This is a genomic window from Kribbella sp. NBC_01245 (assembly GCF_036226525.1).
Classification (GTDB): Bacteria; Actinomycetota; Actinomycetes; order Propionibacteriales; family Kribbellaceae; genus Kribbella.
In genome coordinates, this window is the sequence record NZ_CP108487.1 from 346,029 (window position 1) to 403,066 (window position 57,038).

Annotated in this window: 54 protein-coding genes (2 of these 54 cut by a window edge); 36 read left to right on the forward strand and 18 right to left on the reverse strand. The window is 67.8% G+C overall.

Annotated elements, in window-relative coordinates; translation table 11 throughout:
- The 6 genes from OG394_RS01545 to OG394_RS01570 form a co-directional block, all read right to left on the reverse strand.
- A protein-coding gene (locus tag OG394_RS01545) for a carbohydrate ABC transporter permease (protein WP_328992930.1) crosses the window boundary here: on the reverse strand, nucleotides 1-100 show its beginning. Its footprint begins 794 nt before the window's first position; the window shows 100 of its 894 coding nt (coding positions 1-100); the start codon lies at nucleotides 98-100; its stop codon lies off the left edge, out of view.
- 11 nt (nucleotides 101-111) lie between these two features.
- Nucleotides 112-1,107 (reverse strand): ABC transporter permease, encoded by a 996-nt coding sequence (locus tag OG394_RS01550; protein WP_328992931.1) that lies wholly within the window; start codon nucleotides 1,105-1,107, stop codon nucleotides 112-114.
- A gap of 45 nt (nucleotides 1,108-1,152) precedes the next feature.
- Nucleotides 1,153-2,694 (reverse strand): extracellular solute-binding protein, encoded by a 1,542-nt coding sequence (locus OG394_RS01555; protein ID WP_328992932.1) that lies wholly within the window; start codon nucleotides 2,692-2,694, stop codon nucleotides 1,153-1,155.
- Complete coding sequence (locus OG394_RS01560) at nucleotides 2,691-3,320, reverse strand: YesL family protein (RefSeq protein WP_328992933.1); 630 nt, start codon at nucleotides 3,318-3,320, stop codon at nucleotides 2,691-2,693. The genes OG394_RS01555 and OG394_RS01560 overlap by 4 nt, the downstream gene beginning before the upstream one ends.
- A 160-nt stretch (nucleotides 3,321-3,480) precedes the next feature.
- Nucleotides 3,481-4,134, reverse strand: coding sequence for a DUF1961 family protein (locus OG394_RS01565; protein ID WP_328992934.1), 654 nt, complete (start codon nucleotides 4,132-4,134; stop codon nucleotides 3,481-3,483).
- A complete protein-coding gene (locus tag OG394_RS01570) occupies nucleotides 4,127-5,161 on the reverse strand; it encodes a LacI family DNA-binding transcriptional regulator (RefSeq protein ID WP_328992935.1) in 1,035 nt (344 codons plus the stop codon). The genes OG394_RS01565 and OG394_RS01570 overlap by 8 nt, the downstream gene beginning before the upstream one ends.
- Nucleotides 5,162-5,275: 114 nt before the next feature.
- On the opposite strand from OG394_RS01570, the gene OG394_RS01575 reads away from it, so the two are divergent.
- The 11 genes from OG394_RS01575 (at nucleotide 5,276) to OG394_RS01625 (ending at nucleotide 16,680) form a co-directional block, all read left to right on the forward strand.
- Nucleotides 5,276-5,743 carry a hotdog fold domain-containing protein gene (locus OG394_RS01575; RefSeq protein ID WP_328992937.1) on the forward strand — a complete coding sequence of 156 codons (468 nt, stop codon included), beginning with the start codon at nucleotides 5,276-5,278 and terminating at the stop codon, nucleotides 5,741-5,743.
- Nucleotides 5,744-5,784: 41 nt separating this feature from the next.
- Nucleotides 5,785-6,942: a GNAT family N-acetyltransferase gene (locus OG394_RS01580; protein WP_328992938.1), complete on the forward strand. Its 1,158-nt coding sequence runs from the start codon at nucleotides 5,785-5,787 to the stop codon at nucleotides 6,940-6,942.
- Between the two features lie 94 nt (nucleotides 6,943-7,036).
- Nucleotides 7,037-7,579 (forward strand): crossover junction endodeoxyribonuclease RuvC, encoded by a 543-nt coding sequence (gene ruvC / locus OG394_RS01585; RefSeq protein WP_328992939.1) that lies wholly within the window; start codon nucleotides 7,037-7,039, stop codon nucleotides 7,577-7,579.
- Nucleotides 7,576-8,178, forward strand: coding sequence for a Holliday junction branch migration protein RuvA (gene ruvA / locus OG394_RS01590; protein WP_328992940.1), 603 nt, complete (start codon nucleotides 7,576-7,578; stop codon nucleotides 8,176-8,178). Before ruvC ends, ruvA begins: the two co-directional genes overlap by 4 nt.
- Nucleotide 8,179: 1 nt before the next feature.
- Nucleotides 8,180-9,238, forward strand: coding sequence for a Holliday junction branch migration DNA helicase RuvB (gene ruvB / locus OG394_RS01595; protein ID WP_328992941.1), 1,059 nt, complete (start codon nucleotides 8,180-8,182; stop codon nucleotides 9,236-9,238).
- 123 nt (nucleotides 9,239-9,361) lie between these two features.
- Nucleotides 9,362-9,916, forward strand: a complete 555-nt coding sequence (gene yajC / locus OG394_RS01600) for a preprotein translocase subunit YajC (protein ID WP_328992942.1) — start codon at nucleotides 9,362-9,364, stop codon at nucleotides 9,914-9,916.
- A gap of 61 nt (nucleotides 9,917-9,977) precedes the next feature.
- Nucleotides 9,978-11,762 carry a protein translocase subunit SecD gene (gene secD / locus OG394_RS01605; RefSeq protein WP_328992943.1) on the forward strand — a complete coding sequence of 595 codons (1,785 nt, stop codon included), beginning with the start codon at nucleotides 9,978-9,980 and terminating at the stop codon, nucleotides 11,760-11,762.
- Complete coding sequence (secF, locus tag OG394_RS01610) at nucleotides 11,762-12,958, forward strand: protein translocase subunit SecF (RefSeq protein ID WP_328992944.1); 1,197 nt, start codon at nucleotides 11,762-11,764, stop codon at nucleotides 12,956-12,958. Before secD ends, secF begins: the two co-directional genes overlap by 1 nt.
- A complete protein-coding gene (locus OG394_RS01615) occupies nucleotides 12,959-13,498 on the forward strand; it encodes an adenine phosphoribosyltransferase (RefSeq protein WP_328992945.1) in 540 nt (179 codons plus the stop codon).
- Between the two features lie 315 nt (nucleotides 13,499-13,813).
- Nucleotides 13,814-16,012, forward strand: a complete 2,199-nt coding sequence (locus OG394_RS01620; RefSeq protein ID WP_328992946.1) for a RelA/SpoT family protein — start codon at nucleotides 13,814-13,816, stop codon at nucleotides 16,010-16,012.
- Nucleotides 16,013-16,047: 35 nt separating this feature from the next.
- Entirely contained in the window at nucleotides 16,048-16,680 is a 633-nt protein-coding gene (locus tag OG394_RS01625; protein ID WP_328992947.1) for a DUF2461 domain-containing protein, read from the forward strand.
- Between the two features lie 4 nt (nucleotides 16,681-16,684).
- Here OG394_RS01625 and OG394_RS01630 read toward each other — a convergent pair whose 3' ends face one another.
- Nucleotides 16,685-17,623, reverse strand: coding sequence for a type IV toxin-antitoxin system AbiEi family antitoxin (locus OG394_RS01630; protein WP_328992948.1), 939 nt, complete (start codon nucleotides 17,621-17,623; stop codon nucleotides 16,685-16,687).
- A 422-nt stretch (nucleotides 17,624-18,045) separates the two neighbouring features.
- The gene (locus OG394_RS01635; protein ID WP_328992949.1) at nucleotides 18,046-19,272 is read right to left on the reverse strand and encodes a DUF349 domain-containing protein; all 1,227 of its coding nucleotides are present in this window, start codon (nucleotides 19,270-19,272) and stop codon (nucleotides 18,046-18,048) included.
- Between the two features lie 213 nt (nucleotides 19,273-19,485).
- On the opposite strand from OG394_RS01635, the gene OG394_RS01640 reads away from it, so the two are divergent.
- From OG394_RS01640 to OG394_RS01685, 10 genes are all read left to right on the forward strand, one after another.
- A complete protein-coding gene (locus tag OG394_RS01640; RefSeq protein ID WP_328992950.1) occupies nucleotides 19,486-20,175 on the forward strand; it encodes an MBL fold metallo-hydrolase in 690 nt (229 codons plus the stop codon).
- Nucleotides 20,176-20,185: 10 nt separating this feature from the next.
- On the forward strand, nucleotides 20,186-21,529 hold the full coding sequence (gene hisS, locus OG394_RS01645; protein WP_328992951.1) for a histidine--tRNA ligase: 1,344 nt from the start codon (nucleotides 20,186-20,188) through the stop codon (nucleotides 21,527-21,529).
- A complete protein-coding gene (gene aspS / locus OG394_RS01650) occupies nucleotides 21,526-23,298 on the forward strand; it encodes an aspartate--tRNA ligase (RefSeq protein WP_328992952.1) in 1,773 nt (590 codons plus the stop codon). Before hisS ends, aspS begins: the two co-directional genes overlap by 4 nt.
- Before the next feature lie 73 nt (nucleotides 23,299-23,371).
- Nucleotides 23,372-24,307, forward strand: coding sequence for a glycoside hydrolase family 19 protein (locus tag OG394_RS01655; RefSeq protein ID WP_328992953.1), 936 nt, complete (start codon nucleotides 23,372-23,374; stop codon nucleotides 24,305-24,307).
- 181 nt (nucleotides 24,308-24,488) lie between these two features.
- On the forward strand, nucleotides 24,489-25,451 hold the full coding sequence (locus tag OG394_RS01660; protein ID WP_328992954.1) for a glycoside hydrolase family 19 protein: 963 nt from the start codon (nucleotides 24,489-24,491) through the stop codon (nucleotides 25,449-25,451).
- 128 nt (nucleotides 25,452-25,579) lie between these two features.
- Nucleotides 25,580-26,011, forward strand: coding sequence for a helix-turn-helix transcriptional regulator (locus tag OG394_RS01665; RefSeq protein WP_328992955.1), 432 nt, complete (start codon nucleotides 25,580-25,582; stop codon nucleotides 26,009-26,011).
- Nucleotides 26,012-26,047: 36 nt separating this feature from the next.
- The gene (locus OG394_RS01670) at nucleotides 26,048-26,476 is read left to right on the forward strand and encodes a VOC family protein (protein WP_328992956.1); all 429 of its coding nucleotides are present in this window, start codon (nucleotides 26,048-26,050) and stop codon (nucleotides 26,474-26,476) included.
- Between the two features lie 51 nt (nucleotides 26,477-26,527).
- Nucleotides 26,528-27,316 (forward strand): hypothetical protein, encoded by a 789-nt coding sequence (locus OG394_RS01675; RefSeq protein ID WP_328992957.1) that lies wholly within the window; start codon nucleotides 26,528-26,530, stop codon nucleotides 27,314-27,316.
- Nucleotides 27,313-27,666, forward strand: coding sequence for a GntR family transcriptional regulator (locus OG394_RS01680; RefSeq protein WP_328992958.1), 354 nt, complete (start codon nucleotides 27,313-27,315; stop codon nucleotides 27,664-27,666). The genes OG394_RS01675 and OG394_RS01680 overlap by 4 nt, the downstream gene beginning before the upstream one ends.
- A 24-nt stretch (nucleotides 27,667-27,690) precedes the next feature.
- Nucleotides 27,691-28,044, forward strand: coding sequence for a GntR family transcriptional regulator (locus tag OG394_RS01685; RefSeq protein WP_328992959.1), 354 nt, complete (start codon nucleotides 27,691-27,693; stop codon nucleotides 28,042-28,044).
- Between the two features lie 9 nt (nucleotides 28,045-28,053).
- On the opposite strand, the gene OG394_RS01690 is transcribed toward OG394_RS01685, so the two are convergent.
- Entirely contained in the window at nucleotides 28,054-28,395 is a 342-nt protein-coding gene (locus OG394_RS01690; RefSeq protein WP_328992960.1) for a hypothetical protein, read from the reverse strand.
- A gap of 63 nt (nucleotides 28,396-28,458) precedes the next feature.
- The gene (locus tag OG394_RS01695) at nucleotides 28,459-31,302 is read right to left on the reverse strand and encodes an ATP-binding protein (protein WP_328992962.1); all 2,844 of its coding nucleotides are present in this window, start codon (nucleotides 31,300-31,302) and stop codon (nucleotides 28,459-28,461) included.
- Between the two features lie 272 nt (nucleotides 31,303-31,574).
- Here OG394_RS01695 and OG394_RS01700 point away from each other — a divergent pair, with 272 nt between their 5' ends.
- Nucleotides 31,575-33,554 carry a GxGYxYP domain-containing protein gene (locus OG394_RS01700; protein ID WP_328992963.1) on the forward strand — a complete coding sequence of 660 codons (1,980 nt, stop codon included), beginning with the start codon at nucleotides 31,575-31,577 and terminating at the stop codon, nucleotides 33,552-33,554.
- A gap of 67 nt (nucleotides 33,555-33,621) precedes the next feature.
- Here the strand turns inward: OG394_RS01700 and OG394_RS01705 are convergent, their stop codons facing one another.
- Together OG394_RS01705 and OG394_RS01710 are read right to left on the reverse strand one after the other, a co-directional pair.
- Entirely contained in the window at nucleotides 33,622-34,791 is a 1,170-nt protein-coding gene (locus OG394_RS01705; protein WP_328992964.1) for an MFS transporter, read from the reverse strand.
- Nucleotides 34,788-35,546 (reverse strand): DeoR/GlpR family DNA-binding transcription regulator, encoded by a 759-nt coding sequence (locus tag OG394_RS01710; RefSeq protein WP_328992965.1) that lies wholly within the window; start codon nucleotides 35,544-35,546, stop codon nucleotides 34,788-34,790. The genes OG394_RS01705 and OG394_RS01710 overlap by 4 nt, the downstream gene beginning before the upstream one ends.
- Nucleotides 35,547-36,361: 815 nt before the next feature.
- On the opposite strand from OG394_RS01710, the gene OG394_RS01715 reads away from it, so the two are divergent.
- From OG394_RS01715 to OG394_RS01725, 3 genes are all read left to right on the forward strand, one after another.
- Nucleotides 36,362-36,595 carry a GNAT family N-acetyltransferase gene (locus OG394_RS01715; protein WP_328992966.1) on the forward strand — a complete coding sequence of 78 codons (234 nt, stop codon included), beginning with the start codon at nucleotides 36,362-36,364 and terminating at the stop codon, nucleotides 36,593-36,595.
- A 61-nt stretch (nucleotides 36,596-36,656) separates the two neighbouring features.
- Entirely contained in the window at nucleotides 36,657-39,161 is a 2,505-nt protein-coding gene (secA2, locus tag OG394_RS01720) for an accessory Sec system translocase SecA2 (protein ID WP_328992967.1), read from the forward strand.
- 118 nt (nucleotides 39,162-39,279) lie between these two features.
- Nucleotides 39,280-40,644 carry a replication-associated recombination protein A gene (locus OG394_RS01725; protein ID WP_328992968.1) on the forward strand — a complete coding sequence of 455 codons (1,365 nt, stop codon included), beginning with the start codon at nucleotides 39,280-39,282 and terminating at the stop codon, nucleotides 40,642-40,644.
- 8 nt (nucleotides 40,645-40,652) lie between these two features.
- Here OG394_RS01725 and OG394_RS01730 read toward each other — a convergent pair whose 3' ends face one another.
- On the reverse strand, nucleotides 40,653-41,879 hold the full coding sequence (locus tag OG394_RS01730) for a serine/threonine-protein kinase (RefSeq protein WP_328992970.1): 1,227 nt from the start codon (nucleotides 41,877-41,879) through the stop codon (nucleotides 40,653-40,655).
- A 145-nt stretch (nucleotides 41,880-42,024) separates the two neighbouring features.
- On the opposite strand from OG394_RS01730, the gene OG394_RS01735 reads away from it, so the two are divergent.
- The 7 genes from OG394_RS01735 to OG394_RS01765 are packed head-to-tail and all read left to right on the forward strand — an operon-like array spanning nucleotide 42,025 to nucleotide 49,328.
- Nucleotides 42,025-42,480: a DUF948 domain-containing protein gene (locus OG394_RS01735; RefSeq protein WP_328992972.1), complete on the forward strand. Its 456-nt coding sequence runs from the start codon at nucleotides 42,025-42,027 to the stop codon at nucleotides 42,478-42,480.
- Nucleotides 42,477-42,719, forward strand: a complete 243-nt coding sequence (locus tag OG394_RS01740) for a DUF6167 family protein (RefSeq protein WP_328992973.1) — start codon at nucleotides 42,477-42,479, stop codon at nucleotides 42,717-42,719. The genes OG394_RS01735 and OG394_RS01740 overlap by 4 nt, the downstream gene beginning before the upstream one ends.
- A gap of 6 nt (nucleotides 42,720-42,725) precedes the next feature.
- Complete coding sequence (gene alaS, locus OG394_RS01745; RefSeq protein WP_328992975.1) at nucleotides 42,726-45,395, forward strand: alanine--tRNA ligase; 2,670 nt, start codon at nucleotides 42,726-42,728, stop codon at nucleotides 45,393-45,395.
- Between the two features lie 7 nt (nucleotides 45,396-45,402).
- Nucleotides 45,403-45,849: a Holliday junction resolvase RuvX gene (gene ruvX / locus OG394_RS01750; RefSeq protein WP_328992976.1), complete on the forward strand. Its 447-nt coding sequence runs from the start codon at nucleotides 45,403-45,405 to the stop codon at nucleotides 45,847-45,849.
- A gap of 17 nt (nucleotides 45,850-45,866) precedes the next feature.
- On the forward strand, nucleotides 45,867-47,036 hold the full coding sequence (gene mltG, locus OG394_RS01755; protein WP_328992977.1) for an endolytic transglycosylase MltG: 1,170 nt from the start codon (nucleotides 45,867-45,869) through the stop codon (nucleotides 47,034-47,036).
- Nucleotides 47,036-47,863, forward strand: a complete 828-nt coding sequence (locus tag OG394_RS01760; RefSeq protein ID WP_328992978.1) for a shikimate dehydrogenase — start codon at nucleotides 47,036-47,038, stop codon at nucleotides 47,861-47,863. Before mltG ends, OG394_RS01760 begins: the two co-directional genes overlap by 1 nt.
- On the forward strand, nucleotides 47,844-49,328 hold the full coding sequence (locus OG394_RS01765) for an FAD-binding oxidoreductase (protein WP_328992979.1): 1,485 nt from the start codon (nucleotides 47,844-47,846) through the stop codon (nucleotides 49,326-49,328). Before OG394_RS01760 ends, OG394_RS01765 begins: the two co-directional genes overlap by 20 nt.
- Here OG394_RS01765 and OG394_RS01770 read toward each other — a convergent pair whose 3' ends face one another.
- Nucleotides 49,329-49,709 (reverse strand): hypothetical protein, encoded by a 381-nt coding sequence (locus tag OG394_RS01770; protein ID WP_328992980.1) that lies wholly within the window; start codon nucleotides 49,707-49,709, stop codon nucleotides 49,329-49,331. It abuts the gene before it with no gap.
- On the reverse strand, nucleotides 49,706-50,284 hold the full coding sequence (locus OG394_RS01775; protein ID WP_328992982.1) for a TetR/AcrR family transcriptional regulator: 579 nt from the start codon (nucleotides 50,282-50,284) through the stop codon (nucleotides 49,706-49,708). The genes OG394_RS01770 and OG394_RS01775 overlap by 4 nt, the downstream gene beginning before the upstream one ends.
- 93 nt (nucleotides 50,285-50,377) lie before the next feature.
- Between OG394_RS01775 and OG394_RS01780 the strand changes: the two genes are divergently transcribed.
- Complete coding sequence (locus OG394_RS01780) at nucleotides 50,378-51,421, forward strand: DUF2330 domain-containing protein (protein ID WP_328992983.1); 1,044 nt, start codon at nucleotides 50,378-50,380, stop codon at nucleotides 51,419-51,421.
- 144 nt (nucleotides 51,422-51,565) lie between these two features.
- Here OG394_RS01780 and OG394_RS01785 read toward each other — a convergent pair whose 3' ends face one another.
- Nucleotides 51,566-52,633 carry a hypothetical protein gene (locus OG394_RS01785; protein WP_328992984.1) on the reverse strand — a complete coding sequence of 356 codons (1,068 nt, stop codon included), beginning with the start codon at nucleotides 52,631-52,633 and terminating at the stop codon, nucleotides 51,566-51,568.
- A gap of 172 nt (nucleotides 52,634-52,805) precedes the next feature.
- Here OG394_RS01785 and OG394_RS01790 point away from each other — a divergent pair, with 172 nt between their 5' ends.
- A complete protein-coding gene (locus OG394_RS01790) occupies nucleotides 52,806-53,504 on the forward strand; it encodes an A24 family peptidase (protein WP_328992986.1) in 699 nt (232 codons plus the stop codon).
- Here OG394_RS01790 and OG394_RS01795 read toward each other — a convergent pair.
- The gene (locus tag OG394_RS01795; RefSeq protein WP_328992987.1) at nucleotides 53,492-54,364 is read right to left on the reverse strand and encodes a helix-turn-helix transcriptional regulator; all 873 of its coding nucleotides are present in this window, start codon (nucleotides 54,362-54,364) and stop codon (nucleotides 53,492-53,494) included. The two genes, OG394_RS01790 and OG394_RS01795, sit on opposite strands and share 13 nt — an antisense overlap.
- A gap of 153 nt (nucleotides 54,365-54,517) precedes the next feature.
- On the opposite strand from OG394_RS01795, the gene OG394_RS01800 reads away from it, so the two are divergent.
- The gene (locus OG394_RS01800) at nucleotides 54,518-55,357 is read left to right on the forward strand and encodes an SDR family oxidoreductase (protein WP_328992988.1); all 840 of its coding nucleotides are present in this window, start codon (nucleotides 54,518-54,520) and stop codon (nucleotides 55,355-55,357) included.
- A gap of 1 nt (nucleotide 55,358) precedes the next feature.
- Nucleotides 55,359-56,126 (forward strand): SDR family NAD(P)-dependent oxidoreductase, encoded by a 768-nt coding sequence (locus tag OG394_RS01805; protein WP_328992989.1) that lies wholly within the window; start codon nucleotides 55,359-55,361, stop codon nucleotides 56,124-56,126.
- Here the strand turns inward: OG394_RS01805 and OG394_RS01810 are convergent.
- On the reverse strand, nucleotides 56,121-57,038 hold the 3' portion of the coding sequence (locus tag OG394_RS01810; protein WP_328992990.1) for an ADP-ribosylglycohydrolase family protein. 150 nt of this gene lie beyond the right edge of the window; the window shows 918 of its 1,068 coding nt (coding positions 151-1,068); the start codon falls outside the window, past its right edge; the stop codon is at nucleotides 56,121-56,123. The genes OG394_RS01805 and OG394_RS01810 overlap by 6 nt on opposite strands.

Consider the following 57,038-nt stretch of genomic DNA (forward strand, 5'->3'; position numbering starts at 1 on the left):
CCGTGATCACGGCCAAGCCCACCAACAGCAGGATGTTGAGCGCGTCGAAGGCCCGGCTGCCGACGGAGTCGTAGTGCCTGACGGTCTGGTTTCTGGCCATCTACAAGCTCCTCAGAACAATCCGCGCTGGCCGAGACGCTTCGCCAGCCAGTTGGAGCCGAAGATCAGGAGAACCCCGATCAGGCCTTTGAACAGCCCCACGGCGGTGGCGTAGCTGAACGCGCCCTGGGTGATGCCGACGTAGTAGACGTAGGTGTCGAACACGTCCGCCACCGACCGGTTCAGCGAGGTCGTCATCAGCCAGATCTGCTCGAACCCGGAGTCGAGCAGGTTGCCGGACGTGAGGATGGCCATCACCACCACGGTCGGCCGGATCGCCGGCAAGGTGACGTGCCAGAACTGGCGCCAGCGACCCGCGCCATCGACGCGGGCGGCCTCGTAAAGCTGGGAGTCGACCCCGGCCAAGGCGGCGAGATAGATGATCGTGCCCCAGCCAGTTGCCTTCCAGAGCAGCTGCAGCACGATCAGCGGGCGGAACCACGCCGCCTGCGCGACATAGTCCACCTTCTGCCCGCCGACCAGACCATGGATGTAGTTCGCTATCACGCCGAAGTCCACCGAGAACAGCAAGTAGGTGAGCGAGGCAACGATCGTCCAGGACAGGAAGTGCGGGATGTAGATCAACGACTGCACCGAGCGTTTCACCAGGTTGATCCGCAGCTCGTTCAGCATCATCGCCACGACGATCGGTGCCGGGAAGATGAACACGATGGTGAGCAACGCGAGGATCAGGGTGTTGACCATCAGCCGGCCGAAGTCCGGCCCACTGAACAGCTGCTCGAAGTGCTTCAGACCGACCCACGGACTGCCCGAGTAGCCGAGGAACGGCACGAAATCCTTGAAGGCGATCGTCAGGCCGTACATCGGCAGGTACTTGAAGACGATGAAGTACGCGACGCCGGGCAGCAGCATCACGTACAGCCAGCGATAGCGGAACAGCTCGCGGCCGAGCGGTACCCGGCGTGCCGGGCGCTTGCGGCGCCCGGCGACGACAGGGGTCACTTCAACAGGTGGCGGCGCCGGGTTCGGCGCCAGATCGGTGGCCACGACGGGTCCCTTCGATCGTGTTGGTGGTGGCGTGCGTGCGAGTGGTCAGCCGCCGAGCTTGGCGTACAGGTCGTTGATCTCGGCCGCGATCTGCGTGCCGCCGCTGTCGTACCAGCGCTTGATCGCTTCCTTCAGCTGGTCCTCGGTGATGGCGCCCGACAGGTACTTGATCCGGGCGTCGGACACGATCGTCTCGATCGTCTGGCCCTTCTCGATCGAGGTGGGCGCGACCAGCCCGATGGCCGGGTTGTGCACCGCCGTCTTCAGGTCCTCGACCATCAGCTGCTCACGCAGTTCGTACTGCCGGCGGCTCGGCTCGTCGTTGGGCTTGGGGGTGTACGCGCCCATGCCGACGCTGGCCCTCGTACCGAGCTGGATGAACGCCTTGTCCACGTCGTTCTTGATCTGCTGCACCTTGGGGTCGGACTCGTTGATCGGCACCGCGAACTTGCCCTCGGCCTTGAAGTTGCGGCCCTCGATCCCGTTGGTGAGCAGGACCTGGCCCTCCTTCGAGGCGAGCTTGTCCAGCACCTTCAGGACCTCGGCGAGTTGCTCGTCGGTCCGGATCTGCTGCTTGGAGATCGCGATGACACCGTTATAGCCGGTGAAGGGGTAGGAGAACTTCTTCCCGTCGGGCCCCACCAGGTTCCCGACCATCTCGACCTTGTCGAAGTCCTTCGGGTCCTTCTCCTTGAACAGGTCGAGCAGCGCCGTCCCGCGGACGTTGACGTCGATGATCATGCCGCCCTTGCCCTGCACGAACGGGTTGTTCCAGTCACCGGTGTCCAAGGTGGCGAAGTCGGGATTGATCAGGCCCTGGTCGACCCAGGTCTTCAGCCACCGGTTGGCCGCCAGGAACTCCGGTGTGTCGAAGCCCGGCACCAGCTTGCCGCCGCGCTCACCCCAGCCGTTGGGTGCACCGAACCACGTCTCGATCACGTCGTACGGGCTGGCGCTGCTGTAGTTCCCGGGCCACTTCGGGATGATCAGGCCGTACGTGTCCTTCTTGCCGTTGCCGTCCGGGTCCTGCTCGGTGAACGCCTTGGCGACGGCGTGCAGGTCCTCGACCGTCTTGGGCGCCTTCAGGTTGAGCTTGGCCAGCCAGTCTTTACGGATGACGACCGCGGAGCGCAGCAGCGGCCGGACCCGGTAAACGCCGTACACCTTGCCGTTCACCCGGGAGTTCTTGTCGGTCTGCGGGTCGGCGGGCTTGAGGTTCGGGTAGGCGTCGAGTTTGTCGGTGAGGTCCCAGAAGGCGCCGGCCTCGGCGGCCTTGACGAACGACGCGCCCTTCTCGCCCTGGATCACCATCACCTGCGGGATCTTGTCCGAGGCGAGCGTGACGTTGGTCTTGTCGCCGTACTCGGCGTTGGGCACCCAGGTGATCTTGAGCTTCTTGTCGATGAGCTTCTCGACGGCCTGCTGCACCTCGCCGGCGGGATCAGGGGCGGTACCGAACAGCGGGACCATCATGGTCAGCTCGTCGGCTGACGCCTGTTCGCCGTCACCACCGGAACAGGCGGTGGCCAGCAGGGCAGTAGTCAGTGCGAGAGCGATCGCGCGGGACAGCAGGGGTGGACGCTTCATGTGATGCCTTTCGCTTGCAGGCGCGCCTCGTTCTCCGCGAAGAAGCGCAGGCAGAGCCAGGTGTCGAGCTGGATCCAGGCGCCGACGGCTAGGACCAGCCCAAGGAACGGGAAGGTGTCGGCGACGTACACGACCGCCGCCAGCACGAACAGCAGTACGACGGACGAGGCCGGACGGGTGATGGCGAACAGTGACGCCTTGGGCAGATAGGCCCGCGCCGGCAGGTCGTAGTGGACGAACATGGGCAACAGGTAGGAGCTGACGACGATCAGCGCGACCAGTGCGGCGACCGTGGCGAGCCGGGGTACGGCGGCCGCGGGGCCGATGGACGCGAACCAGAAGTAGTTCGCGGCCAGGAGGGCGAAGGCGCCGGCCAACGGCAGCACCAGCAGTGATCCGCGAACGAACTCCCGCCGGTAGGCGGTGAGAAAGGCGGACCAGCCTTGAAACGATTCACCCGAAGCGCGCCGCCGAGCGACTGTATAGGCCGCGACCGTAGCCGGACCGATACCGAGGATGACGCCGCCGGCGAGCGTGAAGACGATCCAGAGCAGGGTGAGCGTGAACGCCCAGAACAGCTCGTCGGCCGCCTCGTAAAGCCGCAAAGACCAACCAGACAAGGTCATCGCGCGCCGCCGATCGGGCGATGCGAGAGGACGGGCCTACGACGTTCCACCGGTACACCTGCCTGATCTGGAGAGCGCTTGCCAGGGTGGGAAGTGTGAGGAACGTATATTTGAATCGTATCAAAGTCAATGCTCAGTCAGCGGGTTTGTCAGGAGCCGGTCACTGACCGCTGGACCCCGGGGTGACGCGCAGGTTCGCGTACTCGCCGATCATCGGCGCCATCTGCCGGAAGCCGATCCTGCCGCCCGCCAGCGGCTGGTCGTCCTGCCAGCGGAACGCCACCAGGCCATCGACCTCGAACGTGATCTCGCCGCCGCGCACCGTCAGGCGCATCGCGTACGGCCCTTGCGCGTCCAGCACCGCAGGCAAGGGATCCGGGCCCTGGGCGACGAGGTGGAACCCGTAGCTCTTGCGCAGGTTGCAGGTGTGCAGCTTGCGCTCGGACGGCCACATCCGGCGGAAGTACGAGACGTGGTAGGCGTCGAGGTCACCGTGGTGGTACTGGTCGTACGGCCCGGTGCGGGGTGCCAGGTCGAACAAGTCCTCGCCCTGGCGGCCATGAGCGTGGAAGAACAGGATGCAGAGGCCTGGCTCGCGGATCGGCCAGAAGTCCCACTCCACGGTGATGTCGGGCCCGAAGTCCTCGGGGCACCACAGCACGATGTTGGCGTCCTGGCCGTCCTCCGGTGGCCGGAGGCTTTCCAGCCGCATCCGCCCCTGCGGGAACGTGACGGCGCCGTCGCCCTCCATGCGGAACCCCTCGATATCGGCCGGCGAACTCAGCCGATTGAGGTATTGCTTGCGATCAGTCATGACGGGCTTCGGCGCTGGAGTCGCGGATCACCAGCTCCGGCTGGAAGGTCACTTGCCGGTGCCGATGGCCCTCAGGTGCCTCGACTTCCACTTGCAGCAGCTCCATCGCCGTACGGCCGAGCAGGTCGGGCGGTTGCCGAACAGACGACAGCGGTACGGCGGCGGTGGCGGCGAACTCGATGTCGTCGTACCCCACGATGGCCATGTCGCCGGGCACCGCCAGGCCGCGCGCGGCCATGGCCTGCAGGAAGCCGAGTGCCACCATGTCGTTCGCGCAGAAGGCGGCGGTCGGCCTGGATGACGGTGGCATATCCGCGACCGTCACGCCCGCGGTGCGGCCTTGTTCGGCGCTCATGCTGGGGAGTTCGAGGGTCTTCAGCGATACGCCTTTGGCTGCGGCGACGGCGGAGGTGATGCCTTCGTGGCGGTCGGACACCTGCTGGATCGAGAGTGGGCCGCCGATGAAGATGATGCGGCGGTGGCCTCGCTCGATCAGGTGCTCGCCGACGCGTCGGCCGCCGAGACGGTCGTCGATCGACACCGCGCAGTGGTCGCCCTCGGGCGCGGCCCGGTCGACCAGCACCACCGGCGTGCCTCTTGCCGCCAGCGAGCTGAGCAGCTTGTTGTTGTGGGTGCCGACCGGGGTGATGAGGATGCCCAGCACGCGTTGTTGTTCGAGCTGGTCGAGGTGGTGCCGCTCGCGGACCGGGTCGGTGCGGCTGTTGCACAGCATCACCACCGTGTCGTGATCGGCGGCCAGCTCCTCGGCGCCTTGGGCCAGGTCGGTGAAGAACGGGTTCGACACGTCGAGCACGACCAGGCCGATGGTGCGGCTGCGGCCGGCGCGCAGATGGCGGGCCGCCTCGTTGCGCACGAAGCCGAGCGCCTCGATGCTCTGCTGCACCCGCTCGCGAAGTGGTGGCGTGACGATCCACGGCCGGTTGAGCACATTGCTGACCGTGCCGACCGAGACGCCGGCATGCCGGGCGACCTCTTTGATGCTGGGAGTGCTGCTGGACGTGGTCATCGTCCTTCGTCAGGGGTGTTCGGCGGCGATCCGCGGGGAGACAACGTCGGACAGTGGGCGACATCATAACCGGTGCCGTTCCGGCTTAAGTGACTCGCGAGTAACGTACCTGGCATGGCGACCTCTGTGCTGGAGATGTACACGAAACTGAGCCGGCTGCCCGCGGGGCGGAGGCTGTTCTCGGCGGCGTTCGCGTGGAAGGCGCCGTACTTCCGGACGATCCGGCCGCGCTTCATCCAGGTCAGTCCGAACTACGCCAGCTTGGTGCTGCCGAAGCGCCGGGCGGTGCACAACCACATCGGCACGGTGCACGCGATCGCGGTGTGCAACGGCCTGGAGGCGGCGATGGGCGCACTGGCCGAGGCGACCGTGCCGAAGGGCAAGCGCTGGCTGCCGAAGGGCATGGAGGTCGAGTACCTCGCGAAGTCGACCACCGACCTCACCTGCAGCGCCGAGACCGACCCCGACGCCTGGTCGGCCGGCCCCGACGTACCGGTGCGGGTCAAGGCGACCCGTACCGACGGCACCGTCGTAGTTGCGGGAACCATCCACCTCTGGGTAACCGACAAGCCCGCGCGATAACTGACAAGCCAGGCCGCTAGCTGACGAATTAGGGTCGGCGTGTGACTGATGAGCTGCGGTTCGTGGACTTGACGGAAGACCAACTGGCCGAGGTGGTGGGCATTCGTTCGCGGTCGTTCGGGTTGATCTCGGCGGCGCGGCGCGAGCAGTGGCTGGCCGAGGCGCGGGAGTTCGTGACCGACGGGCGGTACTTCGGCGTACTCGCGGGGGAGCGGGTTGTCGCGGCCGCCCGGATCTGGGACTTCGACCAGTGGTGGGCCGGGCGTCCGGTGCGGATGGCGGGTGTGGCCGGTGTCGTGGTGGCGCCGGAGTTCCGCGGGCGTGGTGTTGGCAGTTTGCTGATGCGGGGAGTGCTCGAGCGCAGCAAGGCGTACGGCTTCCCGATCAGCGTGCTCTACCCGGCGACGGTGGTCATCTATCGCCACCTCGGGTATGAGTTCGCCGGTGGTCGGTACAAGTTCTCCTTCCCGGCGGCTGACCTCAGGGCTCTTGGTGGCAAGGAGGTTCCGCTCCGGCCAGGCCGTCCGGAAGACGCTGAGCTGTTGCTGGAACTTGTGGCCGGCGTACGTGGTCCCGGCCGGGAGAGCGGTCTCCTCCGCTGGCCGGTCGCCAAGGTGCGCGAGTGGCTCGAGGACGACGATAACTTCGTGTACGTCGGAGAGGACGGCTTTACCGCGTACACGTGGGATGGGTCGGACCTGCGGGTGGACGAGCTTGTAGCGGGCTCGGAGGCTACTGCCCGGGCATTGTGGGCCACGGTCGGCTCGGGCTCCTCTATTGCCAAGAACGTGTTTGCGTACGTATCGCCGGAGGACCCGATCCACTATCTGCTCCAGCACGAGGCGGATCCCGCGACGACGTACCAGCGGTGGATGCTCCGTCTGCTCGACGTACCTGCTGCTATCGCCGGTCGCGGCTATAACCCGGCACTGACGATCGACACCGAGTTGGAGATCGACGACGTGGAACTACCCGCCAACTCCGGCCGGTGGCGTCTCAAGATCTCGGACGGCTCGGGGGAACTCATCCCAGCCACCGGTACGACGCCGGCGCCGCGCCTCTCGGCCCGGGGTCTGGCCGCCCTCTACGCCGGTACGTCGCTCGCCACCTTGCGCGCGGCAGGACTTGCCACTGGCGACGACGAGCGCCTCGACGCGGCATTCGCGGGCTCCGCGCCGTACATGCTCGACTACTTCTAAACCCGTGCCCGTTGTCCACAGGCTAGGGCGCGTCGGTTGGGATCCGGGTGGGGTCGGCTATTAGGGTGGTCGAACAAACGTTCGGAGGTAGTTCATGCGCGTGCTCGGTGTCGACCCGGGTCTGACCCGGTGTGGTCTCGGGCTCGTCGAGGGTTCGGCCGGCCGGCCGCCGACGATGATCGCCGTCGGGGTCGTGAAGACGCCGGCCGATCTCGATATCGCCCGCCGGCTGGTGCTGATCGAGGCGGGCATCATCGAGTGGATCACCGAGTACAAACCGGATGCGGTCGCGGTCGAGCGGGTCTTTGCGCAGCACAACGTGCAGACCGTGATGGGCACCGCGCAGGCGGCCGGGGTGGCGATGCTGGTGGCGGCCCGGATGGGCTTGCCGGTCGCGCTGCACACCCCGAGTGAGGTCAAGGCGGCCGTCACCGGTTCGGGCCGGGCAGGGAAGGAGCAGGTGACCGAGATGGTGACCAGGATCCTCAAACTGCCCGAGCGCCCGACACCGGCCGACGCCGCCGACGCGCTGGCGCTGGCGATCTGCCACGTCTGGCGCGGTGGAGTGACGAACAGGTTCCAGCAGGCGGTCGCCGCGCAGGCGAGTAGCGCGAGTAGTAGAGGAGGACGTCGATGATCGCGTTCGTCCGTGGCCCGGTGGCCGCGATCGGCGTGGACAGCTGTGTGATCGAGGTCGGGGGAGTCGGGCTGCAGCTGTTCTGCCATCCCGGCACGCTCGCCGGGTTTCGGCCCGGCCAGGAGGCCCAGGTCTTCACCTCGATGGTGGTCCGCGAGGACTCCCTCACGCTGTACGGCTTCGCCGACGACGACGAGAAGCAGTTGTTCGAGCTGTTGCAGACCGCTTCGGGTGTCGGGCCGCGATTGGCCCAGGCAGCCCTTGCCGTGCTGAGCCCGGACCAGATTCGCCAGGCCGTCGCGAACGAGGACCTGGCCATGCTGGTGAAGGTGCCCGGTATCGGCAAGAAGGGCGCGCAGCGGATCGTGCTCGAGCTCAAGGACAAGATCGGCCTGCCGTCGCGGACGGTCACGGGTCGGCCGCTGCAGGCCGCGAACGACTGGCGCGCCCAGGTCCAGGCCGGTCTGATCGGCCTCGGCTGGTCGGCCCGCGACGCGGAGGACGCCGTCATCGCGGTTTCGCCGCTGGCGGTGGACCAGGCCGAGCCGTCCGTGCCGGATCTGCTGAGGGCGGCGCTGCGCACGCTGTCGAAGGCCTGACATGTCAGCTGACGACAACGTCCGGCCGCTGGTTTCCGGCGACGCCGATTTCGAGGAGCGCACGTTCGAGTCGGCGCTGCGGCCGAAGACGCTGGCGGAGTTCGGCGGCCAGCGCCGGGTCAGCGAACAGCTCGAGCTGGTGCTGCACGCGGCGCGCGGGCGCAACGGCGTACCGGATCATGTTCTGCTGTCGGGTCCGCCCGGCCTGGGCAAGACCACACTGGCCATGATCATCGCCAGCGAGTTGTCGTCGCCGTTGCGGATCACGAGCGGCCCGGCGATCCAGCACGCGGGTGATCTGGCCGCGATCCTGTCGGGGCTGAACGAGGGCGAAGTGCTCTTCCTCGACGAGATCCACCGGATGTCGCGACCGGCGGAAGAGCTGCTCTATATGGCGATGGAGGACTTCCGCGTCGACGTCATCGTCGGCAAGGGGCCGGGCGCCACCGCCATTCCGCTGGAGATTCCGCCGTTCACGCTGGTCGGAGCGACGACGCGTGCCGGTCTGCTGCCGGGACCGCTGCGCGACCGCTTCGGCTTCACCGGTCACCTGGAGTTCTACGAGGCGTCGGAGCTCGAGCGCATCATCAATCGCTCGGCCGAACTGCTCCAGGTCGACATGACTCCCGAGGGCGGCGCGGAGATCGCGTCGCGTTCGCGCGGCACACCCCGGATCGCGAACCGGCTGCTGCGCCGCGTCCGGGACTTCGCGCAGGTGCGGGCCGACGGCATCATCACGCTCGCGCTGGCCAAGTCCGCGCTGGACCTCTACGAGGTGGACAGGATGGGCCTCGACCGGCTCGACCGCGGTGTGCTGGACGCGTTGTGCCGGCGCTTCGGCGGGGGACCGGTCGGCCTGTCCACGCTCGCGGTGGCCGTCGGCGAGGAGCGCGAGACGGTCGAAGAGGTGGCCGAACCGTTCCTGGTCCGCTCCGGCTACCTGGCCCGTACGCCGCGCGGCCGGGTCGCGACCCCGGCGGCCTGGCGCCACCTCGGTCTGAACGTGCCGAAGAACGCGACTTTCGCGGACACCCTTTTCGATGCCGAAGACGACGCCTGACGGTCGCTCTGCGTGTACGCCGGAACTTTGGCCGTTCGTCGTGCGTAATCAGTCAGGGGCGAGTGACTTAACTGTGACCACGGGTAATGCGCCAGTTGTCGGCGGTCAGGGTTAGACTCCCCGGTGGCCTGGCCCCAGGTCATCCGTTCGCGTTTCCGGTGGGCTCTCGAGGACGTGCTTTTCGAGACCGAGCCGGCGACAGCCGTACTCGACGAAGGATTCTGGATCCCGATGGTTCTCTCCGCTGTCCCGATGGCCGAAGGTTCTTCCGGCGGTGGCTCCGGCTTCACGCTGCTGCTCCCGCTGATTCTGATCATCGGCATGATCTGGTTCATGAGCCGCTCGCAGAAAAAGCAGAAGGCTCGGCAGGCGGAAACCGTCGCGGCGCTGAAGCCCGGCACCCGCGTGATCACCACCAGCGGCCAGCTCGGCACCGTCTGGGACATCGACGACGAGTACGTCACTCTCGAGGTCGCGCCCGAGGTCTACAGCCAGTTCGTGAAGCAGGCCATCGGCCGCGTGCTGCCCGAGGAGGAGCCGGACGACGAGGCTGACGCTTCGGACGCCGCCGACACCGACGTGGCCGACGCCGACGTGGCCGATGACGCCGCGGACAAGTCCGTTGAGGACAAGGTCGAGGACACCCCCAAGCTTCCGCCCACGCACACCGAGAAGTGACCCTTCGGTCCTGTTCGGTGTAGGCGCCTGACCGCGCCCTGTAGCTCGAGGAAAGACTGACGTGGCAACGACGACGACATCTCCATCACGCCCCGGCCGGCAGCTCATCGCGCTGGCCGTGGTGCTGGTCATCCTGTTCGGCATCATGGCTCTGACGAAGAGCTGGAAGCCGAAGCTCGGGCTCGACCTGCGCGGCGGCACCACCATCACCCTGACGGCGAAAAGCTCCGTCACCGGTGGTGAGGTGACCGCGGACAAGCTCAGCGAAGCCAAGAACATCATCGAGCAGCGGGTGAACAGCCGCGGTGTGGCCGAGTCGGAGATCACCACCTCCGGCGGCACCCACATCACCGTCGCCGTGCCAGGTCAGAACAACGATGCCCTGGTGGCGCAGGTCGGCCAGACCGCCGAGCTGCGCTTCCGGATCGTGTACGACGCGCAGGCGGGCGGTGCGCCGACGCCGACCACCACGCCGACGCCGACGCCGACCCCGGGGAAGACGCCCACCGCGAAGCCGTCGGGCAACCCGAGCGTGAAGCCGTCGACGCCGACCTCGGTCAAGCCGACCAGCACGCCGAACGGACGGGCCTGGACCGGCATCCTCGCCGACCCGACTCCGACCACGACCCCGACGGTCGCGCCGACGCCGACCCCGACTGCTTCTGGCAGCCCGACTGCGTCTGGTACGCCGAAGCCGCCGGTGCTGCCGACGACGAGCGGCGACCCGCTGAAGTGGCAGCCGGACCCGGCGACGCAAGCGGCCTTCGCGGCGTACACCTGCGACTCGCCGAAGCCGGAGGACGTGTCGAACAAGCCGCTGCTGTCCTGCGACCGCACCGGCGGCACCAAGTACCTGCTCGGCCCGGCCATCCTGCAGGGCACCGACCTGAAGGACGCCTTCGCGGGTATCCCGCAGAACGGCATCCAGTGGCAGGTCAACCTGGAGTTCACCGGTGAGGGCGGCACGAAATTCCTCAACGCCACCACCGCGATCTCGCAGCGCGGCGAGGGCAACAACCTGTTCGCGATCGTGCTGGACGGCCAGGCCATCTCGACCCCGAGCGTGAGCGGCCCGATCCCCGGCGGCACCGCCGAGATCACCGGTACGTTCACCGAGGCCGAGGCCCGCGACCTGGCCAGCGTGCTGAAGTACGGCGCGCTGCCGCTGTCGTTCGAGGTCTCCGAGGTGTCGAACGTGTCGCCGCAGTTGGGTGGTGACCAGCTCGACGCGGGCATCCTGGCCGGTCTGATCGGCCTCGGCGTCGTGGTGCTCTTCTCGTTCCTGTACTACCGCGGTCTCGGTCTCGTCGTGGTGTTGTCGCTCGCGGTCGCGGCGGCGTTCACCTACGCACTGGTCGTGCTGCTCGGCAAGTCGATGGGCTTCACCCTGACCCTCGCCGGTATCGCCGGTCTGATCGTGGCCATCGGTATCACCGCGGACTCGTTCGTCATCTACTTCGAGCGACTGCGGGACGAGGTCCGCGAGGGCCGCAGCCTGCGCTCGTCGGTGGAGACCGGCTGGGCCCGGGCCAAGCACACCATCATCGCGGCCGACTCGATCACGCTGCTGGCCGCGGCGGTGTTGTTCCTGCTCGCGGTCGGTGGCGTCAAGGGCTTCGCATTCACGCTCGGCCTGACCACGCTGATCGACCTGCTGGTGGTCTTCATCTTTACCAAGCCGCTGGTCACGTTGCTGGGCAGGACCGACTTCTACGGTCACGGCCACAAACTGTCCGGCCTCGACCCGGAGAGCCTCGGCGTACAGCGGCTGCCGGGCCAGACCGCACCAGGGAAGAAGAAGTCCGGTCCGCGGGCCGAAACCAAGCCTGTCGGAGGGGAGATCTGATGTCGAAGCTCGGAGCAATCGGTGCCAAGCTGCACCGCGGCGAAATCTCCTACGACTTCGTCGGCAAGCGCAGGATCTGGTTCACCGTCTCTGCGATCCTGGTGCTGCTCTCGATCGTCGGCCTGTCGGTGCGCGGTCTCGCGCTCGGGATCGAGTTCCGGGGCGGTAACGAGTTCATCGCGGCCACGCAGGTCACCGACTCGACCGTCGCGGATGTCCGCGAGGCCGTGGTCGCGACGAACGCGCAGGACCTCGGCGACCCGATCGTCACCACGATCGGCGACGACAAGGTCCGGGTGCAGACCCGGCCGCTCGCCGACGCCGACGTGCTGAAGGTCCGCGATGCGATCGCCCGCGAGGTGGGCGTCACCAACCCCGAACAGGTGGATCGGCAGCAGATCGGCGCCTCCTGGGGTGAGCAGATCGCCAACAAGGCACTGCTGGCTCTCGGTGTCTTCCTGGTGCTCGTCTTCTTCGTGATCTGGCTGTACTTCCGGGAACCGAAGGCCTCGACCGCGGCGATCATCGCGCTGTTCCACGACGTGTTGATCACCGTTGGCCTGTACGCGCTGATCGGTTTCGACGTCACACCGGCGACCGTGATCGGCGTGCTCACGATCCTTGGTTATTCGCTGTACGACACCGTCGTGGTGTTCGACAAGGTCCGCGAGAACACCCGCGGTATCACCGGCTCGAACCGCCAGACCTACAGCGACGCGGCCAACCTCGCCGTGAACCAGACGGTCGTGCGGTCGATCAACACCACGATCATCGCGCTGCTGCCGGTCGGGTCGATCCTCTTCGTCGGTACGTTCGTGCTCGGCTCGGGTCCGCTGAAGGACCTCTCGCTGGCCCTGTTCATCGGCATCGCCGTCGGCGCGTACTCCTCGATCTTCATCGCGCCGGCCCTGCTCGCCGCCTTCAAGGAGCGCGAGCCCGGGATGAAGGCGCTGGACCGCCGGGTCAAGGCCCGTCGTGCCCAGGCCGGTGCCGCCGCGCCGGTGGGTGGCCTCGCGGTCGCTGGTGCCGGAGGTGGGGTCGCCACGGTCGAGGGCACTCGTCCGCAGGACGCGCCACGCAAGCAGGGCGCGCCGAAGGCCGGTGCCACCAGCGGTTCGGCCCGGCCGATCAGCAAGACCAGCAGTGCGGGACGGCCGCAGCCGAAGCGCAAGCCCCGGTCGAAGCGCGGTAAGTAGGTGCCGACGCTCGACGAGGTGCTGACCACGCTGATCCGGGACATCCCGGACTATCCGAAGCCCGGCGTGGTGTTCAAGGACATCACGCCGCTGCTGGCCGATCACGCGGGCTTCACTCAGGTGGTGGAGGCGCTCGCCGCCTCTGGTCGCGACCACCTGGGCCAGACCGTGGTGGACAAGGTGGTCGGGATCGAGGCCCGCGGCTTCATCCTGGCCGCGCCGGTGGCACTCGCGCTCGGGGCCGGGTTCGTACCGGTTCGCAAGAAGGGCAAGTTGCCCGCCGCCACGTTCGAAGCGTCGTACGACCTGGAGTATGGGCAGGCGACGATCGAGGTGCACCAGGACGCGTTCAGCCCGGGCGACCGGGTGCTGGTGATCGACGATGTGCTCGCTACCGGTGGCACGGTCGAGGCCTGCCTGGGACTGCTCCGGCGGTGCGGTGCCACTGTCGCCGCGACCGCCGTACTGCTCGAGTTGTCGTTCCTGCCGGGGCGTGAACGCCTCGCGGGGGAGCGGCTCGATTCGCTGCTCACCGTCTGACACAAGGCGGCTCCGGCGTGTTGTCCACAGGCGGCGTCAAGTCCGTTGGTGGCTTCCCTCTAGACTGGTAGAACGTCTGCGGAGGGAAACAATGTGGGTGAAGACCCGGCGATGACTTCGGCGGTACCGAATGTCGTACCGCCTGAGCCACCGCGCGCGCCTGCCGCGAAGCCTGCTGCGAAGCCAACGGCGACACCCGCGGCAGTGACTGCGGCTGCCCCGCCACCGGCGTCGCAACCGCCGCGGATCGCGCCTGCCCGGGTCCGTGCCCGTCTCGCCCGTCTGGGTGGTACGAGGCACCCGAACCGCGCGCCGATGCTGGAGCCGCTGTTCCGGGTCGTTCGCGCCACGCACCCCAAGGCCGACCTGGCGATCATCGAGCGGGCCTACCGGACCGCCGAGAAGCACCACACAGGTCAGCTGCGGAAGAGCGGCGACGCGTACATCACGCATCCCCTCGCCGTCGCGACGATCCTGGCCGAGTTGGGTATGACCGCGCCGACGCTGTGCGCCGCCCTGCTGCACGACACCGTTGAGGACACCGACTACACGATCGACGAGCTGAAGAAGGATTTCAGCGAGGAGATCGCGATGCTGGTCGACGGTGTGACCAAGCTGGACAAGGTCAAGTACGGCGAGTCCGCGCAGGCCGAGACCATTCGCAAGATGGTCGTCGCGATGGCCAAGGACATTCGCGTGCTGGTGATCAAACTGGCCGACCGGCTGCACAACATGCGCACGCTCGGGTTCCTCCGGCAGGAGAAGCAGGAGCGGATCGCCCGCGAAACGCTGGAGATCTACGCCCCGCTGGCCCACCGGCTCGGTATGAACACGATCAAGTGGGAGCTCGAGGACCTGTCGTTCTCGACCCTGCACCCGAAGGTGTACGACGAGATCGTGCGGCTGGTCGCCGAGCGCGCGCCGTCGCGGGACGAGTATCTGGCCAGCGTGATCGACCAGGTGCACGAGGACCTGCGCGCCGCCAAGGTGAAGGCCACTGTCACCGGGCGGCCGAAGCACTACTACTCGATCTACCAGAAGATGATCGTCCGCGGCCGCGAGTTCGGCGATATCTACGACCTGGTCGGCATTCGCGTGCTGGTCGAGTCGGTCCGGGACTGTTACGCCGCGCTGGGCATCCTGCATGCCCGGTGGAACCCGGTGCCCGGCCGGTTCAAGGACTACATCGCGATGCCGAAGTTCAACATGTACCAGTCGCTGCACACCACCGTGATCGGCCCGCAGGGCAAGCCGGTGGAGCTGCAGATCCGGTCGTTCTCCATGCACCGCCGGGCTGAGTACGGTATCGCCGCCCACTGGAAGTACAAGGAAGACCCGAACGCGCCGGCGCCCGAGGTGGGTGCGCCGCCGACCACCGATGTCGGCAGCCCGAACGACATGCCGTGGGTGCGGCAGCTGGTCGACTGGCAGCGGGAGACCTCCGACCCGTCGGAGTTCCTCGACTCGCTGCGGTTCGAGATCAACAACGCCGAGGTCTACGTCTTCACCCCGCGCGGTGACGTGATGTCGCTGCCGACGGGTTCGTCCCCGGTCGACTTCGCGTATGCCGTGCACACCGAGGTCGGGCATCGCTGTATCGGCGCTCGCGTCAACGGCCGGCTCGTCCCGCTCGAGAGCACCCTCGAGAACGGCGATGTCGTCGAGGTCTTCACGTCGAAGGCCCAGGGCGCCGGTCCGTCCCGCGACTGGCTGACGTTCGTCAAGAGCCCGCGAGCCCGGAACAAGATCAAGCACTGGTTCAGCAAGGAGCGCCGCGACGAGGCGATCGAGCACGGTAAGGACGCGATCGCCAAGCAGCTCCGCAAGGAAGGCCTGCCGCTGCAGCGCCTGCTCTCGCACGAGACCCTGACCCAGGTCGCGAACTTCCTGCGCTATCCCGATGTCACCGGGCTGTACGCCGCCGTCGGCGAGGGCCACGTCGGCGCTCAGGCCGTCGTACGGCGCCTGATCGAGATGCACGGTGGTGAGGAGGGCGCGGCCGAGGATCTCGCCGAAGGCGTCCGCCTACCCGCCAGCCGCGAGCGCCGCAAGCGGACCAACCGGGGCGACGCAGGTGTCATCGTCAAGGGCACGACGGACGTGCTGGCCAAACTCGCCCGCTGCTGTACGCCGGTGCCGGGTGACGAGATCATCGGCTGGATCACCCGTGGTGCGGGCGTTTCCGTGCACCGCAGCGACTGTACGAACGTGGACAACCTCAAGGCCCAGCCCGAGCGCATCGTCGAGGTCGAGTGGGCCCCGACGGCGCAATCGGTCTTCCTGGTGGCGATCCAGGTCGAGGCGCTGGACCGGGCGCGGCTGCTATCGGACATCACGCGCGTCCTCTCGGACTACCACGTGAACATCCTCTCCGCAGCCCTGACCACCACGCGCGACCGAATCGCCAAGTCCCGCTTCACCTTCGAAATGGGCGACCCAACCCACCTAGGCCACGTCCTAAAGGCCGTCCGCTCCGTCGAAGGCGTCTTCGACGTCTACCGCGTCACCCAGTAGAACGGCCGTGCGTGCACGCCGATTAGGGTGTGCGCATGGCTGAGTTCACCGGGTTCCCGGTTGCCGCATTGGACTTCTACGACGATCTCGAGGTCGACAACACCAAGACCTTCTGGTCGGAGCACAAGGAGATCTACGAGGAGTCCGTCCGCAAACCGATGAACGCGTTGGTCGCGCTGCTGGAAAGCGAGTTCGGCCCGGCCAAGGTCTTCCGCCCGCATCGCGACGTACGTTTCGCGAAGGACAAAACGCCGTACAAAACCAACCAGGGTGCGTTCATTCCGCGCGGTCCCTCACTCGGCTGGTACGTCGAGGTGGCCGCGCCCGGCGTCCGGGTCGGCGCCGGCTTCTACGAGGCCTCCGCGGAACGCCTCGCCGCCTTCCGCGACGCCATCGCCGACGAACGACGCGGCACCGAACTCCAGAAGATCCTCGCCAAACTCACGAAGGCCGGCTGGACCGTCGGCGGCGACCGCCTCAAAACCAGCCCCCGCGGCTACGACGCCGACCACCCCCGGATCGACCTCCTCCGCCACAAATCCATGACCCTCTCCAAGTCCTACGGCTTCGAACCCGTAATCCACACCGCTGAACTGGCGGACCAGATCCGCGAGGACTGGCGAACCACAACCCCGTTCGTCGAATGGGTCGCCTCCAACGCCCTCTGAGAGTTCACCACCTCCGCGGCAGCCGCGGCTCGATGCCCAACATCTCGCCAACGACGTACTCGAGGTCGACACGTCGGCCCCAGACGTCTCCTCGTCGTACCGGCAGGATCAACCAGCCGACGTCGTCGAGGTCGAGTCGGCGCGTTTCGTCCCGAAAGGAAGCGCGTCGGCCGCTGTGCCACTGGTCGCTGTCGTACTCGAGGCCGATCCGGCGACCGTGATACTCGATGTCGGGATAGCCGAGGTCGATCCGGCGCTCGCCGCGCGGCGTCAGCACCCGAACCTGCGCTTGCGGACGTGGGAATCCGGCGTCGAGAAGCCGCAGCCGTAGCCACGATTCGCCAGGTGATTCGGTCAGCGGATCAGCGAAGAGGGCGAGCTCTCGCGCCTGGGCGATGCCGGGATGCTTCGGATAGCGACCGATCGCGGCGCACAGCTGGCCATGGTCCAGCAGCCCGGCGTGGAGCATCGCGTCGAGGGCGGAGAGCGCATACGGACGTCGCAGATGGCGCGCGAGATGCACGGCGGTGGCCGCCGGCGTGGTGACGCGAAGGCCGCGATGGATCATCACATCGCCCGGCAAGACCGTCTGACTATGGCCAGTCACCTTCGATCGGCGAATGGCGCGATGCCGGCCGGGGCGCAGGGTGTCGATCGCCAGCGGCCCATCCCGCTCCTGGAGCGCGAAGGTGTCGATGCCGAACAGCCACGCGGCCGTACGGCGGCAGATCACCGCGTCCAAAGGCGTGACCAGGCACAGGGCCGCTGCCCGCAGCTCAAGCGAATCGGGGACCAGCGCATCGACGTACACGGTCTTGAGGACTTGCCGGATCAGCCCGTTGGCGAGATGCCGCCGCAGCTTCGCGTGATCCCAACCACCGCGCTCCGCCTGCGCACGCGTGAACGGCGCTCCGTCGAAATACCGCAGGTCGTCGAAGAGCATCGGACCAGAATGCGCCTCCAACCGCCAAAGCGCCTGCCGTTCATCCACAGGCCCGCATTCCACGTCCGACCGTCGAAAAGTTATCCACACCCGCGCCGCATAGTGCGTCCGACCGTCGCAGGGGAGTAGGCGCACTCACGGCCTACGGCGTCGCATTCCTTCCCCGCATTCCGGGTCCGACCGTCGGAGAGTTGGTCACACGTCGCCGCGGCGCGCCGTCCAAAACCTTCCGCCGGTCGGACGCGCCATGCGACGCCTACCCCACGAACCCCTGCCACGGTCGGACGCACTATGCGGTGCCGTCCACCACCCTGCGACGGCGCGCCACGAACGCTGCGACGGTCGGACGTGGAATGCGGCGAGGGGATGCGAAAGGCCCGCGCGTTCCAACCAGGGGACGTGCGGGCCTTGCGGTGGAGGGGTTAGCTGAAGTCGGTTAGGGCTTGTTGGGCTTGGGCTAGCCAGGCTCGGCGGGCTTCGGCGGCTTCGCGGGCGTCTTTGGCCTTTTTGGCGTTGCCGGCGGATTCGTGCTTGACGGCTTGGGCTTCGAGGTCGGAGATGAGCGACTCGAGTTGTTTGACCGTGGCTTCGGCGCGGGCTCGGGCTTCGGGGTTGCTGCGCTCCCAGACCTCGTCCTCGGCGGACTTCACGGCTTGCTCCACCGCTCGCAACCGAGCGTCGATCGGGCGCATCGAGTCGCGCGGGACCTTGCCGATGGCGTCCCAGCGGTCGAGCAGGACGCGGAGTTGTTCGCGGGCCGCCTTCGGGTCTTCGACCGGGAGGATGGCCTCGATCTCGACCAGCAGTTCCTCCTTGGCCTGGAGGTTTGCCTGCTGTTCGACGTTCTCCTCGGCCTGGACCGCGTCGCGGGCGCCGAAGAACGTGTCCTGGGCGGTACGGAATCGCGCCCACAGTTTGTCGTCGACCTCGCGCGGTGCCGGGCCGGCGGCCTTCCACTGGCGCATCAGGTCGCGGAAACGGCCGGACGTCGGACCCCAGTCGGTCGAGTTGACCAGGCCCTCGGCCTCGGCGGCGAGGCGTTCCTTCACCACGGCGGCTTCGTCGCGCTTGGACGAGAGCTCGGCGAAGTGCTGCTTGCGATGACGCGTGTACGTCGTACGCGCCGAGGAGAACCGGTGCCAGAGCTCGTCGTCGCTGGACTTGTCGAGGCGGGGGAGCGCCTTCCACTCGTCGAGCAGTTCGCGCAGCCGGGTGACGCCGTGGCGCCAATCCGTACCGGCGGCGATCGTCTCGGCCTCGGTGGCGATCTTGGTCTTGGCCTCGCGGGCCTCTTCGACCTTGGCCGCGCGCTCGGCCTTGCGCTTCTCGCGTTGCTGGGCGACGAGCGGGCTCAGCGCTTCCAGGCGAGCGCGCAGCCCGTCCAGGTCGCCGACGGCCTGGGCCTCGTCGATCGCGGTGGTCACCTTCTTGACGGCGGCGCGGGCGTCATCCGGCGAGACCGTGCCCGCGGCGACGCGCTGCTCCAGCAGTTCGACCTCGAACGCGAGGGCGTCGTACCGCCGGGTGTAGAAGGCGAGTGCCTCGGTTGGATCGGCATCGGGCCACTGCCCGACGGCTCGTTCGCCGTCCTTGGTACGGACGTAGACCGTTCCGTCCTCTGCTACCCGGCCCCAGCTGTCCTCGGCCACAACTCGCCCCTTTCGGCGGTATGTCTTGCGCTCGCTGCCCATTCTGGCCACTACCCGGTTCAATCGCGTAGCCGGGTGCCAAGTAGGCGTGTTGACGAGCCTCACAAACTCCTGCCGGGTATGCAACGGGGTTCCGGTCTCAATCCGGTTAGTCCCGGTGATGGTGGCACCGGTAATCTTGCTTCGTTCCGGATTCCCTCAGGAAGGTCAGTTGTGCTCATCGCCGGGTTCCCCGCAGGTGCGTGGGGCACGAACTGCTACGTCGCCGCCACCGGCCCGGGCACCGAATGCGTGATCGTCGACCCCGGTCAGGACGCCGTCAAGGGGATCGAGCAGATCGTCCGCGAGAACAAGCTCAAACCTGTCGCAGTGCTGCTCACGCACGGGCACATCGACCACATGTTCTCCGTGATGCCGGTTTGCGGGGCGTACGACGCGACCGCGTACATCCACCCCGATGACCGGCACCTGCTGGCCGATCCGATGGCCGGTATCAGCCCGGAGACGGCGCAGATGCTGCTCGGGGGGAACTACACCTTCGCCGAGCCCGACGACGTCGCCGAACTGAAGGACGCCGACACGATCGAGTTGGCCGGTCTGCGGTTCACGGTCGACCACACGCCGGGGCACACCCGGGGCTCGGTCACGTTCACTTCGCCGTACGACGGGCCGGAGGACGTGCCGGCCGTGCTCTTCTCCGGGGACGTGTTGTTCGCCGGATCGATCGGGCGCACGGATCTGCCCGGTGGGGACCATCAGGCCATGCTGCATACGCTGGCCACCAAGATCCTGCCGATGCGCGACGACATCGTCGTACTGCCGGGTCATGGTGGCCAGACCTCGATCGGCCGGGAAAAGGCGACCAATCCCTACTTGCAGGACCTGGAGATTCCAACAATATGAGCAAGGCCCAATGAGTAAAATCAGCCCGATCAGTGGGTTCCCCGAATGGCTTCCGTCGGACCGGATCGTCGAGCAGTTCTTCCTCGACACGATTCGGGAGACGTTCGAGCTGCACGGGTTCGCGTCCATCGAGACCCGGGCGGTCGAGCCGATCGAGCGGCTGTCCAGTCAGGGCGAGGACGCCGACAAGGAGATCTACGCCGTACGGCGACTCGCGGCCGGCGCGGACGACGACAGCGGCCCCGGTCTCGGGCTGCACTTCGACCTGACCGTGCCGTTCGCGCGGTACGTGCTGGAGAACTCGGGCAAGCTGGCCTTCCCGTTCCGCCGCTACCAGATCCAGCGGGTCTGGCGTGGTGAGCGCCCGCAGGAGGGCCGGTACCGCGAGTTCACCCAGGCCGATATCGACATCGTCAGCGACGGCACGTTGCCGTTCCACTACGAGGTCGAGCTGCCGCTGGTGATCGCGGACGCCTTCTCCAAACTGCCGATCCCGCCGTTCCGCATCCAGGTGAACAACCGCCAGATCCCCGAGGGCTTCTACCGCGGTCTCGGCATCGAGGACGTCCTCGCAGTGCTCCGGATCGTCGACAAGCTCGACAAGATCGGCCCGGACAAAGTGGCGAAGCTGCTCGTCGACGCCGGTCTGACCGACGCCCAGGCGAAGTCGGCGCTGCAACTGGCCGAGATCTCCAGCACGGACGCATCGTTCGTCGAGCAGGTCCGCGCCCTCGGCGTGAAGCACGAGATCCTCGACGAGGGCCTCGAGCGCCTCGCCGCGATCATGACCGCCGCCAACGAGCACGCCCCGGGTCTGCTGGTGGCCGACCTCAAGATCGCTCGCGGGCTCGACTACTACACCGGCACGGTCTACGAGACGCAGCTGATCGGCCACGAGTCGTACGGCTCGATCTGCTCCGGCGGGCGGTACGACTCGCTCGCCAGCGACGGCAAAACGACGTACCCGGGTGTGGGTATCTCGATCGGCGTCTCCCGACTGCTGGCGCGCTTGTTCAAGTACGGCCTGGTCGCGGGCAGCCGCTCGACCCCGACCGCCGTCCTCGTGGCGTTGACCCAAGAGGAAGACCGCGCCGACGCGATGCGTACGGCCGCCGCCTTGCGCAGCCGGGGTATCCCGACCGAGGTGGCGCCGGCCGCGGCCAAATTCGGCAAGCAGATCAAGTACGCCGATCGCCGGGGCATTCCGTTCGTCTGGTTCGGCGGCGTCGACGGTGCTGCCGATTCGGTGAAGGACATCCGCAGTGGCGACCAGGTCGACGCCGACGCGTCCACCTGGACGCCCGCACCCGAAGACTTGCGACCAAGCATCGAGAACCCCCAGGAGAACCAGTGATCCGTTCCCATTCCGCAGGCTCGCTCCGTGCCGAGCACGCCGGTCAGACCGTCGTCCTGGCGGGCTGGGTGGCCCGGCGGCGCGATCACGGTGGCGTGGCGTTCATCGATCTGCGCGACGCGTCCGGCACGGTCCAGGTGGTGATCCGGGACGAGGAGATCGCGCACCCGCTGCGCGCCGAGTTCTGCCTGAAGATCGTCGGTGAGGTCTCGCCGCGACCCGAGGGCAACGCGAACCCGAACCTGCCGACCGGCGAGATCGAGGTCATCACCACCGAGGTCGAGGTGCTGAACGAGGCCGCGCCGCTGCCGTTCCCGGTCGAGGAGCACCACGCGACGCCGGTGAACGAGGAGGTCCGCCTCAAGTACCGCTACCTGGACCTTCGCCGTCAGGGCCCGGGCAACGCGTTGCGCCTGCGCAGCCAGGTCAACCGGGCCGCCCGCGAGGTGCTGGCCAACCACGACTTCGTCGAGATCGAGACGCCGACGCTGACCAAGTCGACGCCGGAAGGCGCGCGCGACTTCCTGGTCCCGGCGCGTCTTCAGCCCGGTTCTTGGTACGCCCTGCCGCAGTCGCCGCAGCTGTTCAAGCAGCTGCTGATGGTGGCCGGTATGGAGAAGTACTTCCAGATCGCCCGCTGCTACCGCGACGAGGACTTCCGGGCCGACCGGCAGCCCGAGTTCACCCAGCTCGACATCGAGATGAGCTTCGTCGACCAGGACGACGTGATCACGTTGTCCGAGGAGATCCTGGTCGAGCTGTGGAAGCTGATCGGCTTCGAGGTGCAGACGCCGCTGCCGCGGATGACGTACGCCGAGGCGATGGCGCGATTCGGTACCGACAAGCCCGACCTGCGGATGGGCCTCGAGCTCGTCGAGTGCACGGACTACTTCAAGGACACGCCGTTCCGCGTGTTCCAGGCGCCGTACGTCGGTGCCGTGGTGATGCCGGGTGGCGCCGACCAACCGCGCAAGCAGCTCGACGCGTGGCAAGAGTGGGCCAAGCAGCGTGGCGCCAAGGGTTTGGCGTACGTGCTGGTCGGGCCGGACGGCGAGCTGGGTGGTCCCGTCGCCAAGAACCTGTCCGAGACCGAGCGTGCGGGTCTGGCCGACCACGTGGGCGCCAAGCCGGGGGACTGCGTCTTCTTCGCGGCCGGTCCGGTCAAGACGTCGCGGGCGTTGCTCGGCGCGGCCCGGCTGGAGATCGGCCGTCGTGGCGGGCTGATCGATGAGTCGGCCTGGTCGTTCCTGTGGGTGGTGGACGCGCCGCTGTTCGAGCCGGCCTCCGACGCGGTGGCGACCGGTGATGTCGCGGTCGGTTCGGGCGCGTGGACGGCCGTGCACCACGCGTTCACCTCGCCGAAGCCCGACTCGCTGGCGACGTTCGACACGGATCCGGGCAATGCGCTCGCCTACGCGTACGACATCGTCTGCAATGGCAACGAGATCGGCGGTGGGTCGATTCGTATCCACCGTGAGGACGTGCAGAAGCGCGTGTTCGCGGTGATGGGTCTGACGGACGAAGAGGTGACCGAGAAGTTCGGCTTCCTGCTCGACGCGTTCAAGTTCGGCGCGCCGCCGCATGGCGGGATCGCCTTCGGTTGGGACCGGATCACCGCGCTGCTGGCCGGGACCGAGTCGATCCGCGATGTCATCGCCTTCCCGAAGTCCGGTGGCGGGTTCGACCCGTTGACCGCCGCGCCCGCGCCGATCACCCCGGCGCAGCGCAAGGAGGCCGGCGTGGACGCCGTACCGGAGATCAAGTCCTAGTTGCCTACTTGAGCAACCCCGTGGTGAGGGGCGGAGAGTACGAGGTCCGCCCCTCCACCGCCAGGGAGTGCTCATGCTCAGGTCCTTATGCCTGCTCACAGCCATAACCGCGACAGGGCTGGTGGCGACGCCGGCCAGCGCTGTCGGTTTCCAGACCACTGCCAATAACCTCAACGTACGGTCCGACGCCTATCTGTCCGCGTCGGTGGTCAAGGTGCTCGCAGGTCCGACCGTGGTTGACGTCGACTGTCAGCGGTCGGGTGATTCGGTCACCGTGCCGGGGCGTGCCGCGACCACGTGGTGGGCGCATCTGCCCGCACACGGTGGGTACGTGACCGTCGGCTATATCAACACCAGTGAGACCAAGTTGCCTGGTGTGCCTGAGTGCGCGCCGAACCCGAATCCGCCGGTGAACGTCACGCTGGCCGACGTACAGGCGATGTTCGGGTCGCGGATCGCCAATCCGACGTTGGTCAATACGGGTCTTCCGTCGCTGAACAAGGCGATGGCGGACGCTCAGATCAACACGCCTCGTCGGAAGGCGGCGTTCCTGGCGACGTTGGTGCACGAGTCGCGGTTGGAGTACAACATTCGCGAGATCGGCGATACGCGGTTGTACGGCGGTCGGGGGTATATCCAGCTGACCGGTGACTTCAATTACGGGCCGGCGGGGCGGTATTTCGGGATCGATCTGCTGGGGAATCCCGAGTTGGCGCGGTCGTTGCAGTGGAGTGCGCCGATTGCGCGTTGGTATTGGACGGTGGCTCGCAATATCAATCCGATGGCCGATGCGTTGAACATGGGCAAGGTCAATGCGGCGATCGGGTATCCGGCCGGGGCCGAGGATCAGCGTCGGTGTGACTCGTTCAAGAACGCGTTGCGGTATCTGACCGGGTCGGTGCCGGCCGGGATCATCTGCACGCGGCCGACGGCGTACGCCGGTGACACCAGCAAGCTCACCCGCGCGCAGTTCGACGCGTTGGGCATCGCCGCGGGGACTGTTGGCTGATGTCTTAAGGGTCTTTGGACACAGTGCCGTGGCGGCTGGCTCGCCACGGCACTGTTTGCGCTGGTGTCGAAAGGCTTGAGTGCGGGTCTTGTTGGGTGGAAAGTGACGACGTCGTGACCGAGTGTCGGTAGTTACTCACGACGACCGCCTTTCCGCCCTTTTGCCCGCCCGGAAGAGACCTATGCGCACACGAAGTTTCCGCCGACTCGGAGCCACCCTGCTCGCCCTGGCCGGTATCGCCGCGGCCGGTGTGGTCGCCGCGACTCCTGCCCAAGCGGCGGTGTTCTCGACGTACGGCAGTGGGGTGAACGTCCGCGCCGACGCGTACCTGAACTCGGCCATCGTCCGTACGCTGCCCGGCCCGACCTCGATCGACGTCGACTGCCAGAAGTTCGGCGACCACGTGACGGTCTCGGGCGGCTCCAGCAGTTGGTGGGCGCATGTCCCGGCTTTGGGTGGTTACGTCACTGTGGCCTACGTGAGCATCCCTGAGGACAAGCTGCCCGGTGTGCCCGAGTGCGGCGGCGGCAACCCGGACCCGGGTGGCGATATCACCCTGGCGACGGTGCAGGCGATGTTCGGCAGTCGTATCGCCAATCCGTCGTTGGTCCAGCAGGGTCTGCCGTCGCTGAACCAGGCGATGCGGGATGCCAACATCAATACGCCGTACCGCAAGGCCGCGTTCTTGGCGACGTTGGTGCACGAGTCGCGGTTGGAGTACAACATCCGCGAGATCGGCGATACGCGGTTGTACGGCGGTCGCGGGTACATCCAGTTGACGGGTGACTTCAACTACGGCCCGGCCGGTCGGTACTTCGGTATCGACCTGCTCGGCAATCCTGAGTTGGCGCGGTCGCTGCAGTGGAGTGCGCCGATCGCCCGCTGGTACTGGACCGTCGCCCGCAACATCAACCCGTACGCCGACGCCCTGAACATGGGCAAGGTCAACGCAGCCATCGGTTACCCGGCCGGTGCCGAAGACGGGCGCCGTTGCGACTCCTTCAAGAACGCCATCCGCGTACTGACCGGGTCCGTCCCCGGCGGCATCATCTGCACCCGTTCGAAGATGCTCACCGGCGACACCACCAAACTCACCGCCACCCAATTCACCTCCCTGGCCGGCAACCCCGGCGCCAAGGGCTGACCAACCTCTCTTTTGCGTTCGTTCGTCGGAATCCGCCCTCTGCCGTCGCGGACCTGTGCCGGTCCGCGGCGCTGAGAGGGCGGATTCCGACGAACGAACGCAAAAGAGAGAGGCCTATCCTCGGCGATATGGGGATGGGTGTGGTGCCGGTCGAACTGTTGCCGCATTTGCGCCGGGCGCGCGACCTGGCCGATCGGCAGTTCGCCGAGCCGCTCGACCTCGACGCGCTCGCCTCGGCCGCGGGCGTCTCGAAGTACCACTTCCTCCGGTGTTTCGCCGCGGAGTACGGCGAGACGCCCATGCAGTACGTCGGCCGGCGCCGGATCGAGCGCGCCGCCGACCTGCTGCGAGCCACCAACCTGACCGTGACCGAGGTGTGCCACCTGGTCGGGTTCAGCAGTCTAGGGTCGTTCAGCACGCGGTTCACCGAGTTGATCGGGATGAGCCCGTCGGCCTACCAGCAGACCCAGACGGGGCCGCGTATCCCCGGCTGCTACGTCTTCATGCTCGGTCTGACCAGCGCAATTCCGGAGAAGCCTGATGCGGCTGGCAAGGCCTAACGTCGTACACGTCAACTTCTTCGAAAAGGGGCAGCCGTGATTACCAACGTTTCGCTGATCAGTGTGTTCGTGAACGATATCGACGAGGCCAAGGCCTTCTACACCGAGAAACTCGGCTTCACGCTCCAGGTCGACGTCACCGTCGGGGACGGCTACCGCTGGTGCACGGTCAGCCAGCCGGACCACCCCGAACTGGAGATCCAGCTGGCGCTACCAGGCCCGCCGTTGGACCCTGAGTCGGTCGAAGCGATCAAGCGGATGATGGCGAAGGGCTCGATGCACGGCTTCGGCATCGCCACCGAGAACTGCCGCAAGACTTTCGACGAACTGGTTGCCCGAGGCGTCGAGTACGTCCAGGAGCCCTCGGACCGCCCGTACGGCGTCGAGGCCGTCCTCCGCGACAACTCCGGCAACTGGCTGGTCCTAGTCGAGAAACACCCTTACACCCAGTCCGACTTCGACTGAGCCGGGATAACCGCTTGCCGTTGTATCAATACAGATGATACAAACTGCCGTATGGGCATGGCGTCGATGGCGATTGAGCGGCTCGAGCGATTGGCCGCGCTGCCGGACGACGCCGAAGCCCGGGAGGCGGCCATTCGGCGGCAGTCCTCCAAGAACACGCTGGGTCTGATCGGCGGACTGGTTGGTGCCGTCGTCGGACTCCAGCCGGTGCTGTCGCTTGGCCTGATGGAGGGCGGGCTCACCGCGTTGGCATTGCTGTCCATGCTCGGCGTGCTGCTCGGGATGTGGGCAGGTGACTTCGTCGCGTTGCGCCGGATCGCCGGTCAGGGGGACGTGCGGGTCGCTGCGCTGCAGCGGCGCACGCTCACCGACTATCTGACGCGGCTGGAGCTCGTTGCCCAGGGCTGGGCGACACTTACCGCTGTGTACACGCTGCTCGTCGGCGTGGTCGCCGTGAACCTGGGCGGTGGGGACCGCCGGATCGGCGTCAGCATGCTCGTTTGCGGCGGGGCCGGGCTGCTGCTCTGCTCGGTCGCTCCGGTACTGCAGCGCCGCGTGCTGCGGGCGTCGCGCCCTGCGTTGTCGGAGTCGGCGCTGCGCTGGGACGAAGCCGAGCGGGCGCAGATGCTGCGTGACGTGACGATCGGCGTTGCTTTGACGGCTTGGATGCTGGGCGGAGCCTTCCTGGGGCAGCAGATTTTCGACCTGTCGGATCGGCTCCCGGTGGCGCTGCGCTGGGCGGCGCTGCCATTGATCGTGATCGGATACGTGCTCTCGCTTTGGGCCGTTTATGCCCAGAAGGATGCGAAGACCTGGCAGCGGTTGCGGGAGCGCGCGTGATCATTTCGGTGGATCCGGCTGCGGCGACTCCTCCGTACGAGCAGGTGAAGGGGCAGATCGAGCAGTTGATCCGGCGCGGCGTGCTGGCGGAGGGGAGCCGGTTGCCGACGGTCCGGCAGCTGGCGGGGGATCTCGGGCTGGCGATCAACACGGTCGCGCGGGCCTACAAGGAGCTCGAGGCTGATCGGCTGGTGGAGACCCGCGGGCGCAACGGGACCTTCGCGCTGGCTCCGCAGGTCCAGGCGGACGACGAGGAGACGCGCGCGGCGGCGGTGATCTTCGCGCGGGCGGCGCATCGGGCCGGCCTCAGTCTCACCGAGGCGCGGCGCGTGCTCGATCAAGCCTGGTAGATGTCGGACCGATACGCTCGGCCAATGGACATCACGGTTGACCCGGTTGGGGCGACTCCGCCGTACGAGCAGGTGAAGGATCAGATCGAGCAGCTGATTCGTACGGGCGAGTTGGCCCAGGGGACGAAGTTGCCGACGGTGCGGCAGCTTTCGATCGACCTGGGCCTTGCTGTGAACACCGTGGCGCGTGCCTACAAGGAGCTTGAGGCGGATGGCCTCGTCGAGACACGTGGGCGTAACGGCACCGTCGTACTCGCCGGCCGCAGCCAGATCAACGACGCCGCCACCCACCGCGCGGCCACGGCCCTCGCCGTAGCCGCCCGCCAAGCCGGCCTGAGCCTTGCCGAAACCACCCAAATCCTGCACAACGCCTGGTAGCTCCCCGGATCAAGCGCGGAAGTCCATCACCTGCTCCGGCGGGGGGAAGCCGTCCTCGACGTTCAGCCCGTGGACCTCCCGGACATGGTCGCGGAACCAGCGGTCGAAGGGATCGTCCGACGTGGCCATGCCGGTCAGCGCCGCCTCCACGTCGTCGGCCTCCCAGTAGACGACGTTGACGTCGCCGCCCGGTGTGGACTGGAGGAAGACGGCCTCGCGGGTGATTCCCAGGTTCTTGCGGGACCGTTCGTAGTCGGCTTTCCGATCGCCGTTCCAGCACGACGTCATCGCCGCGCGGTCCGTTTCGGTCTTTCCCGGCAGCAGCGGGGCGACGAATCCGATCGAGGGCATCTGCTTGTCCTTTCCAAGGGGTTGCTGATGCCCCAAGAATCCAGACGCCGGACGCCGAAGACATCACTCGATCGCGTGATCCGGACCGTGGCGCGCGACCTCGGCCGCCAGCGCGGCGCGGCTCGGCACCGAGAGTTTCTGGAAGATGTGCCGGAGATGCGTGTTGACCGTATGCGGCGAGATGTGGAGGCGGCGAGCGATCTCGCGGTTGGTCAGCCCCTCGGCCACCAGTCCGGACACCGCGTGCTCGGTCGGCGTGAGGCCGTCCCACCCCGCCGACGGGCGCTGACGCGGCCCGCGCGTTCCCCTTTTCACCCCGTGACGCCGCAACATCGCCAGCGCCCGCATGGCCCAAGCGTCCGCGCCGACTTCCTCGTACCGCTCCAGCGCCTCTGACCACAGCGCTGTCGCTTCGTCCGTGCGGTTCGCGGCGACGAGCACGCCGGCCGCGTCCTCGCACGCGAAGAGATGGTCGATCAGCCGCCCGCTCGGACGAGCCAGCTCCACGGCGCGGATCATCCGGTCCGGATCCCGCTCGACGAGACCGCGACACCGCAAACCCGCGCTCTGAACGGTGGGGACGGCCGGCGCGAGCTTCGCTCCCGCTTCCACGGCTTCGGTCACCGTTCGGGCGACGTCGTCCTGGTCGAGCAGGAGGCTCAGGCGTACGAGCTGCGGGGCGAGGTATCGGTGGTGGTAGCGGCATTCCCGTTGTTCGTCGAGCTGCCAGAAGCGCAGGAGCAGCTGGTACGCCTTCGTCGCCTGCCCCTCGGCGTCGGCGAGCAGAGACGTCGCGAACGCCACCATCTCCACGCCGTACTCGGGGACGTCGCTGACGAGCTGCGCCTGCACAGTGGCCAGCGCCGCCTCGGCCGCGCGATGGTCGCCCCTCGCGATCGCCATGATCGCCTCACACGCCCGCGACTGCGGCTTTGAGATCTTGTGCCCGCGCTCGTGCGCGACGCGCAGACCTGCCTCGAGCTCGGACCAGGCGTCGTCCCACTCGCCGACGATGAAGCGCAGCTCCGCAGCGAGCAGCAGTGCGTCAGGGAGGATCCACGACGAACCGAGAGTGGAGCACTCGTCCACGGCTCTGCGAAAGGCCACGCGGGCCTCGTCGAGGAGGTCCGCGTCGCTCAGTGCCATGGCCAGGAAGAAGTAGGGGTGGCGCAGTCGCGCGCCGTCGTTCGGCGGCTCGAAGGCCAGCTCAACCGCGCGTCGGGAGAGCGTCAGGGCTTCGGCGTACCGGCCCTGGGTCTTGATGGGCACGGACAGAGTGCCGAGGCTCCACACCGTCATGGCGACATCGCCGGCCTGCATGGCATGGTCGAGCGCGCGCTGTGCGGTCGCCTCTCCGCCGACGAAGTCGCCGGAGAAGGTCCGGCCGTAGCTGGCTTGCGCCAGCACGAGCGACTTCTGGGCATCCGTGAGGCCGTGCGCTCCTTCGAGGGTGGCCTCGGCCCTGTCGATGAGCTCCGGCCCGAGGTTCTGCAGGGAGAGCGACTCGAGCAGCCACAACCGGACGGGGGTGTCCACCTCCGGACGATGCGGCCGATCCAGTACGGCGTTGGCCTGCGCCGTTGCTTCGGCGACGTTCCCCGCGAGAAGGAGGATTTCGACCAGCTCCGCGGCGAGGAAGTCCGCGTCGGGATGCTGGTCGGGCAACAACCGCTCGGCGCAACGAAGGAGCTGTACGGCTTCCGCAGGGGCGCGTGGCGCCGACTGTCTGGCCGCCGCACGCAACCAGCGAACGGCCTCGAGGTCGCCAGGGCTCGCGCCGAGTACGAGATGGCCGGCCACGTGCGTCAGGTCGGATCCGGCGCGCGCGAGCGCTCCCGCGGCGTCGCGGTGCAAGGCCGAACGAACCGGCCTCGGCATCGACTGGTAGATGGCGTCGTGGACGAGCTGGTGGCGGAAGACGACGGCAGTTCCCTTCTCGCCGAGCAGCTGGGCCCGGAACGCCTCGCCCAGGGTGGCGACCAGATCGGCGGCTGGTCGACGTGTCACGGCCGCGAGGTCGCTGATCGACACCGCGTCGCCGAGAACAGAGGTGACCCGCAGCAGGTCGAGCGTTGCTTGGGGCAGGTCCCGGAGCCGTCGTACGACGAGATCCCGGAGCGAGTGCGGCAGCTCGGACGACGTGATCTCGGCGACCTCCGAGCCGCGCTGGACTCGCCCGTCGGCGGACAGCGAACGGAGGATCTCGACCACCCACAAGGGATTCCCGCCGGCCTTGGCCACCACCGCGCCGAGCTCAGGCCCAGCCGGGAGGCCCAGCTCGGCCCGCACTAGCGCGTCGACTTCTGAGGGGGAGAGGGGAGGCAACGAGATCGATGGCGCGCCGATCTCGAGCAGATCGTCGACCAGCAGGGTCAGCTCGTCCGAACGCGGCGACGGACGCAGCGAGGCCACCAGGAACAGCGGTACGTGAACGAGTTCGCGCGCCATCGTCCGGACGGCGAGCAGCGTGGAGGTGTCGGCCCAGTGCAAGTCTTCGAGCGCCAGCAGCACGGGAGCGCGCGAGCACTCCGCCTCGACCAGATCGACGATCTCCTCGATGACGCGGTAGCGCAGGTCGGTCCCTGCGGTCGTCGATGCTGGAGTGGCCTCACCGCCGAGGATCTCGCCGATCGACGCCCGTCGCGGATCGCTCGAGTTCCGCCGCAGATCGAGCGCGCTGATCAACGACCCGAACGGCCTCGTGGTCTCGAACGGATGGGCCGCGCCGCTCAGCACGCGCAGGCCGTCGGCGCGTGCCTGGTCCGCGAGAGCCCGAATGAAGCTCGTCTTCCCGACCCCCGCCTCACCCTCGATCAGGAGGGTGGCGGTATGGCCGGCTTCGACGTCGCGCATGACTCGCCGCGCAAGGCGGGACTCGTCCTCTCGCCCCACGAGCGGCTCGACCACACTTCGACTGTACGTGTTAGGCCGTTAGCCAGGTGGTGATGTCGGCAAGCGCGGTGGCGATGATCTCGGCGGGTGCGTCGCTGGTCTCGATGGACGTACGGGCGATGTCCGCTCCGGTACGACGTCCAAGACCTGGTGGACGACTCGAACAGTTTTGGGCTATAGCTGGAAACGTTTCTAAAGACAACGGCTTCGGGGTCTGGATCGTCCGCTACAACGTTGTTAATCTCCCCGGGACTTGACAGCGATGTCACCCGATGGGGAGGTCTCGAATGGTCTCGCGGCGTACGTTCCTGGCAGGCAGTGGGGCGGTCACGATGGGCGGCCTCGGCCTGATCCCATCCCTTCCAGCACAAGCCGCAGGCCGGCGATTGTTGCCGGTCTTCGAGCGACCGGGACACCTGCATTTCGGCGATGTGAGCACGCTGACCGGCAACGACCAGACGCTACTCACCACCTTGCAGGGCGTCGTGAACCGGCGACGGCCCGAGCTGTACTTCCTGTTCAGAGACGGCGATGTGGACGCCCGCTGGCTAGCGGACACCGGGCTCCCGCGGACTCGTCACGCCAATCCGCTCGACCTCGTCAAGGAGTACGCCGGACGCGTGCGCGGTGCAATCGTCTGGGACCCGGAGGTGCCGGATTCGCTCAACGTCGCGACCACCCTCGCCGGCCTGTACGACGCGGTGGTGGCGGACGCGGGCCAGGTCGCCGAACACAAGCTGCGGGTGGTGCAGGACCTGCGCGGCAAGTTCGACGACGACCGGGTGAAGACCTATCGCTGGCAGTTGCAGAACCTCTTCCCGCGCTGCAGTCATCGCCTGCTCGCAGGGCTGCCGCCGACGATGGTGGTGGACGTCGCGAACGTGTCCTGGCGAGAGGTCGCGCGCGAGACTCGGCAGATCCGCGACTCGTCCAACCGGGGTTCTTACACGTTCGACGTATCGGCCGATCTCGGCGCGGACGGGGTGTTCGTCCGATTCCAGGACTCGTTCCGCGACGACGGCTGGGGTCCGTCGGTGGCGTCTGTGCTGGTCAAGGCCGATCGCGCCGAGTTCGCGTCGTTCAAACCTGGGGATGCGGCGGAGGCGTCGTACCTCTTTGATGGGTTGAACTCGTCGGTCGGGGGTGAGGGCAACCGGTTCTCCGATGGCAGTGGGTACTTCATCTACCAGTTCAAACCGCCGGCGGGTACGACGTCTCTGACCGTCACTGTGGAGATGTGGAACCAGTACTTGGTCACGGCGACGGACACGGCGCCTACCCGGGTTGAGCCGTTCCCGTTCTTCCGGGACTACGTAGTCGCGACGAAGACGATGGTGAGCTGGTTGCCGCCGAACGGCCCGACGGGCGAGCTGTTGTCGGAGATCTTCCAGGCGGTTGAACCCACTACGCCGTACGCCGGCTGGTTCTCGAACGACGTCGCGGGGGAGTGGAGTGGGGTCGACCTGGCGGCGCAGGCCGGGTTGGAGGTGTTGCCCGCGGACTTCTACATGAACGGGACAGTGCACTCGGGAGTCGTTGCGCCGATCTCTTCCGAGGTTCGGCCGCTCAAGAGGGTTGCGGCCGAGAAGAAGATCTACGTGACGATGACGATCGGGGAAGGCGACAACGTCCAGTACTGCCAGCGGCGGATGCGTCAGCTGTGGGACGACCCGCGTCGTGGTGATGCGCCGGCCAACTGGACGGTGAGCCCGCTGTTGGCTGACATCGGTCCTGGCCTGCTTAGCCACTACCAGCGGACTGCTACTGCCAACGACCTGCTTATCTGCGGTCCGTCCGGTGCTGGATATACGTACCCGGGGGCTTGGCCTGCTGCCGACGTAGACGCCTATATGCGGTTGAGCGGCGAGTACATGCGGCGTACCGGTATGGATCTTGTGTATGCCTACAACCATCGGGAGAACGACAAGTGGGTTCCGTTCTCTGAGGCGATCGGGAAGGCGTACGCCACGTACACGCCGGTGAAGGGGATTGTGCAGTCCTGGGAGGCCGGAGATCTTCTGGTGAAGCGTGGCGGTCTGCCGGTCATCGGTAACTTCTCGCCGCCCGGTAAGGCTGTTGAGTACAAGGACGCGCTAGTGCGGCACACAGCCGGTTGGGACGGCTCTGCCCCGCTATTCGTGGCAGCAGCCATCAACGCGTGGTCCTGGACTCCAACGGATATCGCAGAGCTTGCCGAGCTCCTGAAGGCGCCGCTCGAGGTAGTCCGCGGCGACACCTTCTTCGACCTTCTCCGCCGCACCCTCTGAGGGATTCCGTGGTCACAAGGGACCGATGAACGCCGACACGCCGCGTCACAAGGGTCCGATGAACGGGTTAGTCGGTGCGGGGGAGGACGGGGGAGACGGCGACCAGGGCTAGGGAGAGGGCTAGCGGGAGGATCATGGCGTTTTGGATGCCGATGTGGTGGACGAGTTGGCCGATCAGGACCGGGCCGATGAGGAAGGCGGCGTAGCCGAAGGTGACAACGACGGCGAGCATGCGGCCGCCGCCGGTGTGGCCCGCGACCGCGTAGACCTGGGGCGCGACGAGTCCGACGCCGAGGCCGACCAGGGCCCAGCCGACCAGCAGGAGCGGCAGCGGTTCGGTGAAGACGGTCACCAGGTAACCGAGGACCGCGGTCACGCCACCGAACCGGACCACCGCGCGGCGGCCGACCCGATCGACGATGCGGTCGCCGAGCAACCGGATCACCACCATGAAGCCGCTGACCGCGACCAGACCGAGAGCGCCGGTGGACGGATCTATCTTGGCGACATCCGTGACGTGTACGGACGACCAGTCGACCGCCGTACCCTCGGCCAGCCCAAAGCAGAAGGCCATCAGGCCGAGCAACCACGCCAGCCGGGGGAGCGGCGTACGGACGCCGTCCTGGTGGTGCTCCATCCGCTCGCCCACCGGGACGAACCGGAACACCACCACCAGCCCGATCAGGCCGAACGCGCACAATGTGCCAAGGGCCGGGCCGACGACCGAACCGCCGGGGCGATCGAAGGCGCGCGCGATCAGCACGATCATGCCCGCGCCGAAGAGGTTGCCGATACTGAAGAACGCGTGGAACCGGCTCATCACCGGCTTCGGCCGGACCTTCTCGACCTGGACGCCGAGGGAGTTCATCGCGACGTCCATCGCGCCGTTGCCGAGGCCGGCCAGCACCATCGCGACGATCGCCAGCGGCAGCGATTGCGCGAGCGAAAGGGTGCCGATGGCAACGACCAGCATCACGGCGGTGAACAGTGCGACCGGCCGGGCGCCGATCGCGTCGGCCAGCCGGCCACCGATCTGCATGGACAGTACGGCGGAGACGGCCACGCACAACAGCAGCAGCGAGATGCCGTTCGCGTCGATGCCGAGGCGGTCCCGCAACGCCGGCAGCGCGCCGCCGATACCGCCGAGGATCGTGCCGTTGATCGCGAACAACGCGCCGACCGCGACGGCCGCGGACTGGGTGGACAAGGGACTGCGGGCTTCGGTGGGTGCCGTCATGCGAGCCGGATTTCCGCCCCGGCCGCGCGGTATGCCTCGAGCGCCTCCGGATCGGCGTCCGCGTCCGTGACCAGTACGTCGACCGCTTCCGCGCCTGCCACCGTCACCATTGCCGTCCTCTCGAGTTTGACCGATTCGATCGCCAGCAGGACCCGTGCCGACGAGGCGATCAGGGCCCGCTTCATCGCGTTGTCCGCGAGCGTGTTGGTGGTCAAGCCGTCGGCGGGCAAGGCCGCGCAACTGCTCACCACGGCGGTGTCGAAATGCAGCCCTCGTACGCCGGCCTCGGCCATCGCGCCGTACGACGCGAGCTCGGGTGAACTCACCTCACCACCGGGCATGATCAGTTTGGTCCGGGCCGATTCGCCCAGTACGACGGCGGAGTGCAGCGACAGCGGCATCACCGTGATCGGGCGGCCGGCGAGTTCGCGCGCGATCGCCAGGCAGGTGGTGCCGTTGTCCAGCGCGACCGCCTCACCGTCGCTGATCAGCTCGGCGACGACGGCCGCGATCCGGCGCTTGACCTCGGTGCCCTGCTTGTCGCGCAGCGCGAACGGGATGACCTCGCCCCGCTGGACCACACCAACGGCCCCACCGCGCACACGTCGCAACAGCCCTTGGCCTTGCAGCAGGTCGAGGTCCCGGCGAATCGTCATCTCCGAGGCTCCCGCATCACGCGCCAGCTCCGCCACGCCGACCCGCCCCGTACGCGCCAGCTCCTCCACGACGTACTTCAGCCGCTCTTCACCATTCACCTGTTCATTCGAACACGCCTCATGTGCGATCCACAACCCCGCAGTTCGCGGCTATCCACCCGCCCTATTCCGGGTGTCGACACCCGGAATGGGGAGCGGACCCTCGAAATTTGGCGTGTCCGCCCCCCATTCCGAGGGCCGACACTCGGAATGGGGAGAAGGGCTGACCCTGGAAGAAGTGGGAGATGGGTCGGTGGTCAGGCGGGTAAACGGGAGGCGGGTAAATCGGTTGGTGGGGGCTGGGAGGATCGGACACGTGGATGACTTGTTGCGGGTGTTTCATGAGCGGATTCGGTTGCCTGATGCGGATGTGATTCCGGGGTGGGTTCGGGAGACGTCGGGGCTGGTGCATCGGTCGTATCCGCCTGACCCCGGTCCGAACGCGTGCGGGTTCATCGAGTCGCCGCGCGGGCTGGGGGAGGACCCGGACAAGGTCATTGCGGAGCAGCGGGACTTCTACGCCGGCATGGGGATGAACGTCGAGTGGAAGACGTACGACTATGACGAGCCGGCAGACCTTGGCGCGCGTCTGACTGACGCCGGGTTTGTGCCGGACGAGCCGGAGACGCTCATCCTCGGCCACGTTGACGCCGTACTGGCCATGCCGTCCGCATTGCCTTCCAAGATCGTGCTGCGCGACGTACACGAGTCTGCCGACTTCCGGCGCATTGCCGAGCTTGAGGCCGACATCTGGGGTTCCAACCGGGACAACGTGCATGAGCAGCTTGCGACGGAGCAGCGCGAGTTCCCGGACCGGTTGATCGTCACGGTGGTTGAAGAGGTGTTCGGCGGCCCCGGCGCTCACTGCTGGCTGGGTGCGGCTCCACCCGGGCACTGGTTTCGCGAGCCTCTGGGGTGGCGGGACGCGGCCGGAGTGGCGGCGGAAGGGGCTGTACCGGGCTGTACTCATGCACCGGGCCAAGCTCGCCAAGGCCCGCGGGTACGACTACTTGCGAGTGGACGCGTCTGAGGACTCCCGGCCGATCCTGCAGAAGTGCGGCCTGTTCGCTGTCGCGACAACAACGCCATACGTCTTCAAGCCGAGCTGAAACCCCGACACACCGACCTGCCTGGGGGAACCCGTCGCGGAGGCTGTACGTTGCGGAGATCATGGCACTGAAAATCACCTCGCGCTTCCGCCGGCTCCTGCAGCGCCCCGGCTCGATCGACCTCGGTCCTTACGAGCGGATGACGGCGGCCATCGCCGAGTGCGAAGAATCGGTCGAAGCGCTGACCGACGAAGAGCTGACGGCGGCGGTCGACGCGCTGCGTACCGAGGGCGGTCTGGACGAGGACGCGCTGATCGAGTTCCTCGCGCTGGCCCGGGAGGCGGCCCGCCGCGCCATCGGCGAGCGTGCCTTCGACGGCCAGCTGGTCGGCGCCATCGCGCTGCTCGGCGGTCGCGTGATCGAGATGGCCACCGGTGAGGGCAAGACCCTGGCCGGCGCCATCGCGGCCGCGGGTTATGCCATCGGCGGCCGCCGCGTCCAGGTGATGGCGGTGAACGACTACCTCGCACATCGTGACGCGGAGTGGATGGGCCCGGTCTACGAGCTGCTCGGTGTGTCTGTCAGCGCGGTCGGCCAGGCGTCGACGCCGGAGGAGCGCCGCGAGGCGTACCAGGCGGAGATCTGCTACGCGCCCGTCAGCGAGGTCGGTTTCGACGTACTGCGTGACCGGCTCGTCGCCGACCCGGCCGAGCGGGTCAGTGCCAAGCCCGACGTGGCCCTGGTGGACGAGGCCGACTCCGTGCTGATCGACGAGGCCCGGGTGCCGCTGGTGCTCGCGGGCGCCTCGTCGTCCGAGGAGATCGACGATGACGTGGTCGCCATGGTGCGGACGTTGCGCGCGGGTGTCGACTACGAGATCGACGGCGACGGGCGGACGGTCGCGCTGACCGACAAGGGCACCGACGTGGTCGAGGAGCACCTCGGCGGGATCGACCTGTACGACGAGGAGAACCTCGAGCGGATGACGCAGGTCAACGTCGCGCTGCACGCGGAGGTGCTGCTGCGTCGCGACGTCGACTACCTGGTCCGCGACGGCAAGGTCCACCTGGTCAACACCAACCGCGGCCGGATCGCCAAGCTGCAGCGCTGGCCCGACGGTCTGCAGGCCGCCGTGGAGGCCAAGGAGGCCGTGCCGGTCAGCGAGAGCGGCGAGATCCTCGACAGCATCACCGTCCAGGCGCTCATCACCAGCTACCCGACGCTCTGCGGTATGACCGGTACCGCCGTGGTCGTCGGTGAGCAGCTGGAGGAGTTCTACGGCGTCGAGGTGGCCGTCGTCCCGCCGAACAAGCCGAACGTTCGCAAGGACGAGCAGGACCGGCTCTACCTGTCGATGAAGGACAAGCAGACCGCACTGGTCAACCACGTCGCCGAGGTGCACGAGACGGGCCGCCCGATCCTGATCGGCACCCACTCGGTCGAGGAGTCCGAGCAGCTCAGCGAATTGCTCGAGGCGGCCGAGATCGAGCACGTCGTGCTGAACGCCAAGAACGACGCCGAAGAGGCCGCCATCATCGCCGAGGCCGGTGTGCCCGAGACGGTCACGGTTTCCACCCAGATGGCCGGCCGTGGTACGGACATTCGCCTCGGTGGTCGCGACGGCAGCCACGACAAGGACCGCGCGATCGAGCTCGGCGGGCTGTACGTCATCGGCACCGGCCGGCACCCGTCGAGCCGGCTGGACGACCAGCTGCGCGGCCGGGCCGGACGGCAGGGCGACCCGGGTGGTTCGGTGTTCTTCGCGAGCCTCGCGGACGAGCTCGTCACCCGGTACTCGGTCACCAGCGGTCTGCGTCCGTCGCCGGACAAGGAAGGCCGGCTGACCGATCGCAAGGCCCTCGGCGTGGTCGAGCACGCGCAGCGCGTCGCCGACGGCGCGAACCACGAGCTGCACCGCAACACCTGGTCCTACCACCGGCTCACCGGGCAGCAGCGGGCCATCGTGCTCGAGGTCCGCGAGAAGGTGCTGACCGAGGACCTCGCGCAGGCCGAGCTGGCCGAGCGCCAGAAGGAGCGGTTCGACGAGCTGGTCGAGCAGTACGGCGAGGAGGTCGTCGCGGAGGCGGCCCGGACGATCGCGCTGCACCACCTGGACCGGCGCTGGACCGAGCACCTGGCCTATCTCGCGGATCTGCGCGAGGGCATCCACCTGCGTTCGCTGGCCGGTGGCATGGTGCACATGAAGCCGATCGACGAGTTCAACCGGTCGGCGATCGAGTCCTTCGACACGCTGATCGCGGACGCGTGGAACGACGCGGCGAAGACGTTCGAGACGGCGGAGATCACGGCGGACGGGCTCGACCTGGACGCGAGTGGTGTCGCGCGTCCGACGGCCACCTGGACGTACCTAGTCAACGACAACCCCTTCGGCACCGAGGCCGACCGGATCCTCGGCCGCCTCCGCAACCTGATCAAGCCCGACGCGCCCGCCATCGAGGACACCGTGCCGTCGGAGCTGGACGGCGAGACCGAGTTCGTCGACCTCCCGCCGGAGCTGGCCGAGGCCGACGACGACGAGGACGCCGACGACTCGGATGACTCCGATGACGCGGATGACGTCGACGAGGTCGAGGCGAAGGACGACGAGGACGGCAAGAAGAAGTAGTCGGCCAACTTTTCTTAGCATTCATTCGTCGGAATCCGCCCCCTGACGCCGCGGACCTGCACCGGTCCGCTGTGCTGAGGGGGCGGATTCCGACGAATGAATGCCATAGGCTTGCGGTGTGACCGAAGGTTTGTTCGATCTGCCTGGTGCGCCCGCCCCTGCTCGCGGGGGTGGCAGCCTGGCCGATGCCGATCACACGTCGGCGCCGTTGGCCGTGCGGATGCGGCCGCGCAGTCTGGACGAACTGGTCGGTCAGCAGCACCTGCTCGCGCCCGGTTCGCCGTTGCGCCGGCTGGTCGAGGGCGATCAGCCGATGTCCTTGCTGCTCTGGGGTCCACCCGGTACCGGTAAGACCACGATCGCGGCGGTTGTGTCCCACCAGACCAACCGCCGATTTGTCGAGCTGTCCGCGGTGACGGCCGGCGTGAAGGACGTGCGCCAGGTCATCGACGGCGCCCGTCGCGACCTGGCCCGGCCCGGGAACACCGTCGAGACGGTCCTGTTCATCGACGAGGTGCATCGCTTCACCAAGGCCCAGCAGGACGCGCTGCTGCCCGGCGTCGAGAACCGGTGGGTCACGCTCGTCGCGGCCACCACGGAGAACCCGTTCTTCTCGGTCATCTCGCCGCTGCTGTCGCGTTCGTTGCTGCTGACGCTCGAATCGCTCACCGATGACGACATCTCGGTGCTGCTGGATCGGGCGCTGACCGATGAGCGCGGGCTGAACGGCCAGTTCGAGCTCGCCGAGGACGCGCGCGATCACCTGCTCCGGATGGCCGGGGGAGACGCCCGTCGCGCCTTGACGTACCTCGAGGCCGCGGCCGGTGGCGCCCGCGCGAAGCAGGCCGATGAGATCGACCTTCCGACTTTGGAAACGGCCGTCGACCAGGCCGCCGTGCGGTATGACCGGGCCGGCGACCAGCACTACGACGTCGCCTCCGCGCTGATCAAGTCGATCCGCGGGTCCGACGTGGACGCGGCCATGCACTACCTGGCCCGGATGATCACGGCCGGGGAGGACCCGCGGTTCATCGCCCGCCGCCTGGTCATCTCAGCCAGCGAGGACATTGGCATGGGCGATCCGACCGCGCTCGGCGTGGCCGTCGCGGCCGCCGACGCGGTCGCGTTCATCGGCATGCCCGAGGCCCGGATCAACCTGGCCCAGGCCGTCGTCGCGCTCGCGCTCGCGCCGAAGTCCAACTCCGTCATCAGCGCGATCGACGCGGCGATCGCCGACGTGAAGGCCGGCAAGATCGGACCCGTGCCGCCGCATCTGCGCGACGCGCATTACGCCGGCGCGAAGAAGATCGGGCACGGGCAGACGTACAGGTACGCCCACGACGACCCGCGTGGCATCGTGCCGCAGCAGTACGCGCCGGACGTCGTCGACGACGCGCAGTACTACAAACCGACGCGGCGCGGCGGCGAAGCGGCGTACGCCGACCGGCTGGCGAAGATCCGCGAGATCCTCAAAAACCGCTAAAACCGCGGCTACGGCCGCCCGGGCCGGTCGGGTTTGGGCTTCTTCGTCCTGGTCGCCTTCGGCTGGACGGTCACCTCGAGGGTCGACTGCACGGCGGTAGGCGTCGGCTGAACAGTCGGCCGCACGGTCTGGTCGGTTGGCGTCGGCCGAACCGTGGGCTGCACCGAAGGCGTCGGACGCTTCGCACGAGCCAACGCCGGCGTGGGCGTCGACTTCGGCCGAGGCGTGGTCGTGGTCTTCGTCGTCGAGGTGCCAGGTCGTAAGCCAACCGGAGTCACGGTGGGAGTCGGCGAGTCCTCCGGCATCATCGACCCCACCCGGCCGCCCGGATCGAGCATCAACGCGGCCGCCACCGCAACCCCGACCCCCATGGTCGCGATGGCCAGCAACGACTTCCTCTTCCGCGCCGCCTGGACCACCACCGGCTCGGGCACGGTCGCCGCGTTCCGCGCCCACTCCGCCAGCTCGGACGCGGTGGGCCGGTCCTCCGGCTCCTTGGCCAGCAACCGCAGCAGGTAGTTCTCGAACGGCCCCTCGAACTCCGGCCGCAACTCACCCGGCGGAACCGGCGGCGTGTGCACATGCTGGTAGATCACGCCGGCCGTGTTGTCAGCGGTGAACGGGACATGCCCGGTCATCAACTGGTAGAGCACACAGCCGAGCGAGTACATGTCGGAGGCGGGCCCGGCCGCCTGAGCCATCGCCCGCTCCGGCGCGAGGTAGTAGCTCGTCCCGACGATCAGGCCGGCCTGAGTCAGACCTTGATCGGTCTCATCCAGCCGCGCGATCCCGAAGTCGGCGAGTTTGACCGTGCCGTCCGGCGTCACCAGCAGGTTGCCTGGTTTGATGTCGCGATGGACCACGCCGTGGCGATGGGCCTCGGCCAGCCCGGCCGCCACCTGCCCGGCGATCCGGCGCACCTCTCGCGGCGGCAGCGCGCCGACCTTCTCCAGCCGGTCGGCCAGGCTCGCGCCGGTGACCAGCTCGAGGATCAGGTACGGATGGCTTTCGTGGTAGCCGAAGTCGTGCACGGCGACCACGTTCGGATGGCTCAGCCGGCCGGCGATCATCGCCTCCCGGCGGAACCGCTCGCGGGCGGCGCCGTCCGGACTGGTCGGCAGCAGCAGCTTCACCGCGACCTCCCGGCCGAGCACCTCGTCGGTCGCGCGCCACACCTCGCCCATCGCGCCACGCCCGAGCGAAGCGGTGAGCAGGTAGCGGTCGGCGACCAGCATGGGTTACCTCTTCCAGTAGATCGGGCCTGGTACCCGGGACCTTGCCGCTCGCGCGATAAGGTCCGGGTACTGAGGCGTAACGAGACAGGGTCGCCATCGGTTACCCGAGGGACATCGCGAGTCGAACGGAAGGTGGATCGAATCCATGAGCGTCGGTGAAGTGGCAGGGCTGATCGCGGCCTGCGCACTGCTCATCCTGGTGGGCCTGCTGGCCTATCCGATCCTGAAGCTCGGCAAGGTGTTCGACGAGACCCGGATCATGGTCAAGGGCGTGTCGGACTCGAGCGTGCCGCTGCTCGGCGAGGTGACCACCACGGTCGCCACCACGAACGCGCAGCTGGCCAAGGTCGACACCATCACCGACAACGCCGCCACGGTCTCGACGAACGCGGCCGCGCTGACCTCGCTGTTCGCGGCGACGGCCGGTGGCCCGCTGGTGAAGGCCGCCGCGTTCACGTACGGCGTGCGCCGGGCGTTCGGCGAGAGCCAGCGTCGCGATGTCGCCCGCCGGGTGAAGAGCGAGATGAAGGCCGAGCGCAAGGCGGGTAAGCGGTCCGCGGCGCCCCGGCAGAACTTCGACAACCCGGAGTCGGTGCTGTGAAGAAGCTCTTCTGGTTCATCATCGGTACGGCGGTCGGGGTCTACGCGGTGACCCGGCTGAAGAAGAAGGCGCAGGTGCTCGCACCCGAGAGCCTGCAGGCCACCGCCGAGAAGCTCGCCAGCGCGATCCGGCACTTCGGCGACGAGGTCCGCGAGGGCATGGCCGAGCGCGAGGGCGAATTGCGCGAGGCCCTGGGTATCGACACAGCAACCAACGAGCAGCGTGAGGACTTCCGGTAACAACCCATGGAAACAAGTGAGATCCGGCGCCGGTTCCTGAAGTACTTCGAGGACCGCGGCCACACCGTCGTACCGAGCGCGCCGCTGCCGTCGGACGACCCGAACCTGCTGTTCGTCCCGGCCGGCATGGTGCCCTTCGTGCCGTACTTCGTCGGCCAGGAGACCCCGCCGTTCAAGCGTGCGACCAGCGTGCAGAAGTGTGTCCGGACCCTCGACATCGAGGAGGTCGGCAAGACCACCCGGCACGGCACGTTCTTCCAGATGAACGGCAACTTCTCCTTCGGGGACTACTTCAAGGAGCAGGCGATCGAGTTCGCCTGGGACCTGGTCACCAAGTCGCAGGCCGACGGCGGTTACGGCTTCGACGAGTCCGTGCTCTACGCCTCGGTGTACTACGAGGACGACGAGGCCATCGACATCTGGAAGCGCGTCGCGGGTCTGCCCGACGACCGGATCGTCCGCCTCGGCATGAAGGACAACTTCTGGTCGATGGGTGTGCCGGGTCCGTGCGGCCCGTGTTCGGAGATCCTGATCGACCGCGGCCCGCAGTTCGGCGCCGACCGGGACTGGGAGGCCGGCGACCGGTACCTGGAGTTCTGGAACCTCGTGTTCATGCAGAACCTCCGCGGTGACGGCCCGGGCAAGGAGGGCTACGACATCCTCGGCGAGCTGCCGAGCAAGAACATCGACACCGGTCTCGGCCTGGAGCGGGTGGCCTACCTGCTGCAGGGCGTCGACAACATGTACGAGATCGACGAGGTCTTCCCGGTCATCGAGCGGGCCTCGGAGCTGAGCGGCAAGAAGTACGGCGAGAACCCGGTCGACGACGTCCGGTTCCGCGTCGTCGCGGACCACGTCCGCAGCGCGCTGATGCTGATCGGCGACGGCGTCACCCCGGGTAACGAGCAGGGCGGTTACGTGCTGCGTCGGCTGCTGCGCCGCGCGGTGCGGTCCATGCGCCTGCTCGGCTACGAAGACCCGAGCCTGCCCGAGTTGCTGCCGGTCAGCATGGCGAAGATGAAGGCGTCGTACCCCGAGCTCGAGCAGGGCTTCGGCCGGATCAGCCAGATCGCGTACGCCGAAGAGGACGCCTTCCGTCGTACTCTCACGGCCGGGACGAGCATCTTCGACGTCGCCGTTTCCAGGCTCAAGGCGGACGGCGGTTCGACGCTGCCGGGTGCGCAGACCTTCCAGCTGCACGACACGTACGGCTTCCCGATCGACCTGACCATCGAGATGGCGGCCGAGCAGGGGCTCGAGGTCGACACCGAGGGCTTCCGCACCTTGATGGCCGAGCAGCGTGAGCGCGCGAAGGCCGACGCCCGGTCCAAGAAGCTTGGGCACGCGGACACCAGCGGTTACCGGGAGCTGCGCGAGCGCGGGATCACCGAGTTCACCGGCTACTCCGAGCTCGCGACCGACTCCCAGGTCCGCGGCATTCTGCGCGAAGGCGCGATCGCCCCGGCCGCGGAGCAAGGCGAGATCGTCGAGGTCGTGCTGGAGAAGACGCCGTTCTACGCCGAGTCGGGTGGCCAGATCGCCGACGAGGGCGAGATCGTCGCCGACGGCGTGAAGCTGCAGGTGCTCGACGTCCAGCGTCCGGTCAAGGGTCTGATCGTGCACCGGGTCAAGGTCGTCGAGGGAGTGCTGCAGCCCGGCACCGACGTACACGCGCAGGTCGATCGCGAGTGGCGTATCTCGGCGTGCCAGGCCCACTCCGGCACACACGTCGTGCACGCGGCGTTGCGCCAGGTGCTCGGCCCGACGGCGTTGCAGAGCGGTTCGTACAACAAGCCCGGTTACTTGCGGCTCGACTTCGCGTGGGGCTCGTCGTTGGACCAGGCGACCCGCAGCGAGATCGAAGAGGTCTCCAACCTGGCCGTCCGCGAGGATCTGGCCGTCTCTGCGGAGTACATGCCGCTGGCCCGGGCCCGCGAGATCGGTGCGCTGGCACTGTTCGGCGAGACGTACGACGAGGAGGTGCGCGTCGTCGAGATCGGCGGACCGTGGTCCCGTGAGCTCTGCGGTGGTACGCACGTGAAGCACTCGTCCCAGGTCGGCGCGCTGACCGTCACGGGCGAGTCCTCCGTCGGTGCCGGCGTACGGCGACTCGAGGCCTTCGTCGGCATGGAGGCGCTGCGTTTCCTGGGCCGCGAGCGGGCTCTGGTCCGGACCCTGAGCGAGAACCTGAAGGCCCGGCCGGAGGAGTTGCCGGCCCGGATCGCCGACCTGGTCGAGCGGTTGCGGGTGGCCGAGAAGGAGATCGAGCGGGTGCGCGCCGGGCAGGTGCTGGCCGCCGGTGCGGAACTGGCTGCCAACCCGAAGGACGTCTTTGGCGTCAACTTCGTGGGTCGTCGCACGCCCGATGGTCTGGGTGGCGGCGATCTGCGCAAGCTGGCGCTGGACATCCGCGGCCGGATGCCGGCGGATCGTCCCGCGGTGATCGCCGTCGCGGGCGTGTCCGACGGTAAGCCCGGTGTGGTGGTCGCGCTGAACGACACCGCACGCGAGTGGAGGCTGAAGGCGGGTGACCTGGTTCGGATCGCGGCCGAGGCGCTCGGCGGCCGTGGTGGCGGTAAGGATGACGTCGCCCAGGGTGGCGGAACCGATCCGGCCGGTGTCGATCAGGCCCTGGCCGCGGTCGAGCACGCGGTCGGTCAGTCCGTCACCGGCTGAAGTCCCCGTGCGTAGGGGAGTGCGGCTGGCACTGGATATCGGCGACGCCCGGATCGGCGTCGCCGCCAGTGATCCGCACGGCATCCTCGCGACGCCGGTCGAAACGGTACGCCGCGGTGCCGGTGACCTTGACCGGATCGTTATCCTCGTATCCGACCTCGAGGTGTTCGAGATCGTCGTGGGACTGCCCCGGTCTTTGTCCGGCCGGGAGGGTCCCGCGGCGGCGCGGATCCGCGAGGTCGCGGCGCAGATCGCCGACCGGATTCCGGGGGCCGAGGTGCGGCTGGTGGACGAGCGGTTCACCACTGTCACCGCGGAACGGATGTTGCGAGAGCGGGGCAAGAAAGGCCAGAAGCGCAGGGCGGTGGTCGACATGGCCGCGGCCGTGGTGATTCTGCAGCATGCGCTCGACTTCGAGCGGGAGACGGGCAACCCACCGGGTAGCCCGTTGTGACAGTGGACAGGACTCCGGTGGATGAAGACAGCGATCTGAACGACGATCTCGGCCTGCGCGCGATGAGCCGCGCGGATCGCCGTGCCGAGAGCCGGAAGTTGCGGGCGCGCAAGAGCCGTGGCTGCCTCGCGGTCGTCATCTCGATGGCCGTGGTGGCCGCCCTGGTCGTCGGTGCCGTGCTGGGCTTCGGCCGGATCCGGGACAAGGTCGACGGCATCTTCGCCGCGCCTGACTACACCGGTCCGGGCAGCGGCTCGGTCACGGTCGAGATCGCCAAGAACTCCACCACCAAGGGCATCGGCGAGGCGCTCGAGGCCAAGGACGTGGTGAAGAGCGCGAAGGCCTTCGAGCGGGTCGCGCGGAAGGACTCGCAGTCGCTGTCGATCCAGGCCGGCACGTACACGATGCGCAAGAAGATGTCCGCCGAGGCGGCGCTCGCGCTGATGCTGGACCCGAAGTCGTCGATCCAGGTCCGCCGCGTGAGCATTCCCGCGGGTAAGACGCTGAAGCAGGCGGCCGCCCTGCTGCAGGCGTCGAAGGCGGCGAAGCTTCCGGCCGGCTCGGTCGCGGCGGCGCTGGAGAAACCCAGCAGCCTCGGCCTCCCGTCGTACTCGCATGGCAGCGCGGAGGGCTTCCTCTACCCGGGGACGTACGACCTGCCCAAGAACGCGACGGCCACGTCGATCCTGCGGCAGATGACGATGGAGTACACCAAGGCCGCGATCGAGCTCGACATGCAGCGGATCGCGCAGGCTGGTGGCCCTGATCCGTGGACGGCGGTCCGGGTGGCGAGCATCGTCGGTGCCGAGACCAACCGCAAAGCGGACTACCCGAAGGTCTCCCGCGTCATCTACAACCGGCTCAACGCGGGCATGCGGCTCCAGATGGACTCGACCGTGCACTACGTCGCCGGCCGCGACGGCAAGGTCTTCACCTCGAAGGAAGCCCGCGAGTACGACTCGCCGTACAACACCTACAAGTACGAGGGGCTGCCGCCGGGGCCGATCAACTCGCCGACCCGGGAGCTGCTGCAGGCCGCGTTGCATCCGGCGAAGGGCAGCTGGTTGTACTTCACGCTCGTCGACCTCGACACCGGCGAGACCGCGTTCGCCAGTTCGCTCGCGGAACACCAGACGAACGTGAACAAGTTGCAGGCCTGGTGCCGCGCGCACAAGGGCCGGTGCTGATGCCCGATCGTTGTGCCGTGCTCGGGCAGCCGATCGCCCACTCGTTGTCCCCGGCGATGCACCGCGCGGCGTACGCCGAACTCGGGCTCGACTGGACGTACGACGCGTTCGAGGTGGGCGAGGACGAGCTCGCGGACTACCTGGCCTCGGCCGGGCCGGACTTGCGCGGGTTGTCCCTGACGATGCCGCTGAAGCGGGTCGCGATCGAGCTGGCCGACAAGGTCGATCCGGTGGCCGAGCTGATCGGCGCCGCGAACACGTTGATCATCGAGGCGGACGGCTCGCGGTCGGCGTACAACACTGACGTGCCGGGTCTGGTGAACGCCTTCGCCGAGCGCGGGATCACGCAGGCCGATAGCGCGGTCATCCTCGGTGGTGGCGCGACGGCCGCGTCGACGCTCGCGGCCCTGCGGGGGATGGGTGTGCGCGAGGTGACGCTGGTGGTGCGCGACGCGTCGAAGGCCTCTCGACTGGCCGACTTGGCGGCGGAGCTGGGGATGCGGGTCGCGGTGGCGACGTTCGACCAGACCGAGCAGGTTGGCGGGTTCGATCTTTGTGTGTCGACGTTGCCGGGTGGGGCTGTCGATCCGTACGCCGAGCACTTCGCCGCGGTGGCGCCGGTGGTCTTCGACGTGGCGTATCACCCGTGGCCGACACGGCTCGCGCAAGTGGCGTACGGGATCGGTACGGAGCTGTTGAACGGCCTTGACCTTCTCGTGCATCAGGCGACCCTGCAAGTGGAGATGATGACGGGTAGGTCGCCCGCGCCTCTGGCGGCCATGAGGTCCGCCGCGCTGGAGGAGCTTGATGCCCGTGATGCCCGTTGACCGCCGGACGCTACTGAAGGCCGGCGGCGCTCTCGCCGCCGTCACCATCGCCGGGTGCACTGATTCACCTTCCGGTCACGCCTCGCCGTCTGCCCCTCCCGGTCCTGATGTTGCCGTCGCGCCGGATTGGGCCGGGTTCGGGCGTGGGCTGGATGGCCGGTTGTATCGGCCGGGCGGCTCGGGTTATGCGGCCGCGCATCAGCTCTTCAACCCGCGCTTCGATAGCGTGCAACCCGGTGGCGTGGTGAAGGCCGCGTCGATCGCGGATATCCGCGAGTCGGTGTTGTTCGCGCGGAAGAACCGGCTCACCTGTGTGCCGAAGGCCGGCGGTCATTCGTACGTCGGCGCCTCGTCGATCGCAAACGGCCTGATGGTCGATATCGGCAACCTGCGCTCGATGTCTTATGCGAACGGCGTGCTCACGGTCGGTGCGGGCGCTCGCCTGTACGACGTGCATGCGTTTCTCGATCGGTACGGGCGTTCCCTGCCGACCGGCACCTGCCCGACCGTTGGCGTCGCGGGGCTCGCGCTCGGCGGCGGGATGGGCGTGCACACCCGGGCGTACGGGCTGACCGGCGACCGCATCATGTCGATGCAGGTGGTGACGGCCGACGGCGTCTTCCGGCCGTGCAGCCCGACGCAGAACGCCGACCTGTTCTGGGCTTTGCGTGGTGGTGGCGGTGGCAACCTCGGCATCGTCACGTCGTTCCGCTTGTCGACGATTCCGGGCGGCAAACTCGGCCTCTTCATCTTGAAGTGGACGCAGTCGCAGGCCGCTGCGGTGATTCGCGGGTGGCAGCGATTCGCGCGCGAGGCGCCGACGTCCTCGTGGGCAAACCTCCATCTCGACGCCCGCAGTGACGGCACCATCGCCGTACGGGCCGTTGGCGTGTCGACCACTGGCTCCGCGACGGCCGCTGCGGCTCAGCTCGAGTCGTTCATCGGGATCCGCGCGTCGTCGCGTTCGTTCAGCCAGAAGTCGCATTTGGAGGCTGTGCGTTTTCTTGGTGGTGGCACCAGCAGTCCGCGTACTGGCTTCACCGCTGGGTCGGACGTCTTGCGTGGGCCGATGGACGCTTCGACGATCAGCGCGTTGGTTGGTGCAGTCAAGGCGCGAGCGGGTGCGGGCATGACGGCGTCGGCGATTCTCGATCCGCTTGGCGGGCAGGCGGCCAAGGTGCCGACGGGTGGTTCGGCTTGGCCGTGGCGGTCGAGCCTTGGCGTGATCCAGTGGTACGTCGGGCTCGCCGCGCATCCGACCGCCGCGTCGTACAACTCGGCCCGCTCTTGGATCACCTCTGGTCATCGGGCTGTCGCCAAGGCGTCGGCCGGGGGTTACGTGAATTACGTCGAGCCGGGGCGTGCGATCCAGTCGTATTACGCGTCCAGTTTTGCGCGACTGAAGACGGTCAAACGCAAGTACGACCCGGCCAACGTGTTCCATACGCCGTACTCGATCTCCTAGCTACGCGGCGCCGGCCGCTGTCAGGACCGCGATCGGCAGGAGCAGAATCCATTGCGGAAGGCGGAGCAGGGGCCTCGGCCAGCCGACCGACAGCGTGATGACCAGGAAAGCGACTGCGTACGCCAGGAAGTGCGCAGCCACGAACCACGCCATCAGGCCAGTCGCCGACGTGGTGTCCGCCAGCGCGAGATAGACCAAGGCGGCCGCTGAGAGCACCAGATCGACGCTCACCATGTGCCACACGGCATGAAGGACGCGCTTGGGTTCGTCTGCGAGTCCGCAGGAGAGCAGCGGGCGCACCACGTCCCGGTGCCCGCCGACGATGTGCGCCGCGGCCACACCGAACGCGGTGATGCCTGCTGCGAGAAGCCAGCCGTTCATCGGATCTCGATTCCTTTGGCTATGACAGCAGCCAGCCGGCCGGCCAGCTGAGGGTCGGCGGGTTCCCCGACCAGACCGACGTGAAAGAACACGGCTCCTGCCAGCGTGTCCAGGACCAGATCCACGGGCGTGCCGGCCGCGATCTCCCCGCGCGCCACGGCCCGCTCGAAGACGATCAGCAGCCGCTCCTTCGACGGGGCCAGGAAGTCGCTGCGGATGCGTGCCTTCAGCACCGGATCGGCGGCGAAGTCAGCGAGCAGCCCCGGGAGCGCCGCTGCGGCGGCAGGTGCGTCGAACTCGTCAACCAGGTCCTGCAGCAGTGCGGTCAGGTCCGCGGTCAGCGTTCCGGTGTCAGGGACCGGAGCCTGGTCGGTAGACGTGAATACTGCCTCGAAGACCAACTCCGGCCTGCCCCGCCAGCGCCGGTAGATCGTGTCCTTGCCGACACCGGCACGCGCAGCCACCGCCCCGATCGAGGTCGCGGCGTAGCCGACTTCGGTCAGCAGCTCGGTGGCCGCGCTGACGATCGCCTCGTGCGAGCGGGGATCCCTGGGACGTCCTCTGGAGGAGTTCATACCGTTTACGATACGGGTCGACCCGTTTGGTAAATACCCGGGGTCCTGCGCGCATAGTCCAGAGCGCTCCTCGCGCGCCCTAGGATGCCGGTCATGCGATGGCGGGTAGTGGCCGGAATGGTCTTGGCGGTAATCGGTTTGGGCGTGGTGTCGCCCGCCTGGGCGTGCGGCTGCGGCGGGTACATGCCGGAGGCCGGATCGGGGTCGGCCGCCGAGCGAGCCCGGGTGTACGGCGAGCGCGCGCTGGTGCGGTTCGAGAACGGCCGCGAGGAGATCACGCTCGCGATGGCTGTCCGGGGTACGTCGAAGAAGGCCGCCTGGATCATGCCGGTGCCGTCCGAGGCGAGGGTCCAGCTGGGTGATCCCGACCTGTTCGGCGACCTGGCGATGGCGACGCGGCCGCGCACGGTTTATCGCACTACCTACTGGCCGTTTCGCGGTTTCTTGAAGGAGTTGCAGGGCCGAGGTGATGGTGCGGGCGCTGCGCCGACCGCGGGCAGTGTCGACGTTCGCCAGCAGATGCGGCTCGGCCCGTTCGAGGTCGCGCGACTCGGAGCGACCGACCCGGCTGCGGTGACGGCCTGGCTCGACACCAACGGGTACGTCGTACCTTCCGGGCTGGCGGCGAACCTTGCGCCGTACGTGAAGGAGAAGTGGGAGATCGTCGCGGTTCGGTTGGCGCCTGAGGACGGAAGCCAGGGCCTATCCGGCGAGACGCCGCCGCTGCGGTTGAGCTTCGCGTCGGACCGAATCGTCTACCCGATGCGGCTGAGCAAAGGCGCGACCACTCCCCAAACCGTCACCGTGTACGTCGCGTCCGGGCATCGCGTCGAGCCGACCGTACTGCCGGATCCCGACGTACAACCCGAGCTGGTCTACGCCGGCCGGACCGAGGTCGCCGGCACGTCGTCATACCTAACGGCCTTCTCCGTGCGCTACGCCCAGCCCGAGCGCATCACCAACGACTTCACCTTCGCGCAGGCACCAACGGACGACGAGTTCCGCCAGACCGTCACGATCACCAAGAACAACCCCCTATGGACCACCCTCGCCGTCCTGGCCCTCCCACCCTCACTCGGCGCCCTAGCCATCGCCCTCGCCATCCGCCGCCGACGACGCCAACCACAGCTGAGCTGACACCTCTCCCTCCTCCCGCGAGTGGTCGCGTCTGAACATCCCCGCGAGTGGACGCGTCTGACCTGACCACGCGGCGCGGCCAAAATCAGCTCCCTCTTCCTGAGCGGACTGGACGTTTTAAGGCCCTCAAAACGTCCAGTCTGCTCAGGAAGCTGCCAGATCCGGTGGTGGTTCGAGGCGTGGCCAGCGCGAGGAGGTAGCCGGGTCCTCGGTACGCCAGAGGATCGGTTCACCGCCTCGGCGGACGCCCCTCGCGAACGCCTGCCACATCCGGCGTACAAGCTCGGCCGGCTCGTTGACGGCGTCTTCCCAGCCGAAGCGAACAAGCTCGGCGCCCCGCGCGGCAAGGCGCTGCTCTCGATGGAAGGCCGCCCGATGCAGACGACGCCGCTCGGCCGCACTGGCCGCTTCGAATTTGGCCAGGCCGTCGGCCTCTGCATGGGTCCGGAATTGGGGCCACCAGAAGTCGGTGCGCTCCGGCATCCACTGGTGACCATCCCAGAAGCGCGCCTGCAGAACGGGTGGCGGGATACCTGCCTCTGCGAAGACCGCCCGCGCAATCGACTCAAGGGCGGACTCTGCCCGCGGATCGCCTAGACCGATGGCCGCCTTTGCCCGCCTCACCCCAGGCCAACCGCGCTGGCGATCGAGAACCTCGTCGAGCTCTGCGCGGGTGACCATGACGTCCAGCGCGTGATCGATCACCACCAGCGCCTCTCTCAGCGGTAGCTGCCTCGCGAGGTCGACAACAGTCCGGGCCGGCGTGGTCATCGGCATTCCGTCCAGGCAGACCAGCGGGTCTTCGATCGCCGCGACGCGATGCTGGCGGACATCGAGCGGATCGATGCGGAGTTGCCGGAGTACGACGTCCGGTCCACCATCCGCACGGCCAATGCCCACTGGCCTGGTCAGCCATACCCGGCGTTCGGACTTGGGAGTTGCGGTCCACGTGCGAAGGCCGCTCAGGTGGGCCGCGCTGAAGTGACTGAAGACCGATCCGGGATGAGCGGACTGAGCACACAGCATCCGCGCCGCCTCCGATTCGAACGCGCCGCTGACGTACCGGTCACCAAAATGATGAAGGCCGCCGTTACGGGCCAGCCGCTTGATGTCGCTGTCGGAGAGGCCGAGCCGATGCAGGTCTCGACGACGCAGCGGACGGTTCATCGCGATCACGAGCCGCCGCCTGGTCGTCTGATCGAGCCGGTGCACGCGCCGATCCTGCCCCGCCCAGCACTCCACCGCACCCCACCCGCTGCTCACCTGTGGATAACCCATCTTCCTGAGCGGACTGGACGTCTTAAGGCCCTGAAAACGTCCAGTCCGCTCGGGAAGATGGCGCTAGCGCGAGCTGTGCAGCGGCCGGGCATTAGGCTCTCGGTTCATGCTTGAGGACTGGCTCGTGGCTATTGGTGCTGCCGTGGTTTGCGGGGGCGCTGCGTATTTTCTCGGGCCGTGGTTGTTCAAGCGCATCCCTGAGCCCGAGTTGGACGAGGGCGATACCAAGCTCGCGTACCGGGCATTGGCCACACGTCGTACGGCGGTCTGGTGTGGGATCACGGGGGTCGTTAGTGGGGGAGTGCTCGGGGCCAGCCTCGGGTGGTCCGCGCCGTTGGCCGCTTGGCTCGCATTGGCCGTCTCCGGATCTGTGCTCGGCTATGTCGATCTGCGGACGCGGTTCCTGCCTTCGGCCATCATCTGGCCCACGTACGTCGTGGTCGCGCTCTTGCTGCTCGCGGCCTCCGCAGGCTCGGGCGATTGGAGTGCGTTCGTCAGAGCGGTTGTAGCGGCAGTCGTCGGGTTCGTCGTCTTCTACCTGTTGTGGTGGGTCTATCCCGCCGGAATCGGCTTCGGCGACGTACGCCTGTCCGGACTACTTAGTGGCGCCCTCGGCTGGCTCGGCTGGAGCCACGCGATCGTCGGCGTGTACGGCGGCTTCGTGCTCGGCGCGATTCTCGGGGTCGCGCTGACGGTCACGAAGGTCTTCGACCGCAAAGCCTTCGCGTTCGGCCCGTTCATGCTCGCCGGCGCCCTAGCCGGCGTCGTCTTCGGCGGCCCGCTGGCCCGCGTCTACTTGGGCTGACTCTCCAGGGTGGTCGCCGCCCAGCTGGCCAGGAGGTCGAGTGCGTCCTGCGACGGCGAGCCTGGTTCGGCGGTGTAGGCGACGAGGTTCTGACCGGGATCGGCCGGCAGTGGCATGGACTCGAAGGCCAGGTCGAGATCACCGACCACCGGGTGGTGGATCAGCTTGAGGCCGTGGGTGTGGATCCGGACATTGTGGGCGGCCCACCGAACGCTGAATTCCTCGCTGCGGGTGGATAGCTCGCCGATCAGGTCCGACAGTTGCCGGTCGTACGGATCTCGGCCGACCTCGGCGCGCAGGATGGCGACGATGTCATTGGCGACGCTGTCCCATTCGCGGTAGAACTCGGTGGCCTTCGGGTCTAGGAAGGCGAACCGCGCGTTGTTGGCCGAGGTGTGGAACAGCGCGCTCCCGAGGGCGTTCGCGGCCAGGATGTCGAGTCGGCCGTTGAGCACCAGGGCCGGTGTCCCGGTCATCGAGTCGAGGATGCGTTGCACCGTGGGGCGGACCCGCTGGCGGCTGGGCCGGCGGCGCGGCGGGCGACGCGTGCTGCCGACGGCGCGGAGCAGGTCGAGCAAGTGCATGCGCTCGGCCTCGTCGAGTTGGAGCGCGTGCGCGATCCCCTCGATGACGCCTTCGGACAGGCCGGTGGCGTTGCCGCGCTCGAGCCGGACGTAGTACTCGGTCGAAATGCCGGCCAGCAGAGCGACCTCTTCGCGACGCAGTCCCGCGACCCGACGGCGGGCGCCGCCGTAGATCGGCAGCCCAGCCTGCTCGGGGCTGATCCGGGCCCGCCGGGTGCTGAGGAACTCCCGGATCTCGATCCGGACGTCGTCACGGATGTCCCCGTTGGCTGCCATGTTTTCCACTGTAACGACGGATTCGCCAGGCTGGGGGTCACTCCCAGTACCCCTCTGACAGAGTCTCCCGCCGGTCCGCGCCGACTGGTCTGCTGGGCATTGCCACCGCTGAACGACGCGGTGTTCACAGCAACCAGAGGGACGTGCACTCGCATGGCAGACAAGAAGGTTTGGTTCATTACCGGCGCCGGTCGCGGCCTGGGCGTCGATATCGTGAAAGCCGCGCTGGCCGTCGGTGACGCCGTGGTCGCCACCGGGCGCAACGTCGAGCGGGTTGGTGCCGCGCTCGGATCACACGACGAGCTCCTCGTCGTCCAGCTCGACGTCACCAACCCGGCCGACGCCGAGGCCGCCACCCGTGCCGCAGTCGACCGGTTCGGCCGGATCGACGTACTGGTGAACAACGCGGCCAATTTTCATGCCGGCTTCTTCGAGGAGGTCAGCCCGGCGGAGTTCCGGGCGCAGCTCGAGTCCACCTTCTTCGGCCCGGTGAACGTCACCCGCGCGGTGCTGCCCGTCCTGCGCGCCCAACGCGCCGGTCTGGTCGTGACGATCTCGTCGACCGCGGGCCTCACGGGCGGGGAGTTCTATAGCGGGTATGCCGCCGCCAAGTTCGGCGTGGAGGGCTGGATGGAGTCGCTGCGGCCCGAGGTCGCGCCGTTCGGCATCCACACGATGCTCGTCGAGCCGGGCTTCTTCCGTACCGAGTTGCTGTCGCCGGAGTCCACGAAGTACGCCGAGTCGACGATTGACGACTACGCCGAGCGGACGAAGCAGACCATTGCCGGTTGGCAGAGCATGGACGGCCAGCAGGGCGGCGATCCCGCCAAGCTCGCCGCCGCCCTGATCCAGGTCGCGGGCCAGGACGAACCGCCGCTGCGCTTCGCCGCCGGCGCCGACGCCATCGCGACCTTCGAGCAAAAGGCCCAGCAACTCCTCGACCAGGCCAACGCCTACCGCCCCCTATCCACCAACCTCGCCTTCGATGCCTGAGATGACGACGTCAAAACTGACCGGAACCGTTGCTCTCGTCACCGGTGCGAGCAGCGGCATCGGCGCCGCCACTGCCCGCCTCCTCGCCGAATACGGCGCCGCCGTTGCACTCGTCGCCCGCCGCAAGGATCGACTGGAAGAGCTTGCCGCCGACATCGAGAAGGCCGGCGGCACCGCCCTCGTGGCGGCAGCCGACATCACCGACCGCGCCCAGGCCGAGGCGGCCGTTCAACAAGCCGTTGAACGATTCGGCCGGCTGGACACACTCGTCAACAACGCGGGCCTGATGCTGCTGGGCCCAGTCGTCGGCGCGGATGTCGAGGAGTGGGAGCGGATGCTCGCCATCAACGTCAACGGACTGCTCTACACCACCCGCGCCGCGCTCCCGCACCTGCTGAAAGCCGCCGAGGATGGTCCACGACGGGTCGCCGACATCGTCAACATCAGCTCGATCGCCGGCCGCGTCGCCTGGAACGGGTACGGCGTCTACAACCTGACCAAGTTCGGCGTGAACGGGTTCACCGAGTCGCTGCGCCAAGAGGTCACCCAGCGGCACGTGCGCGTCGGCGTACTCGAGCCCGGCGGAGTGGACACCGAACTGGGCTCGCACAACAAGCCCGAGGTTCGCAACGAGATGATCGATCCGTTCTACGAGCAGACCGAAGTCCTTGCTCCGCAGGACATTGCCGACGGCGTCGCCTACATGGTCACTCGGCCCCGCCACGCTGCCGTCGCAGAGCTATGGATCATGCCCACCGACCAGTCATGAGCCGGGATAGCGCTCCACCCACTCCGGGGTGTGGTTGGGGGCGGTGAACTCGAGGACGAGGTCGTCGGCGAGTTGGCAGATGGCGGCGCGGCCTTCGACGGTTGCGGCCAGGTCGGGCGGGAGGGCGGACTCGCCGTGGAGGGCGCCGAGGATGTTGCCGCAGATCGCGCCGGTCGAGTCGCTGTCGCCGGAATGCGTGACCGCGAGGGCCAGCGCGTCGAGGACTTCGTCGGGCCCGGGATGGGCGAGGGCGGCGTACAGGCCGATCGCCAGCGCCTCCTCGGCCACCCAGCCGCCGCCGAGCTGCTCGATCGCCTGGGCGGGCGCTTCCCGGGCGGCGATGATGGCGCGGCTGGTCTCGTCGTGGCCGGGGTATTCGGCCAGCAGGCCAAGCGTCCAGTCGACCGCCTTGGTGAGGTCGGCGCCTTCGACCAGCGCGCGGATCAGTACGGCCAGCGCGCCCGAGGCCAGCTTGCCGGTCGGATGGCCGTGCGTGAATCCGGCTGCCTCGGCCGCGGCGTCGAACGTCCAGCGCGGGTCGGCCTGGCCCGGCGGCAGCAGTCCGATCGGCGCGACCCGCATGACGCCGCCGCAGCCCTTCGAGTCGTTGACCGCCTGCTGACCGAGCTGGTGATTGCGGCGCGCCTCGGTCAACGCGCCGAGGCAGGTATTACCCGGCGCGCGCCGGGCGTACAGCCACTCCTCGGCCTGCAACCAGCCGTCACGAAGGCCGCCGGGAAACGGCAACAGTTGCGTATCGAGCCACCGGTCGTAAGCGTTGTGCAGCACCGAAAGAGTGAAACCGAGCCCGCGATCGGTCCGAACGCCCGCCCGGATCATGCCCTCGGCGGTGAACAAGGTCATCTGCGTGTCGTCCGTGATCGTGCCCGGCGGCCAGCCAGGTCCACCGGA

Excerpts from the sequence above, each read along its gene's own strand:
- OG394_RS01555 (WP_328992932.1), bottom strand. The coding sequence starts at position 2,694 with ATGAAGCGTCCACCCCTGCTGTCCCGCGCGATCGCTCTCGCACTGACT.
- OG394_RS01560 (WP_328992933.1), bottom strand. The coding sequence starts at position 3,320 with ATGACCTTGTCTGGTTGGTCTTTGCGGCTTTACGAGGCGGCCGACGAG.
- OG394_RS01565 (WP_328992934.1), bottom strand. The coding sequence starts at position 4,134 with ATGACTGATCGCAAGCAATACCTCAATCGGCTGAGTTCGCCGGCCGAT.
- OG394_RS01570 (WP_328992935.1), bottom strand. The coding sequence starts at position 5,161 with ATGACCACGTCCAGCAGCACTCCCAGCATCAAAGAGGTCGCCCGGCAT.
- OG394_RS01575 (WP_328992937.1), top strand. The coding sequence starts at position 5,276 with ATGGCGACCTCTGTGCTGGAGATGTACACGAAACTGAGCCGGCTGCCC.
- ruvC (WP_328992939.1), top strand. The coding sequence starts at position 7,037 with ATGCGCGTGCTCGGTGTCGACCCGGGTCTGACCCGGTGTGGTCTCGGG.
- ruvA (WP_328992940.1), top strand. The coding sequence starts at position 7,576 with ATGATCGCGTTCGTCCGTGGCCCGGTGGCCGCGATCGGCGTGGACAGC.
- ruvB (WP_328992941.1), top strand. The coding sequence starts at position 8,180 with ATGTCAGCTGACGACAACGTCCGGCCGCTGGTTTCCGGCGACGCCGAT.
- secF (WP_328992944.1), top strand. The coding sequence starts at position 11,762 with ATGTCGAAGCTCGGAGCAATCGGTGCCAAGCTGCACCGCGGCGAAATC.
- OG394_RS01620 (WP_328992946.1), top strand. The coding sequence starts at position 13,814 with ATGCTGGAGCCGCTGTTCCGGGTCGTTCGCGCCACGCACCCCAAGGCC.
- OG394_RS01625 (WP_328992947.1), top strand. The coding sequence starts at position 16,048 with ATGGCTGAGTTCACCGGGTTCCCGGTTGCCGCATTGGACTTCTACGAC.
- OG394_RS01630 (WP_328992948.1), bottom strand. The coding sequence starts at position 17,623 with ATGCTCTTCGACGACCTGCGGTATTTCGACGGAGCGCCGTTCACGCGT.
- hisS (WP_328992951.1), top strand. The coding sequence starts at position 20,186 with ATGAGTAAAATCAGCCCGATCAGTGGGTTCCCCGAATGGCTTCCGTCG.
- OG394_RS01655 (WP_328992953.1), top strand. The coding sequence starts at position 23,372 with ATGCTCAGGTCCTTATGCCTGCTCACAGCCATAACCGCGACAGGGCTG.
- OG394_RS01660 (WP_328992954.1), top strand. The coding sequence starts at position 24,489 with ATGCGCACACGAAGTTTCCGCCGACTCGGAGCCACCCTGCTCGCCCTG.
- OG394_RS01665 (WP_328992955.1), top strand. The coding sequence starts at position 25,580 with ATGGGGATGGGTGTGGTGCCGGTCGAACTGTTGCCGCATTTGCGCCGG.
- OG394_RS01675 (WP_328992957.1), top strand. The coding sequence starts at position 26,528 with ATGGGCATGGCGTCGATGGCGATTGAGCGGCTCGAGCGATTGGCCGCG.
- OG394_RS01685 (WP_328992959.1), top strand. The coding sequence starts at position 27,691 with ATGGACATCACGGTTGACCCGGTTGGGGCGACTCCGCCGTACGAGCAG.
- OG394_RS01690 (WP_328992960.1), bottom strand. The coding sequence starts at position 28,395 with ATGCCCTCGATCGGATTCGTCGCCCCGCTGCTGCCGGGAAAGACCGAA.
- OG394_RS01700 (WP_328992963.1), top strand. The coding sequence starts at position 31,575 with ATGGTCTCGCGGCGTACGTTCCTGGCAGGCAGTGGGGCGGTCACGATG.
- OG394_RS01705 (WP_328992964.1), bottom strand. The coding sequence starts at position 34,791 with ATGACGGCACCCACCGAAGCCCGCAGTCCCTTGTCCACCCAGTCCGCG.
- secA2 (WP_328992967.1), top strand. The coding sequence starts at position 36,657 with ATGGCACTGAAAATCACCTCGCGCTTCCGCCGGCTCCTGCAGCGCCCC.
- OG394_RS01730 (WP_328992970.1), bottom strand. The coding sequence starts at position 41,879 with ATGCTGGTCGCCGACCGCTACCTGCTCACCGCTTCGCTCGGGCGTGGC.
- OG394_RS01735 (WP_328992972.1), top strand. The coding sequence starts at position 42,025 with ATGAGCGTCGGTGAAGTGGCAGGGCTGATCGCGGCCTGCGCACTGCTC.
- alaS (WP_328992975.1), top strand. The coding sequence starts at position 42,726 with ATGGAAACAAGTGAGATCCGGCGCCGGTTCCTGAAGTACTTCGAGGAC.
- OG394_RS01760 (WP_328992978.1), top strand. The coding sequence starts at position 47,036 with ATGCCCGATCGTTGTGCCGTGCTCGGGCAGCCGATCGCCCACTCGTTG.
- OG394_RS01765 (WP_328992979.1), top strand. The coding sequence starts at position 47,844 with ATGCCCGTGATGCCCGTTGACCGCCGGACGCTACTGAAGGCCGGCGGC.
- OG394_RS01770 (WP_328992980.1), bottom strand. The coding sequence starts at position 49,709 with ATGAACGGCTGGCTTCTCGCAGCAGGCATCACCGCGTTCGGTGTGGCC.
- OG394_RS01775 (WP_328992982.1), bottom strand. The coding sequence starts at position 50,284 with ATGAACTCCTCCAGAGGACGTCCCAGGGATCCCCGCTCGCACGAGGCG.
- OG394_RS01780 (WP_328992983.1), top strand. The coding sequence starts at position 50,378 with ATGCGATGGCGGGTAGTGGCCGGAATGGTCTTGGCGGTAATCGGTTTG.
- OG394_RS01790 (WP_328992986.1), top strand. The coding sequence starts at position 52,806 with ATGCTTGAGGACTGGCTCGTGGCTATTGGTGCTGCCGTGGTTTGCGGG.
- OG394_RS01795 (WP_328992987.1), bottom strand. The coding sequence starts at position 54,364 with ATGGCAGCCAACGGGGACATCCGTGACGACGTCCGGATCGAGATCCGG.
- OG394_RS01800 (WP_328992988.1), top strand. The coding sequence starts at position 54,518 with ATGGCAGACAAGAAGGTTTGGTTCATTACCGGCGCCGGTCGCGGCCTG.
- OG394_RS01805 (WP_328992989.1), top strand. The coding sequence starts at position 55,359 with ATGACGACGTCAAAACTGACCGGAACCGTTGCTCTCGTCACCGGTGCG.